The following is a 57,671-nucleotide window of genomic DNA, read 5'->3' as shown; positions in this document are numbered from 1 at the left end:
GGACCGCACGCCGCTCCTCCCGGCTGCCGTCGACCGCCGCGCGCAGGATGGTCCAGCTCGGCTCGGTGTGCAACCGCTGCCGGGCGGCGGAGACGATCGCCGCCCGCACGTCCCGGTGCGCGTCCGGATCGGTGTACGCGTCGAGCAGCGTCGCCATCACCTGCGGCGGCCCGTACCGCCCCAGCAGCCGGGCCGCCTCCTTCCGACTCGTGACCTTCGCGGGACCGGTCAGCACCTCGCCGAGCGGGTCGACAAGCCGGGACGGCGGGACGTGCCGGGCCGCCCGGCCCGCCGCGTAGAGCGCTACCCGCGCCCGGTCGCCGTCGGCGTACCGGAGCAGCACCGGCAGTGCCTCGGCCGGCCGGTCGGTCCAGACCAGCGCGCCCAGCGCCGCCTCCGCGATCACCACCTCGGCCGCGTCGACGTGCCGCAGCACCAGTTCATGGCCGAAGCCGGGGACCACGGCGGCGGCCCGGATCGCCGCCGCGCGCTGCCAGATTCCCGCGTCGGGGTCGGCGACGATCAGCTCCTGAAGCTGCCCGAAGCGGGCCTGCTGACGGGGCAGCCAGCGGTCGACCCGCAACGCCCGGCCGGGCACCCAGCGCTTCCCCGGCTCGACGAACCGGCCGCTCGGACGGCGGTCCAGCACCCGGTCCAGCAGGTCGGTACGGGAGGTGCAGATCGTCGACCAGACCAGGTGGATCGTCACCGCCGACGAGTCCCCGTCGAGCACCGCGCCGACCCGGTCCGCGCGGGTACGCGGGTCGGCGAGCCAGAGCACGACCGCCGTCCGGGCCACCGACGGCAGCGTGTCCGGCCCGGTGGCCCGACGCAGCAACTCCTGCAACCGCGGCAGCCGCCAGGCCCGCCTGCCCAGCGCGTGGGTGAGCGCGAAGAGCGGACCGTACCGGCCGCGCGCCATCCCGGCCTCGACCCAGCCGCGCAGCCGCTCGAAGACAAGCGTCTCCTGCCCACGGCGCAGCACCGTGTCGAAGCGGCGCAGGACCGGCACGTTCGCGCCGCCGCTGGCCAGGTCGATCGTGAGCAGTGCCCAGTCGCGCAGTTGCGGCACGCTGTGCTGGTGCGCGAGTACCTCGGTGGCGAGGGTGCTCAGTGCGCTCGTGGTGGCGGCGGAGGCGTCCCGGGCGTCGACCGCGTCGGTGGTCAGCCGGGTGAGCCCGGCCGCCGACTCCGCGGTGAGCAGGGGTGCCGCCTTCGCCAGCGCGGTGAGCGCGGCGGCACGTACCGGATCCTGTTCGTTGTGCAGCCGGTCGAGCCGGGCGACCACCTCGGCCACCGCCCGTGGCTCCCGGGAACGGCGGGCGGCCTGCACCAGCAGGGTGTACCCGTGCGCCCGCTCGTCGGCGTCGCCCGAACGCAGCGCGACCTCCAGCGCCGCGGACGCCTCCGGCCAGGCCAGGTACGCACTCCAGGTGCGCACCTCGGCCTCCCGCTCGCGGATCCGGGCCAGCCCCAGCACCCGGGTCGCCTCCCGGATCCGGACCGCGACCGGCAGCACCTCCATGATCTCACCGGCCGGCACCAGCACCGCCGGGTCCGTCTCGGCCAGCGCCCGGTCGTACAGTTCGCCGCGCCGGGCCGGCGACACCGCGTCGAGCAGCGCCGCCAGCGCCCGGCTGTGTTCCCGGAACCGCCTGGCGAGCGGAACCAGCTCGTCGGTGGGCAGCGTCGCGAGGCGGCGCAGCAGGGCCGGCGGCAGCACGTTCGCCCGCAGCCAGGCCGCGCGGCCGGGCGTGCCGAGCAGCCGGGCGACCCGAGGAGCGTCGTGGGCCGCGAGCGCGGCGTACCCGCCCAGCGAGCCGGGCAGCGACTCCTCGGGTGCGTACCGTTCGAGCAGGTCGAGGGCCTGTTCCGGAGCACAGCGCAGCACCGCCTCGGCGGCGGTGCCCCAGATCCTGCCCCGACGTTCGGGCCGGGCGGAGGCCAGCCGCTCGCGTACCCGGTCCACCAGCGGACCCTGGTGCCACCGCACCAGGCGTTCGAGGTCGATCGCGTGCTCGAGGTCGGGCAGCAACGCCCGTACCGTGTCGGCACCGCAGGCCGGCAGCAGCGCGGCGGCCTCCTCGTCGCCGAACCGGGCACGGACCTCGGTGACGAGCGGGTCGGCGAGAGCCGGCGTGTGCCTGCGGCGCAGGGCGCGGTAGACCCGGCGCCGCTCCACCACCGGCCGGTCGACGACATCGCCGACCGGTAGGCCGGCGCGGAGCGCCCCGGTGAGCGCGGCGCCCCGGATCGACGGCTCCGGGTCGGCGGTGGCGGCGACGATGCCGTCGCCGTCCCGGGTCACCAGCGCGGCGACCAGAGCCAGACCTCGCTCGTAGCGGCCCTGGGCACGCAGGTCGGCACAGATCTGGACACGGTCGGGCGCGCTGCGCGCCCACCGGGCGAGGCGGACCATCCGCTCCCGGTAGGACAGCGGTTCCAGCGACGTCAGCAGGGTACGGGTGGCGGCGAGCACAGCGATCATTGTGCCGGCCGGTTCACCCGGACGAGATCCAATATCGCCCCCGCCGGCTGCCCCGGGCGGAACGCCGACCGTGCACGCCGCTGCCGCTGGCGGCCCGCCGACGGTGCGCGGCGGCGGTTGTCGGCGAAGATGGTCCGATGACCGCAGACGCACCCGCCGTTTCCAACCCGCTCCAGCCGCTCGACGAGAGCTGGCAGCGCGGGCTCGCCATCGTCGCCCATCCCGACGACCTGGAGTTCGGCGCCGCCGCAGCCGTCGCCCGCTGGACGCGCCAGGGCAAGGAGATCACCTACGTGCTGCTCACCAGCGGCGAGGCCGGGATCGACGGGATGGAGCCGGCCCTGGCCGGGCCGGCCCGCGAGGAGGAGCAGCGCGCGTCGGCGGCAATCGTCGGCGTGTCCCAGGTCGACTTCCTCGGCCTGCCCGACGGCATCCTGGAATACGGTGTCGCGCTGCGTCGTGAACTCAGCCGGGTGATCCGGACGTACCGGCCGGAGATCGTGATCACCAACAACTTCCGGGACAGCTGGGACGCGGAGGGCAACGCGCTGAACATGTCCGACCACATCGTCACCGGTCGGGCCACCCTCGACGCCGCCCGGGACGCCGGCAACCGCTGGGTGTTCCGCGAGCAGCTCGACGCCGGACTGGAGAGGTGGGGCGGCGTACGGGAGGTGTGGGCGGCCGGCTCTCCGCAGTCGAAGCACGGCGTCGACACCACCGAGACGTTCGACCTCGGCGTCCGGTCGCTGGAGGCGCACGCCGCCTACCTGCGCGGCCTCGGCGCCGGGAACTTCGACCCCGAGGAGTTCCTGGAGGGCATCTCCCGGCAGACCGGCAGCCGCCTGGGTGTCAGGCACGCCGCCGGTTTCGAGGTCTTCCGCCTCGGCCTGTACTGAGGGCCGTCACCTCGGGCCGCCGGAGCCGCTCCTCGCCGGCAACTGCGGGCTCGGTCGCCGACCGCCGTCGAGCCAGCCGGACGTGCCCGGTTCAGCCAGGGCGGGCCGTCCCGGCGAGCAGGTCGACGACGGCGGAGGCGGTCGTCGGATGCGCGCCGAGCAGTGACGCCGCCCCGGCCGACCGGTTCCCGGCTGCCGGTGGACCCGCCGGTTGCCAGCCGGAATCGCAGCCGAGCAGCTCGGCGACCGCGTCGCAGCCGACCGGATACTCCCGCAGCAGACCGGCCACGGGCCCGGACGACGACACCGGAGGATCGGCAGGCCCGGTGCCCGGCACCGCCGGGACGGGCGCGGACGCGTCGGCCGACCAGGGCGGTGTCCAGCTGTCCAGCGCGGCCAGGCCGGCCGGGAACGTCCGGCCCGCCTCCCGGACCAGCAACGGGACCAGATCCGGCGCCTGCGCGCGCAGCGTCGTGATCAGCTTCGGCAGCCAGGGCAGCAGCACCGGGTCCGGCAGGCGGGCGAACGCCTCCGAGATCACCTCCACGACGAACGGGGCCAGCGACGGCACCGCCTCCAGAGCCTGCACGAAACCACTCAGGTACTGCGGAAACGCTGGCAGGACCAGCGGATTCGTCAGCAGCTCGGCACAGCGTGCCCGCAGCTGTGCCAGGGCGAGCAGTCCCAGGTGCGACTGGGCGGCCCAGAGCAGCGCCACCTTCGCCGGGTCCTCCGGGTGCGACTGGCGCACCGCCAGCTCCAGTTGGGCACGGTCGCAGCCGAGGGAGAGCGCGAGACTCTCCATCGAGAAGAGGAAGCCGAGCATCGCGGCGACCTGGCGTACGCCGGTCTCCTCCTCGACGAACGCTGTCGGCAGCAGGGTGCAGTAGTGCGCGTACCCGGTGGTGACGAAGGACTCGCACCAGGCCGGCAGCTCCGGCTCGCTGTTGCGGTAGTGCGTCAGCAGCCGGCGGATCCGGCGCAGCACCTCGGGCGCGTCGTCCACGGTGCGCTCGGCGGAGAGCAGTTCGACCGCCCGCCCGCCGAGTTCGTCGACGAACCGCCGGCTGGGCAGGAACTTGATGGCGTCCTCCACCGCCGCCAGCGCGACCGCGGCGGTGGCGTCCGGCGCCCAGACAGCCTGGCGCAGCCGCTTCTCCAGCACCTGTTCGACGGTGATGCCCTGGTAGCCCAACTCGATCACCGCACGCTGGTGCCGACCCAGGCCGAGATCCCAGCTCTCCTGGATGGAGCGCTCGCCGAGCCGCCGCTCCCCCATGATCGGCCGGACGATACCGTCCGGCAGCAGGCGGTGCAGCACCCAGAGCAGGTCCGAGCAGGGCACCAGCTCCGGCTGGGCGGTCAGGTCCAGCAGGGCCCGCTGGACGGTGCGCGCGTCCAGGGCGAGCCCCAGCGGCGCGAGCCGGTCGAAGACGTCCCGGGCCAGCGGCGGCAGGGCGTCGTAGCCGACCTGGCCGATCCGGTCGCCGCCGAGCAGGATGTCGCAGAGCCGGCGTACGTCCCGGCGACCGGGTACGACGTCCTTCTCGATGCAGGTGACGGCCGCGTCGGCGAAGTCGTACGGAGTGGGCCGGGCCCGGTTGCGGATGCCGGCCAGCAGGATCGAGGTCTCGAAGACCGCGATCGCGTCGGCGGTGCTGGCCAGGTAGCCGTTGCGCCGGGCCAGCCGCACGATGTCGACGCACCAGCCGAGCAGTTCGGCCTCGTCGACCTCGTTCAGCACCGGTGGCCGGGACAGGAACCCGGTGAGCCGGTCGGCGGCCGGCGTCGGTGCCGGGACGGGCACCGGGGCCGGCTGTTTCTTCGGCCTGCTCCGCTTGCGACCGCCGGCCGCCTCCCCGGTCAGCCGGTACGGCCGGACACCGCCCCTGCCGACCGCCTTCGCCCAGCCGGCCTGGGCGATCGACACCGAGCCGGGAGCCAGGTCGAACTGCCGCTCGATCGCCGAGTGGCTGGACGGGATGAGCCCGTAGAGCCAGCGGGTGCCGGTGCGCGGACTGATCTCCCAGTCGGGTGTGCCGGGGGCGGTACCGAACTCGGCGACCGGGCTGGCGGCGTGAAAGGCACCGCAGACGTACAGGCAGCGGGACCTGTCGACGCCGGAGGCGGCCAGGTGCTGCCGCATCCGGGTCCACATGTAGCGCTCCCGGTCTTCGTCCCGGTCGTCGTCGCCGGCTCCGGCCGGTGGACGCAGCCGCCGGAACAGGCTGCCGACCAGCACCATGACCTGCCGGTACGTGTCGTAGTCGGCGTCGGCGAGCGGCTGCTCGACGTACTGGTCCCACCACTCCGACCAGTGCCGGACCCTACCGTGGTGCAGCAGGTGGGCGCGGAGTTCGGCGAACCGGGGACGCAGGTCGCCGATGCCGATCCCGACCGCCTCGCCGTGCAGCGCCGCCTCCTCCTCCACCGGCTGCGCTCCGGCGTCGTCCGGGGAGTCGTCGGTGCCGCCGGAGGACGGCCCGGCGTCGGCGGCCGGATCAGATGCCTCGGTCGGTTGCCACTGGAAGACGTGGTCCGCCGAGCGGTCCACCAGGACCAGTTCGACGCCCGGGGTCTCCAGCGCGTACGCGATGGCCTGGTATTCCGCCGACGCCTCGCTGATCGGGGCGACGATGTTCAGCGGTGCCCAGGCCGGCGGGAACCCGTCGAGGTCGGAGGCGAACGCCTGCAACGCCACCGGCAGCCGGCAGTTGCGCAGCTCCTCCAGCAGTGGACGCAGGTCCTCGCACAACTCCAGGTAGATGACGCTGGGCTGCTTCTCCCGCAGCCTGCGCGCCATCGCGAGGGCCGAGGCGGGCGAGTGGTGGCAGACCGGGAAGATCTCCAACTCCTCCCCCAGCGCCCGGTCGACGTCGTCGACGATTCCGCCGAGGATGTCGGCGAGCGCGTCGGGACCGCCGGCGAACTCACTCGCCGCCGACCGCAGCTGCTCGCGCAGCGGGGCGAAGGTGTTCGCCGGCCGGACCGGGGTGACCTCTGCTCCGGTACTCATGACAGCGTGGCGATCGCCTCACGACCGCCCTCGAGGAACTCCGGCCACGAGCCGCCGTCGGACTTGCTGCGCGGCTCGACCACGCCGTGCAGGTATTTGTTGAGGATCGCCAGGTCCTCGGGCGCCCGCCGGGCCAGCGAGCCGACAAGTGAACCGGCCAGCGTGCCGGCCCGCAGGGTGCGGTCGCCGAAGAAGTGGCTGTGCAGGATCGCGTCCTCCAGCACACCGATCTGTTCGGCGGTGGAGAGCGCCGACTCCAGCTTCTCGTCGTCGCTGCCGGCCGAGGCCGCCGCCGCGCGCAGGTCGGCGAAGCTCTGCAACAGGATGTCGAGCAACGTCGGCGGCACGTCCAGCTCGATCCGGTGCCGGCGCAGCAACTCGGTGGTGCGGAACCGGACGATCTCCGCCTCGCTGCGCTTGTTCGTCACCACCGGGATGCGGACGAAGTTGAACCGCCGCTTGAGTGCCGAGGAGAGGTCGTTCACGCCCCGGTCCCGGCTGTTGGCGGTGGCGATGATCGAGAATCCGGGCTGGGCGAAGACGATGTTGTCGTCGTCCAGCTCCGGGATGGAGACGTACTTCTCGGAGAGGATCGAGATCAGTGCGTCCTGTACGTCGCTCGTCGCCCGGGTCAGCTCCTCGAACCGGCCGACCACACCCTGCTCCATCGCGGTCATGATCGGCGACGGGATCATCGACTCCCGGGACTGACCCCGGGCGATCACCATCGAGACGTTCCAGGAGTATTTGATGTGGTCCTCGGTGGTGCCGGCGGTGCCCTGCACCACCAGCGTCGAGTTGCGGCAGGTCGCGGCGGCGAGCAGCTCGGCGAGCCAGCTCTTGCCGGTGCCGGGGTCACCGATCAGCAGCAGGCCCCGGTCCGAGGCCAGGGTCACGATGCTGCGCTCGACGAAACTCCGGTCACCGAACCACTTCTGCGGGATCTCCCGGTCCAGTCCGTCGGCCCGCTCGGAGCCGAGCACGAAGATCCGGACCATTCGCGGGCTGAGCCGCCAGGAGAACGGCCTGGGGCCGTCGTCGACCGACTCCAGCCAGTCGAGTTCCTCGGCGTACTTCACCTCGGCGGGGGCACGCAACATGTCGGTCATTCGGTGGGTCTCCTAGCTGAGGAAGTTCTTGAGTTCGAAGACGAGCTTGCGGATGTGACCGGAGAGGACCGGGGTGCCGAGGTCCTTGAAACGCTGCCGGAACCACGGGTTGACGCTCTGCTGGCCGCCGCTGCTGACCGAGCCGACCGGGATCACGCGTACCCCGCTGCGGTGCGCCGTCGCGAGGCCCTCGAAGACGCCCTGCGGATTCGACTCGTAGTAGTCGGAGATCCAGACGACGACCGTGTTGCGCGGCTCGGCGATCTTCGGCCGGACCAGGGTGAGCGCCGCCGTGCCGTCCGTACCGCCGCCGAGCCTGGTGCGCAGCAGCACCTCGAAGGGGTCGTGCACCCACGGCGTCAGGTCCAGCGCCCGGGTGTCGTACGCCACCAGGTGCACGTCGACCTTGGGCAGCCCGGCGAAGATCGAGGCCAGGATGGTGCAGTTCACCATCGCGTCCACCATGGACCCCGACTGGTCCACCACCACGATCAGCCGGGCCGGGGTGGTGCGCCGGGCGGTCTGCCGGTAGTAGAGCCGGTCGACGTAGAGCCGCTGGTCCTCCGGACTCCAGTTGGTGAGGTTCTTCCAGATGGTCCGTTCCAGGTCGAGGTTGCGGAAGACCCGCTTCGGCGGCACCGACCGGTCGATGGTGCCCACACTCGTCTGCTGCACCTGGGTACGCAGCACCTCGGCGACCTCGTCGACGAACCGCCGGATCAGTGCCTTGGCGTTGGCCAGCGCCACCCCGGAGAGGTTGTGCTTGTCCCGCAGCAGTTGCTCGATCAGCGACATGCTCGGGGTCAGCTGGCGGGCCAGTGCGCTGTTGCCGAGCACCTCGCGCAACTGCATCCGGCGCACCAGGTCCCCCTCCAACCCGGCCAGTACGCCGGCCAGCTCACCGCTGCCGACGTCGAACCCGTCGCCGGGCCGGGTCCCCACCCCGGACCCGCCGCCGGCCCCGGGCTGGTTGCCGGCACCGGGCTGGCCGTGCCCCGGCACGCCGGACCCGCTCCCGGCACCGGCCCGGCCGTGCCGCAGCTGCCCCGGCGCCAGCCCGAGCGCCTGCTCGAACCAGCCGGCGTCGGACTGCCAGCGGGCCAACTGGCCGGCGGTGACGTTGCCCGAGCCGGTCGCAAAGACGTTCAGCAGCAGCTTCGAGACCAGGGCCGCCCGGCGCACCTCGGCGGCGCCGACCCGCCGCACCGCCGAGTCGGGCTGCTCGCCGTCGCCGCCCGGCAGCGCGTCGCCGCCCGGCAGCGCGTCCTCGGACGGCGGCGCCATCAGGTTCCGCAACTCGTCGGCGAGTTCGGGGAAGCGCTGCACGACGGTGTCCACCGAGACGGTCGGATCGAGCAGGGCCGCCGGCAAACCGAGGTCGTCGACGACCGCGACGCTCGCCGACTCCAGCGCCGGCTGCTCGTCCGGGTCGAAGAGGCGGGCCAGCAGGCGCCAGTAGAGCACCCGGCGGCGGTTCTCGGCGGCCCGGAGCGCGTCGTCCGACTGTCCACTTCGCTCGTTCATCGGCGCAGCAACCGTCCCGCCCGCTCCCGCAGCACTCCCACCGCGTCACCGGACCTGGCCTCCGCCTTGACCACCTTGGGATCGGTGGGGCCGAGCGCCCAGTCGCCGGTGTGCGCCTCGGCCGCCGCGCGCTTCACGGTGTAGCGCACGGCGAGTGGCTGCAGCCGCCAGCGACCGGCGTCCCAGCGCAGCAGTCCGAGACAGGCCGTCGACCTGGCCACCAGCTGCGGGGTCAGCGGTGCGCAGCCGGGCAGCCGGGACACGTCGACCGGCAGGGACTGCCCGTCGAGTTCCAGGGTCAGCCCGCCGTCCTCGGCGGTCGCCGTCGAGTAGCCCTCGACGAGAACCGGCTCGGCGATGCGTACCGGATGGCGGTCCAGGGGCGGGACGGCCGGCGCGACCGCCTCGGGCAGCCGGAGCCGGGCGGTGGCGAACGGGTCGGCCGGCTCGCCCGGCCGGGCCTGGTCGTCCCGCCACAGCAGGTCACCGCCGGGCAGCAGCGGAAGGTCGGTGACCACCACGGCCTGCCGCCGGGCGAGCGCACCGAGCAGCACCGGGTGACCGGCCAGCAGCTGCCAGACCGCCGGGCCGACGATCGTCTCCACCTTCGCCGCCGAGACGCTGGCCCGGACCAGCCGGGGCGGCGCGCTGCCGGCCGGTTCGAGCACGGCGTGCACCTGCACCTGGACCGCCGTGCCGTGCTCGTGCACGTCGGCACCGAGCGGCAGCAGCCGCCCGGAGACGGTGTCGGCAGCCGGTCCGGCCGGCCAGCCACCGGGCTGGGCGAGCAGCAGGGCGCGGCTCCACAGGTCGGCCCAGCGCCGGGCCGGGAGCCGGTCCATCGTCGCCACCGGCACGGATCCGCGCAGCTCGGCCGCCATGCCGTCGAGGAGTACCGCCAGCCGGCGCAGCGACGGGACCGCCAGCGCCGCGTCGAGGGTCTGCGCGGAGGAGGCGACGAGGTCGTGGTCGACGCCGCGCCAGCCCGCGATGGCCAGCTCGCGCAGCCAGGACCGGCAACCGGCCAGCACGTTCTCCGGAGCCGGCGGCGCGGAACCGGCCGGTGCGGGCGCCGGCCAGTCCGCGCGGGAGCGGCCGAGCGCGGCGTCCAGCCGGGCCAGCAGCGCGTCGTGCACGGCTCCGAGCAGCGCGGCCCGCCCGCCGGCCAGCGCGGTCAGGTGCTCGTCGGCGAGCGAACCCGCGACCACCTTCTCCACGGCCTCGCGCACCCGGTCGGCCAGCGGTGTCGCCGCGAGGGCGTCGGCCAGCGCGGTCAGCGCCGCCCGGGGCTGTTCGCCCAGCCGGGCGAAGCCGTGGGTGAAACCGTCGTCGAAGCCGCCGACCAGGTCGAGCGCCTCGTCGATCCCGGTACCGGCCGGGCCGAGCCCGGCCAGTTGGGTGGGAAGCATCAGGCGGCCGCCCCCGTCGCCGGAAACCAGTGCAGCTCGGGCAGTGGCTCGGTGCTGCCCGGCAGTTCGAGGTAACCCAGGTGTCGCAGGAAGCGGCTGAAGACCACCGCCGCCGGGGTCGGCTCGGGGCCGCCGGTCAGCCGGGTCGCCAGGTCGGCACCGGAGCAGGCGCCGTCGGCCAGGTCGATCCGCAGGTAGCGGGCGACCCGCTCGACGCCGTACTGCACGGTGGCCTCGTCCAGCAGGGCGTGCAGGTGCTTGCAGGGCGCACCGCGCAGCCCGCCGCACGGGCGGTTGTTGTTGGTGCTGCAGTGGTAGGCGTGGCTGCCGGCGGCGATCGACGAGACGTAGACCCGTTCGACGTCCGACCCGCTCGACACCACACCCTGCAACCGTCCGTTCGCCAACTCGACGAACGGGACCTTCGCCAGCTTGCGGGGCTGCACCGCCGGCAGCACCCGGGCGGCGCTGCGCCGCTCCCATCCGACCTCGACCGTTCCCACGACCCCCGCCCTTCCCGACCGCTGTTCCGCGAAGCCTTCTCTCGACCGATGTGTCGCGAAGGCCCTCGACCGAAGTTCCGGGAAGCCTTCTCGACGGTGCTCCGGGAGAGCCTTCTCGAACGGTGCTTCGAGACGTTCTCTCGTCCGGTGCCCCGAGAAGATAGACCGGCGCGGCGACATTTTCCGCACCGGGCGCTGGGGTCTCGACGGACGTCGAGGTCAGCCGCCGGCACGGCGGGGGGAGCGCCCGGCGTGGCGACGCCGGCGGGGCGGGGCGGCACGCGTACCGCCCCGCCCCGCCGGGGTGTTCAGTCGGCGCTGCGGGCCATCGCGCGTACCCCGACGGCCAGGCCGACGGCGGCGGTGACCAGCGCCGCGACCAAGCCCCAGAGCACGCTTCTGGCGCCGAGGTCACCGGCGAAGAGTGCGCGCTCCGCCTCGACCAGATGGGCCAGCGGGTTGACCTGGGCAGCCGCCCGCATCCAGCCCGGACCGGTCTCCAGCGGCAGCAGGATCCCGGAGAGCAGCATCAGCGGGAAGATCAGGGTCTGCTGCACCGCCCAGAACATCCAGTCCTGCTTGCGTACGGCGATCGCGAGCGCGTAGCTCAGCGCACCGAGCCCGACCCCGAAGACCGCGAGCAGTGCCAGCCCGACCAGCGCGCCGACCGGATAGAGCCGGAAGCCGAACGGGATCATCACCGCGACGATGATCGCCGCCTGGCCGGCCAGCGGCACCATCTCCTTCAGCGCGCGGCCGACCAGCAGCGAGGGCCGCGACAGCGGGGTGACAAGCATCCGCTCGTGCGCACCGGTCTGGAACTCGAACAGCAGGTTCGCCCCGGTGGTAGAGGTGCCGAACAGGGCGGTCATCACCAGGATCGCCGGCACGAACCACTGCCAGACGCCACCGGAGCCGAGGGTGCTGCCGGCCTGACTGCCGAGCGAGCCGACCAGCAACGGCCCGAACAGGCCCAGGAAGACCAGCGGCTGCACCATGCCGAAGACGACCGAGAACGGGTCGTGCCGCAGCGGACGCAGCTCGCGGGCCAGCACGATACCGGTGTCCCGGAGCAGGCCGAGCGGACCGGAAGGGCGGCCGCGGGTGCCGGCCGGGGCGGGGTGCGGTGCGGGAGCGGTGGCGCCGATGGTGGTCACGGGACGTCCTTCCGGGTCTGCGGGTCCTGCGGGCTGCCCTGCGCGGTCGGTTCCTCGTGCTCGGCCTCGCGCAGGCTGCGGCCGGTGAGGCTGAGGAAGACGTCGTCCAACGTGGGCTGGTGCACCTGGGCCGTGCCGACCCGTACGCCGGCCTCGACCGCGGCCCGGAGCAGTTCGGGCAGCGCCGCCGGCCCGTCGGCGACGTGTGCCTCGACCCGGGAACCGGTGCGGGTCACCTCCCGGGCGCCGGGCAGCCGGTCGACGAGCCGGGCCAGTTGCCGGACGTCCGGCTCCGCAGCGGTGAGCACGATCCGGTCGCCGGCGAGTTTCGCCTTCAGGGCCGCCGCCGAGTCGTCGGCGATGACCTCACCGTGGTCGACGATCACGACCCGCTCCGCCATCGAGTCCGCCTCGTCCAGGTAGTGCGTGCTGAACACCACCGTCATGGCCGCCTCGGCGCGCATCCGTAGGATGTGGTCCCGGAGGTTCGCCCGGTTCTGCGGGTCGAGGCCGGTGGAGGGCTCGTCGAGGAAGAGCAGGGACGGCGCGTGCACCAGGCCCATCGCCACGTCCAGCCGGCGACGCTGGCCGCCGGAGAGCGCCGAGACCTTCCGGCCGGCCAGCTCGGTGAGGTCCAGGGCGGCCAACAGCTCGTCCGCCCGCCGCCGGGCGGTCCGGCGGTCCAGGCCGTAGATCGCGCCCTGGGTACGCAGCTCGTCGTGGACCCGCTGGGTGTGCCCGGCCCCGTTGCCCTGGCCGACGTACCCGATGTGCCGGCGGACCTGGCCGGGTTCCCGGACGACGTCGTGCCCGGCGACGGTGGCGGTGCCGGAGGTCGGCGCGATAAGCGTGGTGAGCATCCGCATCGTGGTCGTCTTGCCGGCGCCGTTCGGGCCGAGCAGGGCGACCAGTTCACCGGGCTCGATCCGCAGGCTGATGCCCCGGACGGCATGCACGGTCTGGCTGCGGCTCACCACGAAGTCCCGGGTGAGCGAGCGGGCGTCGATCATTCGGGGCTCCCCGGTCGGAGGGTCGGTCGTCTCATGCCGGAAACGTTAGAACCGATAGCGGCCAGTTCTTGTCCTGAATCTCGAGCAGACTCGTCGGCATGGCGAACACCAGCTCCCGAACCCTCCGCCTGCTCTCCCTGTTGCAGACCCACCGCTACTGGCCCGGCGGGGAACTCGCCGACCGGCTCGGCGTCTCGGTCCGCACCCTCCGCCGCGACGTCGACCGGCTGCGCGAGCTCGGCTATCCGGTCGACGCGCACCGGGGCGTCGACGGCGGCTACCAGCTCGCCCCGGGCGCCGCCCTGCCACCGCTGGTCGTCGACGACGAGGAGGCGGTGGCGCTCGCCGTCGGTCTACAGGCCGCCGCGCACGGAGCGGTCGCCGGCATCCAGGAGTCGTCGATCCGCGCCTTCACCAAGGTCGTCCAGGTGATGCCGGCCCGGCTGCGGCGGCGGGTGGACGCGCTGCGCGCGATGACCGTACCGGCGCCCTGGGGTGACGGCGGGCCGACCGTCGAGGCGGCGATCCTGACCACCGTCGCGCAAGCCTGCCGGGACACCGAGCGGGTGCGGTTCGGCTACACCGCCCGGGACGGGCAGCGGACCGAACGGCACGTCGAGCCGTACCGGCTGGTCTCGCTCGGCCGGCGGTGGTATCTGGTCGGCTACGACCTGACCCGGCACGACTGGCGCAGCTTCCGGCTCGACCGGCTGAGCGACCCGCGCGGCACCGGAGCCCGGTTCAATCCCCGGCAACTGCCCGCCGAGGACGCCGCGGCCTTCGTCCGGGCCGGGTTCGAGAACCTGCCGGCGCCGTACCGGGTGGAGGTGCTGGTGCAGGCTCCCGCGGCCACGGTCGAGGAGCGGCTGTCCCGCTGGGCCAGCGTCGAGTACGTCGACGAGCGGCGCTGCCGGATGGTGATGACCACCGACACGCTGGACTGGCCGGTCATGGCGCTCGGCACGCTCGGCGCGGAGTTCGAGGTGCTCTCCCCGCCGGAGCTGCTCGAACAGCTCCGCGAGTGGAGCGACCGGTTCCGCCGGGCCACCGGCGGCTGAGCCGGCTCGCCCGGCGGCGTCGGTGCGGTCGGCGGAAGGCCGAGGGCAACCCCTTTCCCCGACGACGCCCCTTCGCACCTCGTGTGCGACGGTCGGGCGGGCTCGATCGATAGCCTTCGGTGATGCGAGGCTCGCGGGATGACGACGGTTTGGCCGACCTCGACGACATCGAGCGGCGGCTGCGGGCGATCCGGGACGACCCGGAGAAGTCGACGACACTCCGGGAGCTGGCGCAGTACCAGCTCGAACGGATCGCCGCGCTCCGGGCAGCCCGGGACGGCAGCCGCACCGGCACTCCGGCCGTGACGGTGGACCGGCTCGGCCCGTTCCGGTTCTCGGCCCTTCCCGCGACCGGCATCGTCGGCATCGAGATCGATCGAGGCGACGACCTCGGCCCGCTGGTGGCCGTCGTCTCCGCCACCGAGATCCGCCGGCTGACACCCCTGTTCCGGCACATCCGGGAGCATGCCGCGCGCGGCGAGTCGATCCAGATCGACGTCCGGGCGGCATTCGTCGACCTGCTCGGCCACGACCCCTTCGACGACCAAAGCGGCGGCGACTGACGACCGGGGCGGCACCGGACGCAGACCCGGACGGGCGCTTCCGGGCCGACGGTCGCACCGACCTCGTCCGCTTCCGGGCCGACGGTCCGCGACCTCGTCCGCCGGCCGGCACCGGCTCAGACCCGGACCGGCGCCTCCGGGCCGACGGTCGCGGCGTTCTCGTCCGTCGGCCCGGCTGGTCCCGCCCGTTCCGTCGGTCCCGCCGGACCGGCTGGTTCCGCCGGACCGGCGGTCTCCGGCGGTACGTCGAGCGGGTGTGCCAACTCGTCCTGCGGCATCCGGGCCAGCACGATCGCCAGTACGGCAAGCGCGGCCGGCAGCAGGCCGGCGAGCGCGAACGTGGGGCCGAGCCCGATGCCGGCGCTGACCGGCCCGGCGATCGCCATCGACAGCGGCATGAAGACCAGCGAGACGAAGAAGTCGAGGCTGGAGACCCGACCGAGCATGTGCGGCGGAACCCGGCGTTGCAACAGGGTGCCCCAGATGACCATCGGTGCGGAGAAGCAGATCCCGACGACGAAGACCGCCACCGCGATCGGCCAGACCCGGCCGGCGACGCCGACCACGGCCAGCGGCAGGCAGCCCAGCCCCCAGAAGAGGTTCATGATGGTCAGGTATCGCCGGGGCATCCGGAAGGCGGCCATCCCCAGCGAGCCGATCGCGCCGCCGATGCCGAACGCCGCCATCACCAGCGCGTGGTCGCCGGGCCCACCACCGGCCTGATCTTTGATCACGAAGGGCACGAGCACCTCGATCGGTCCCATGATCAGCAGAATCAGGACCGAGGCGTAGAGGAGCGTGGCGAGCAGCCAGGGCGTACGTCCCATGTAGACGAAGCCGTCGCGCAGGTCGGTGAGCGTCGACCGGATCGGATGCGCCCCCGGCGCCGTCTGCTCGTGCCGCAGCGGCACCGGGCGCAGCGCCAGCAGGAACAGCAGACCGGCCAACTCCAGCACGGTCACCACCAGCAGCGCGGCGCCTGGCGACCAGGCGGCGATCAGGAGGCTGGCCAGCGCCGGACCGGCAGCCTGCATGATCATCGGCCGGAGCATCCCCTCGACACCGTTTGCCGCCATGAGATCGTCGGGCGGCAGGATCGACGGCAGCAGTGCGGAGTACGCCGGATAGTGAAAGCCGTTGCCGACGCCGATCAGCAGCGCCACCGCCGCGAGCTGCCACAAACGCAGCTGGTCGGCCAGCGCCAGCACCGCGACCAGGCCGACGGCGACCGTCCGGGCTCCCGCCACCGCCAGCAGGATGCGGCACTGCGGGATCCGGTCCGCCAGCACCCCGCCGAGGAGTGTGGTGGCAAGCATGCCTGCCGCCATGGCGGCGGAGACGAAGGAGAGCTGGCCGGGCCCGCCGCCGAGCGCGATCACCTGCCAGACCACGGCGATGAGCCACACCCCGGCCGCGAGCAGCGACATCGTCAGGGCACCGGCGAGGAGTTGGTACTGCCGGTGGCGGAGCGGGCGCAGTGGCCCGCGCAGCCAGCCCGACCGGCTCTCCCCCGTGACGCCGTCCATTGCCCGCTCCCCCTCGTCGTCCACGTCTGCTCGATGATGTCGGTCGGCCGGTAACCGGCGGGCCTGTCGACGGCCGACCTCGCAACCGCAGCACCGCACCGGGATCGGCTTCCGCGTCATTCTCGTCGGCGCCTGTGACATTTTGCTGTCACCCGTCACCCGGCCCTGCGCACCATCGCCGGTCGGCGGTCGGCGGTCGGGGGTCGGGGGTCGGGGGTCGGCGGTCGGGGGTCGGGGGTCGGGGGTCGGGGGTCGGGGGTCGGGGGTCGGGCGCCGGGGGCACCCGGCCGAGGCGACGAGCGCCGGTCAGCGCACGGACGCGCGCTGGTACGCGACCCGGGCCCAGAAATAGCCGACCGCGGCGATGCCGACGCACCAGAGCACGGCGACGGGTCCGCTGTCGCCGACCGGGGTGCCGGTGAGCAGCGCGCGCAGCGTCTCGATGATCGGGGTGAAAGGCTGGTGCTCGGCGAACCAGCGCAGTCCGCCCGGCAGCGACTCGGTCGGCACGAACCCGCTGCCGAAGAAGGGCAGCAGCATCAGCGGCATCGGCACGTTGCTGGCGTTCTCGACACTTCCGGCCGCCATCCCGAGCGCGATGCAGAGCCAGGTGAGCGCCACGCCGACCAGCGCGACCATGCCGACCGTGCCGAGCCAGCCGAGCGGGCTGGCCGTCGGCCGGAACCCGACCAGCACCGCGACGCCGAGCACGATCCCGACCGCGACGAGGGTCTGCGCGACGGTGCCGACGACGTGCCCGGTCAGCACCGCGGCGCGGGAGATCGCCATCGTCCGGAACCGGGCCACGATCCCCTCGGTCATGTCCATCGCGACCGAGAGCGCCGCAGCCTGGGCGGCGGTGGCCACCGCCATCAGGATGATGCCGGGGGTGACGTACTCGACGTACTCGGCCCGGCCGCCGGACTCTCCGCCGAGGCCGGCGCCGAGGGTGCCGCCGAACACGTAGACGAAGAGCAGCAGGAAGATCACCGGCATCCCGGCGAGGATCACGGTCACCGACGGATAGCGGAGCATGTGCAGCAGATTGCGCCGCAACATGGTCCACGAGTCGCTGGCGGCGTAGGAGAGGGTGGTCATCGGGAGGTCTCCTGCTTCTGATTGGCCTGGCCGGTGAGGGCCAGGAAGACGTCGTCGAGATCGGGGGTGTGCACGGAGAGGGTGTCCACCTCGATCGATTGGCCGTCGAGCCGGTCGAGCAGGGTGCGCAGGTCACGTACGCTGCCGTCGGTCGGCACCTGGAGCACGAGCGCGTCGTCGTCCCGAACGGAGTCGTCCAGCCGGCGGGCCGCCGCGTCGAGCGCGAAGGCGTCGGCGAAGCGCAGCCGGACGTGCCCGCCGGGGACCATCCGCTTGAGCTGGTCCGGGGTGCCCTGCGCGACGAGCCTGCCGGAGTCGAGCACCGCGATCCGCCCGGCGAGCTGGTCCGCCTCCTCCAGGTACTGCGTGGTGAGGAAGATGGTGACCCCGTCGGCCACCAGGTCGCGGACGATCCGCCACATGGTGCGCCGGCTGCGCGGGTCCAGCCCGGTGGTCGGCTCGTCGAGGAAGATGATCCGGGGCTGGCCGACCAGGGTCATCGCCAGGTCGAGCCGGCGCCGCATCCCGCCGGAGTACGTCGAGGCGAGCTTGCCGGCGGCGTCGACCAGGTCGAACCGGTCGAGCAGTTCGGTGGTCCGCTCGCGGCCCTCCCGGCGGCCGAGGTGCCGCAGGTCCGCCATCAGCCGCAGGTTCTCCTCCCCGGTGAGCAGGTTGTCCACGGCCGAGAACTGGCCGGTCACCCCGATCGCCGCGCGTACCCGGTCCGGGTGCCGGGCCGGGTCGTGTCCGGCGACACGCAGCTCACCGGCGTCGGCGGCGAGCAGGGTGGAGAGGATCTGTACGGTGGTGGTCTTGCCGGCACCGTTCGGGCCGAGCAGGGCGAAGATGCTGCCCTCCGCGACGTCGAGGTCGACGCCGTCCAGTACGACGTGCGCGCCGAACGACTTGCGCAGTCCGCTGACCGTGATCGCCGAAGTTGCCGTACTCATGTCCGGTCGTCTCCTCTGCGGCTGGGATGGGGGTTCACTGCTGCGGGGCGGGCGTGGCGCGTCGGACCACGATGTCGCCGGTGACCGTGCGGGCGCGTATCCGGATCGTCTCGTCGGACTCGGCGGGTCCCTCTGCGACGTCCAGCGCGTTGTGCACCCGACCGGCCGTGGAGTTCAGGTCCAGCCAGGCGGCGGTGCCGGTCCGGATGCCGAGTTCCAGTTCGCCGGCGACCGCGTCGAGGACGACGGAACCGCGTACCACCTCGTGGATCCGGATGTTGCCGTTGGCGGTCTTGGCGGTGACCCCGGCGAGTGCCCGTCGCACCTCGATGTCGCCGTTGGCCACGTGCAGCCGCAGGTCGCCGGTGACCTCGCCGAGGACCGAGTCGCCGTTGGAGTTCTTGATCACGGCCGGACCGTCGATCCCGCCGACCCGGACGGCACCGGAGTGGGTGGTGACCTCGGCCCGGCCGGTGATCGCGCCAACGGTGACCTTGCCGCTGCTGGTGTGCAGCTGCGCCGGGCCGGTCCGGTCGAGCTGGATGTGGCCCAGGTGGGTCTTGAGCCGGGTCTCGCCCAGCCGTCCCTCGACGGAGAAGTCGCCCGATGCCGCGTCCCCGTGCAACTGGGAGCCGCTGGGCAGCGTGACGGACACGTCGATCGAGCCGACCTTGCTGCTGAACATCGGCCGCAGTTTCGGCGTCCGGATCAGGAGTTTGCCGTCGGCGTAGCTGATCCGGGTCTGCTCGGCGGCCCGGACGTCGAGTTCCCGGGTCGGATCGCTCGGGCGAACCTCGACGGTGGTCTCGGTGCGCTCGTCGGCGTCGATCCGGACGTGCCCGAGGGTCAGGTCGACGGTGGCGGAGATCGGTGCCGGGGTGTCGAAGGTTGGCATGGGATCGCCCTTCTGGGACTGGCCGGAGACCGGCAGCGGAGATTCGGGGTGGCGGCCGGGGCCGGCCTGGTCGGGGTGTGGGGCGGCGGGCGGGTGCACGGTCAGCGGGCCCATCCGGTGTAGGACTGCCCGAGCACGCCGCCGCGCCGGCCGGGACGGCGGGCCGGGTCCTCCTGTTCCAGGGCGGCGGCGGCGACCCGGACCAACCAGGCGTTGACCGAGAGCCGCTCGCGGCCGGCGGCCTCCTCGATCCTGGCCTTGAGCTGCTCGGGCAACCGGAAGTTGATCCGGGCCACGGCGCCCTCGTCGACCTCCGGCTGCACTGCCGGCCGACCGGCCGCGCCGCCCGGTGCCGGTGGTCGGAGGTCCGCCGCCTGCTCCGGGTCGGCGGAAGGCTGGTCGACCGGCGGCGGCGTCACCACGAAGCCCGGCTCGCCGCCGCGTAACCGCAGGTCGACCGAGCCGGGCGCGAGGTCGCGGGTGATCTCGTCCGCCGCCGCCGACAGCGCGTCCAGCAGGGTGAGCCGGACGGCCGACTCGAGTGGCGCCGTGAGTCGGTCGGCCAGGACCCGGGCCTCCTCCCCGCCGGCCTCGGCGGCGACGGCAAGCTGCCGGCGCAGGTTCTCGACGTACTGCGTGATGTCCATGGCACCATCATGGCGCCATATTGGCGCCATTGCAAGTCGGCGTGCCGCCATCTTGACGTCGAGACGGCGCAAGCGGGTCGCCACGGTAGCGCCATGGGCCGAACGGAGTACCGGTGAATCGTCGCCAGGGCCGACGAGATGTTCGGATCGGACCGGCACGCTGGCCCCATGCGGAGACGGATCTTCACCGCCCTCGGCCTGGCCCTGCTGATCAGCGCGGCGGCGGCGCTGGCGCTGTTCAGCGGATTCGAGGTGCGCACCTCGGCCGATCCGGAGGCTCCGACCAAACCGTTGGCCGGAATCGTCGCCGCCACCCTGGTCGGCCTGCTGCTGGTCCGGCTCGTCCCGCTCCGGCTACCGGCGATGCCGCCTGCCGAGGCGGCGCACCGACCCGTACTCCGCCGGCAGGTCGTCGGGCTGACCGCCGTCGCGCTGCTGCTGTCCGCGCTGGTGCTCGCCGTCGACCCCGGCATCTGGTACGGGCCGGTCAAGCTCGTGCTCTTCCTCGGCGGCACCGCGCTGCTGCTCCGGCTGTACCGGACCGACTGGCGGGGCGGCCGTGCACACCGGCGCGACCTGCCGACCCGGTGGTACTGGCTCGGCCCGCTGCCCGCCCTGCTCGGCTGGGCGTACCTGCTCTACTACAGCCCGCTCGCCGGCAGCGAGGACGTGTCCGGCTACCGCCAGTACGACCGGGTCTATCTGCTCGCCGCCATGCTGCTGACCTTCGTCACCGCGAGCCTCGCCGAGGAGATCTTCTACCGGGCGGTGTTGCAGACCCGGCTGGAGGCGCTGTACGGGCGCTGGCCGGCCATCGTCGCCACCTCGCTGCTCTTCGCCGCCATGCACACGCATCGGATCGGCGACGGTCCACTGTGGGAGGTCGTCGCCGTGATACTCGCCTGGAACGGCGGATTCGGCCTGCTCGCCGGCTACCTCTGGGCCCGCTACCGCAACCTCTGGGCCGTCGTCGCCCTGCACACCGCGGTCAACTCACTCAGCCTGCTGCCACTGCTCGTCGGCTGAAGACGGTCAGGCCGACGCCGGACAGGACGGGCCGGCTGAAGGCGGGCAGGCCGCGGGCCCGGCAGGACTGGGCCGGTCGACGGCGGGTCAGACCGCGACCGGGGCGAACCGGGCGACGTAGCGGCGCTGCCACGGCGTCTCGACCGCGCCCCGGGCATAGTGCTCGCGGACGAAGGCGACCGCCTGCCCGGCCGGTACGCCGTCGACGATCGCGAGGCAGGCCAGCGCGGTACCGGTCCGCCCCTTGCCGCCCCCGCAGGCGATCTCCACCCGCTCGTCCGCGGCCCGTTCCCAGGCCCGCAGCAGGACGGTCCGGAAATCCGCGCTGTCCCGGGGCAGCCAGAAGTCGGGCCAGCGCACCCACTGGCTCTGCCACGGCAGCTCCGCCGGAGCGCGACCGAGCAGGTAGACCCCGAACGTCGGCTCCGGTCCCGGCGGCAGCGGGTGGCGCAGGCCCCGGCCCCGCACCAGCCGCCCCGACGGCAGGCGCAGCACACCGGGGCCCGTCGGATCCCAGTTCTCGATCATCCCGGCAGTCTAGGCCGGGTCGGTCAGGCCGGTGTGCCCCGGACGGTCAGGTCGCGGAGCCGGCCGATGTTGTCGAACGAGCCGAAGCCGACCCGGCCCGACCCGAAGGTGGTGTCGGCGGCGGTCATCAGCGGATCGCGGAAACCGTCGAGATAGACCGCGATCTCACCGGTCGCCGGCTGGTGCACCAGGCGGACCCGGTGCCAGCGCTCGTCGGTGACCGCCGGGGCCGCTCCCTCGGACCGCCCGTTCCACTGGTGGTCCAGCCGTTCCCGGTCGGCGTTGTCGACCTTGAAGATGCCGTTGTGCGGATAGATCGTGTTGTCGGTCGACAGGTGTGCGTAGTAGAACTCGGTGTCCGAGCGCCAACCGAAGAGGATGATCACGTCCCGGTTGGTCTCCGCGACCGGCGTGTCCAGGCGTACCTCCGCGTCGACCTGGACGGCGCCGAACGCCGGCCCGGCGGTCAGCACCGCGTACTCGAACGGCCGGCGCGGGCCGGGGCGCGCGACACCGGGCTCGGCCAGGATCACCTGCTCGCCGGTGAACCTCCACAGTTGCGGGGTCACCGGTTGCCAGTTGGTCGGGCGCATGGTGTCCCGCACCCGGGTGCCGCCGACCGGTCCGGCGGCGTACTCCCGGGTGCCGGTGACCTTCCAGATCTTCCCGTTCGCCTTGGCCAGCAGGTACAGCTCGCCCCGGGCGTCGGTGCCGAACCGCAGGTCCACCCGTTCGGGATCACCGGGCGCACCCGGGCCGGAGAGGTCCTGCATCCGCACCGGGTTACCGGCGGCGTCGAAGAGGGCGAGCCGGTGGATCGGCGCGAGGTCGCGGCCCCGGCGCATCCGGTCGGCCTCGGTGTAGAGCACCCGGCCGTCGACCAGGTCGCCGAAGACGTACTTGCCGCGCAGTGCCGGCACGTCCCGGCCCCGGTAGACGAAACCGCCGGCCACCGCGACACCGACGTCCGCCGTGCAGTTCCAGCCCGGCGCCGGCTCGTGGTCGTACGCCGCGACCGGGTACGTGTAGCCGTGGTCGGCGTCGTCCGGCGGCAGCGGAAGGATCCGGTCGCACGGGTTCGTCGCCGTCCTGTCGAAGACGAAGGCGCCCTCCCGCTCGCTCCAGCCGAGGTTGTCACCGGCCCGCACCTCGTAGATCGCCTCGATGGCGTGCTCGCCGATGTGCCCGAGGTACATCCGCCCGGTGGCCCGGTCCCAGCTGAACCGGTGCGGGTCCCGCATCCCGATCGCGTAGATCTCGCCGAGCGCGCCGGGCCGGCCGACGAACGGGTTCGACGGCGGGATGCCGTACCGCCCGTTCGGGGCGTTGCTGCCGGCCGGGTCGATCCGGAGCAGCTTGCCGTGCGGCATCGCCAGGTTCTGCGGGTCGGTGTTGCGCACGCCCACCCCGCCGTCGCCGGCCGCGACGTAGAGCAGGCCGTGCTCGGCGTCGCCCCGGCGGGCGGTCGGGTTGAAGTTGATCTCCTGAATGCCGTGCACCCGGCCGCCGAACCCGATCCGCAGCACCTCCCGGCGGCTGCCGGCAAAGGTGTCGGCGGCCGGGTCGGTGGCGGTCCACTCGGTGACGATGCCGTGGAAGACCGTGTTCGGTTGGCTGTAGTCCGGGACCGCCGGGTTGGACGGCGCCGACTCGGTGTGCACGGTGTAGAACCGGCCGTTGCGGCCGAAGTCAGGGTGGAAGGCGACGTATCCGAACCCCTGGCCGAGCCCCTGGCCGGAGAAGAAGCGCGGCGCGAAGGTGCCGGCCACGTCCAGGTAGACCCGCGGCACCCCGTCGCGCACCAGATGGAGGCTGCCGTTCAGGTCGGGTACCGCCCGCCGGCCCGAGCCGTCCGGCAGCTCCATGATGGTGTTGATCCGGGCCTGCCGCATCAGCCTCGGGTCGGTCGGTGCCGGCGTCGGCTCCGACTTCGGGAACGTCGCGTACTCGCTCAGGACCAGCCCGAGCCGCGACTGGATCTGCTGCTCCGGCACGGGGTCGTAGATCGCGTCGGCGGCCCGGGCCGGGCCCGCGGCGACCAGGGTGGAGAGGACGAGCCCGGCGGCACCGAGCAACGCGGTGCCGACGGGTCTGCGCAGGCGACGGGTGGAGGTACGCACGCGGGTCACTCCGTTCTCTGGACGGAACTCGGGAATGGACGAAAGGTCGGCTTCCAGGTCACGTACCGGTGGTGGCGCTCGACCTGCCGGTTCCGTCAGTGCGCCCGGGCCGGCCGCCGAGGTAGAGGTCGGCGAGCTGCGGGTCGGCGAGCAGGTCGGCCGCCGGCCCGGAGATGTGCACCCGCCCTAGATCGAGTACGCAGCCGAGGTCGGCGGTCTCCAGCGCGCGCCGGGCGTTCTGCTCGACCAGCAGCACCGCCGTGCCGGCGTCGCGCATCCGGACCACCTGCTCGAAGACCGTGCTGGTCGCCTTCGGGTCCAGCCCCATCGACGGCTCGTCGAGGAGCACCACCCGGGGCTCGACCATCAGCGACCGGGCGAACTCGACCTGCTTCTGCTGCCCGCCGGAGAGCAGCCCGGCGAGGGTGTCCCAGCGCTGCCCGACCACCGGGAAGAGGTCCCGGACGAAGTCGGCCCTGCGGGCCAGCACCGCCCTGTCCCGCAGCGTGTAGCCGCCGAGCAGCACGTTCTCGGCCACCGTCATCTCCCGGAAGACGCTGTGCCCCTGGAGCACGTGCGCCACCCCGGAGGCGAGCATCCGCTGCGGTCCCTGGCCGGTGACGTCGACGCCGCCGACGAGGATCCGGCCGGACCGGGGTTTCAGCAGCCCGCTGGCCACCCTGAGCACCGTGGACTTGCCGGCGCCGTTCGGCCCGACCAGGCAGACGATCGAGCCGGCCCCGACCGATACGGAGAGCCCGCGCAGCACCGGGGCCGCCCGGCCGTAGCCGGCCTGTACGTCGACGAGTTCGATCTCAGACGCCAAGGTACGCCCCCAGCACCCGCTCGTCGGAGCGGATCACCGACGGCGGCCCCTCGGCGATCGGCCGTCCCCGGTCGAACACCACGACGTGGTCGCTGATGCTCATCACCAGGTCCATGTTGTGCTCGACGATCACGAAGGTCCTCCCCTCGGCGTTCAGCTCGCGCACCAGCGCGCCGATCCGGTCCAGCAGGGCCGGGTTCACGCCGCCGGCCGGCTCGTCCAGCAGCACCGTCTCCGGGCCGCTCATCAGCACCCCGGCGAGTTCCAGCAGCTTCTGCTGCCCCCAGGACATGTTCCGGGCCTCGACGTCGGCAAGGTGTTCGATGCCGAGCCGGGTCAGCCAGCCCCGGGCCCGGTCCAGCTCGGCCCGGCGCCGGGCGCCCCGCAGCTGGCTCCAGAACCCGGCCGGCCGGGCCGCGACGAGGACGTTGTCCAGCGCCGACATCCGGGGGAAGACCCGGCACAGCTGGAAGGTCCGGCCGATCCCGGCCTGGGCGATCGCGTGCGGGCTCCGCCGGGTGATGTCCGCGTCCCGGTACGTCGTCCGGCCGCCGTCCGGCCGGATCATCCCGGTGACGCAGTTGAAGAAGGTCGTCTTGCCGGAGCCGTTCGGCCCGATCAGCGCGTTGACCTGCCCGTGCCGGAACGTCACGGTGGCCGCGTCCAGCGCCGTCACCCCGCCGAACGTCTTGGTCAGCCCGGTCGTGGCCAGGCTGCCCGGCGCGCCCGCCTGCGGGCCGGGCGTACTCGTCTCCTGCTCGGCCGGCGCTCCGGTCATGTCCGCTCCTCCGCCGAAGGTCCTTCGGGGGCGCCGACGGGAGTCCCGGCCGGTGGTTCGGCCGGCTCGTCACCGTCGGGCGGCTCGACCGGCCGGTCACCGTCGGGCGGCCGGTCCTGGCGTGCGCGCAGCTCGGCCGCGCTGACCTCGCGGATCGACTGGCCTGCCGGCCGCATGAACCGGTCGGCCAGCGCGCCCAGCGCCGGCAGCACCCCGTCCGGCATGAACATCACCACCAGGGCCAGCAGCAGTCCGGTGGCGACCAGGTGCAGCGGGGTGTTGCCGAACTCCACCTTGAAGTACTCCAGTCCGATGCCGACCACTCCGGCGCCGACCAGCGGGCCGAAGAGCTGGCGCACCCCGCCGAGCAGCGCCATCAGCACCAGGTAGGAGCCGGTCAGGATGGAGAACTGGAAGACCGGGTCGAGGTCGCCGAACCAAAGCGCGTAGAGGCCGCCGGCCAGCCCGGTGAAGCCGGCCGAGACCACGAAGACCACCAGCTTGTACCCGAAGGTCGGGGTGCCCAGCGACTCCGCCTTGTCCTCGTCCTCCCGGACCGCCTTCAGGCCGAGCCCGAAACGGGACCGGTCGACCAGCCACCAGACCAGCAGCGCGACCGCGAGCAGGGCGGCGAAGAGATAGAAGAAGACCCGGTGGTGCTCGGGCCGGAGCAGGCCGGGAAACGGGCGCGGCACGACCAGTCCGCGCGACCCGCCGGTCAGGGACGCCCAACTCTGGAAGACCAGCAGCAGGATCAGCACCAGCGCGATCGACACGATCACGAACGAGGCGCCGCGCACCCGCAGGGCCGCGTACCCGACCGGGACGGCGAAGGCCGCCACCAGCAGGGTCGCCGCGACCAGTGCGACGAAGCTCGGCAGCCCGGCCCGGACCACGAGCAGGCCGGTGGCATAGCCGCCGAGCCCGGCCAGCGCACCGTGCCCGAGCGAGATGTACCCGGTGAACCCGCCGACGAAGTTCCACGACGTCGAGAGCACCGCGTAGTTCAGCACCACCACGCCGGCCGAGAGGACGTACGGGTTCGGCGCCCAGGACGGGAAGGAGAGTACGGCGACGGCCAGGGCCAGGATCGCGCCGGCCCGGAGCGCCCCGCCGAGCCGGCGCCGCGCGGTGGCCGAGAGCGCACCGGCGGTGGGTCCGGTGGCCGGGAGTGCACCGGCGGTGCGTGCGGTCGCCGGGGCTTCAGAAGCGCTGGGCAAGGCGGCCTCCGAAGAATCCCTGCGGGCGGAACGCCAGCGTCGCGAAGAGAGCGAGATAGAAGACCGTCTGCGCCCAGGTGGTGCCGAGCGGGATCTGCAACAGGCTCTGCGCCAGCCCGAGCAGCATCGCGGCGATGGCCGCCCCCGGCACGCTGCCCAGCCCGCCGACCACGATGATCGCCATCAGCGGGCCGATCCAGTGCCAGTGCAGCGACGGGTAGATGGTGGTGTCCAAGGCCAGCGCCGTGCCACCGACGGCGGCGGTGGCCAGCCCGAGACCGAAGCCGAAGCCGGCCACCCGGTCGGTGTCGATCCCGACCAGCCGGGCGGCGTCGGCGTGCTGGATCGTCGCCCGCAGCGCCCAGCCGAACCGGGTCCGCTTGAGCAGCAGATAGAGCGCGAGCAGGGCGACCGCGGCGAGCCCGAACGCGATCAGTTTGACCACCGCGATCCGGGCGCCGAAGAGGCCGATGCTGGCCGAGCCGTAGCCGAGCTGGATCCGCCGCTGGGTGCCGGTGAAGGCGTACCCGAGCAGCCCTTCGACGAGCACCGCGATGGCGAAGGTGAGCAGCACCGACATCATGGTCAGGGTCACCGGACGCAGCCGGGCCAGCAGCAGCCGCTGGAGCAGCACGCCGAGGCCGAAGAAGAGCGGGACGGTGACCACCATCGACAGCAGCGGGTCCACCCCCAGCCTGGCGTGCGACCACCAGGCGAGGTAGGCGGCGAGGATGAGGAACGCCGAGTGGGCGATCATCACCACCCGCATGATGCCGAAGTAGAGCGTCAGGCCGGCGGCCAGCAGGGCGTACAGCCCACCCAGCAGCAGGCCCAGGAGAACGCTCTGGAAGAGCAGGGCGCCGGACGGCATCGGCTAGCTCACCAGGCCGGCTTCGGGTAGACGAGGTCGACTTCCCTCGCCTCGGCCGGCAGCACGATCTGGATCTGCCCGCCGACCCACTGCTGGATCATGTGCGCGCCCTGCGGCTTGCCGGTGTCGTCCCACGTCAACGGCCCGACCACGGTCTCCACCTTGTTGCCGCGGATCCACTCCACCAGCTTCTGCTGGCACTCGCCCTGCTCGGCGCAGCCGACCGCGCCGACGGCGGCGGCCACCACCTGACCGGTGGTGTACGCGTTCGCCTCGTCCTCCTCCGGCGGCGACCCGAACTGCTCGGTGTACTTCCGCACGAACTCGACGTTGCTCGGGTAGGGCGCCTTCTGGGTGTAGCCGGTCGGCGCCAGGATGCCCTCGGTCTTGTTGCCGATCGCGGCGGCGAACTCGGGGCTGGTCGGCGCGGTCGAGAAGGCGGCGAGTTTCGGCTGGTAACGCAGCTGTTGCAGGGCGACGATCAGATTCACCCCGTCCTGGTACTGCGAACCGCCGACCACCATGTCCGCCCTCGACGCCGCGATCTTGGCGGCGATGGTGCCGAAGTCGGTGGTGTTCGGCGGGTACACCTCGTCGACGACGGTACGCACCCCGGCCGCCTCCAGCTTCGCCTTCAGCCCGTACGCGGTGCCCTGGGCGAACGGGTCGTCCATCGCGGCGTACGCCACGGTGGCCGGCCGCTGGCCGGGCGGCAGCGCGAGCAGGTATTCGGCGAGGTGGTTGTAGTGGTCGTCGGCGACCGCGGGTGCGGCGTAGAAGAGATTCTCGAAGCCCTGCTCGAAGACCTCCTTGGCGGCACCGGCCGGCTCGACGAAGAGCATGCCGTACTCCTGCGCCACCCGGGCGGCCGGCACGACGAGGCGGGTCGAGAAGGGACCCACCACGATGTCCACGTTGTCCTTGCCGATCAGCTGCTCGTAGTCGGCGACCACCCGGTCGGCGTTGGACTGGTCGTCCAGGATCTTCAGCTCGACCTGCCGGCCGAGCAGGCCGCCCCGGTCGTTGGTGATCTTCGCCCAGGCCTCGTAGCCGCGCTGCACGCCCTTGCCGGGCTCGGCGAAGTCGCCGGTCAGCGGCAGCGAGATCCCGACGACGATCGGATCGTCGGAGGAGCCCGATCCGCCGCCGCCGTCGCCGCAGCCGGCCAGCAGGAGTGTCACCGCCGCACCGACGGCTGTCGCCCATCGTCCGCGTGTCGCTCGGGATGCCATTCCGGACGCTCCCCTCGCAGAGGTAACGAAAGCGCTTACGGAAGCGCTTTCGTACCATAGGCTGTGGCCTGCGTCACTCGCAATAGTTACCGCCTGCCGTCGTCGATGTTTCCCGGGAGTTGCCGATGCCGAAGCCTGGCGGGGGGCGGCTGCGCCTCGTCGACGTCGCCGAACGGGCCGGTGTCTCGCTGGCGACCGCGTCCCGGGCGCTCGCCGGGCGGGACGGCGTCAGCCCGGCGGTCGCCGACCGGGTCCGCCAGGTCTCCCGGGAACTCGGGTACGTCGCCAACCCGTACGCCCGGACCCTGGCCGGTGGGGTCAGCTCGACCGTCGGGCTGGTGGTGCACCAGGTCGACGACCCGTACTTCTCCGAGATCGCCGGCGGCGTCATCCAGGTCGCCGACGAGCAGGGCCTGCTGGTGCAGATCTGCCACTCCGGCCGCGACCCCGAACACGAGTTGCGGCAGCTGCGGCACCTGATCGCCCAGCGGGTCGGCATCATCCTGATCGCCGGTTCCGGCTACGACGACCCGCGGGTGCAGGCCGAGGCGCGCCGTGAACTGACGGCCTACCAGGACCTGGGCGGCCGGGTCGCGGTGATCGGCCGGCATCCGCTGGGGGTGGACGCGGTACTGCCGGACAACGAGGCCGGCGGCCGGGCCCTCGGCGAGCACCTGCTGGCCCTCGGACACCGGCGGATCGCCGTCGCCGCCGCGACCGGCGGACTCACCACCGTCATCGACCGGCTCGCCGGGGTGGCGACGGCGCTGCGCCGGCACGGGCTGCACCTCGACGACCTGCCGGTCGTGCACACCGACTTCACCCGGGACGGTGGCCGGGCCGCCGCCGAACGGATCCTGCGGGACCATCCCGGGACGACCGCGATCGTGGCCCTGAACGACTCGATGGCGATCGGGGTGCTCGCCACGCTGCGCGCGCACCGGGTCGGCGTACCCGAGCGGATCTCGGTGGTCGGGTTCAACGACGTCTCGGTCGCCGCGGACCTCGCGCCCGGGCTCACCACCGTCCGGCTGCCGATGACCGACATGGGGCGGATGGCCCTGGACCTGGCCCTCCGGCCGCGCTCGAAGCGGCCACGGCGCCGGCCCACCGGACACGCGCTGGTGATCCGCGACTCGACCGGCCCGGTACCCGGCTGACGCCGCCACCGTCGCAGGCCCGGACCGCCGACCCAACCGCCGGGGCAGCCACCGACCTGCCTGCCGGAGCAGCCACCGATTTAACCGCCGGGACGGCCACCGACCTGCCTGCCGGGGTACCCGCCGCCCCCCGTCGTCGCGGCGCGCGCACCCCGGCAGGCGGGCCGGACCCGCCCGGCTGCCGCCCCGACCGGCGGGCTACTCGGTACGCAGCGCGGTGGCGGTACGGGTACCCGCCGCCCAGCCGGCCGGCAGCAGCGAGCCGAGTACGGCGATGAGGACGCCGCCGAGGCCGAAGAGCAGCAACTGGCCGGGCTGGTAGATGTCGAGCACCGAGTCCGGCAGGTACAGCCCCACGGCACTGCCCATCTCGGTGACGGTCAGCCGCTGCAACAGGACACCGACGGGCACCCCGACCGCACCACCGACCAGTCCGGTGACCACCACCGAGGCGACCACCATCCCGACCGTCTGCCGTGGGGTCATGCCCAGCGCCTTGTGCACCCCGAGATCGTGTACCCGTTCCCGGGTCTCCAGCACCACCATGTTGAGTACGCCCAGCGCGGCCACGGTGGCCAGCATCAGGGTGAGCAGGCCGGTCAACGTGTTGACCACCAGGATGATCTCGTCCGCCTCCTGCTCGTCGACCACCGCGTGGGCGTCCACCGTGGCCAGTGCCGCGTTCAGTCCCTCGACGTATTCGACCGGGTCGGTACCGGGATCGAGCGTGACGTAGTACTCCTCTGGCCGCAGGTCCGGTTGGGAGGCCGCGAGCGTCGCGACGCTGGTGAGGATCTGCATCCCCCTGGACTCGATGTTGAAGACCTCGCCGACGATCCGGGCGTCGATCCGGGTGCCGTGGTCGAACAGCACGACGGCGTCGCCGACCCGGGTGCCGGTGGCGGTCAGGAACGGTCGGGCGACCACGATCTCCCCGGGCCCGCCGAACCAGCTACCGGAGATCATCTCGTAGCCGTACGCGGAGCCGTCGCCGGTGAAGGCGAGGGTGTCCAGCGAACTGGTCAGCCCGCTTGTGGTCACCGCCGTCTGCGCGACACCGCTGTACCCGCGGGTTCCGGCCTGCGCGGTGATCGCGCCGACCACCGCCACCGGATCCGGCGGCACCGGGCCGCCTCTCGGCGGGGCGGCCGGGGCCGCCGGGCCACCCACCGGCGGCGGACCGGAGATCGGCCGACCCGGGTGGACGAGGACGTCGCCGTGGCTCTCCGTGGCCTGGACCGCGTTCAGCGAGGCGCCCAGCCCGACGGCGAAGGTCGCGGCGGCGGCACCGAACGCGATCGCCGCGACGATGGTGGCCGACCGGAGTACCCGGGCGAACGGCTGGGCCAGCCCCAGGGTCACCGGCCGGGGCAGCGGAAGCCGCGCCGACAGCCGGGCCGCCCACCTCCCCCGGCCCCGTCCCGGGGTACGCCCGACGGCGAGCACGTCGACCGTGCGCAGCCGCCCGGCCCGGAACGCCGCCACCCAGGCGGTCACGCTGACCAGGACCAGCGCCCCGGCGAGTACCAGCAGGTTGACCCAGCCGCTGACGCCGGTGTCCGTGGTGCCGTAGACCTCGTTGGTCTGCGCCTGGATCGGCAGGACCAGCAGGTTGCCGGCCAGCACCCCGAGCAGGGCGCCGACCACCGCCGGGACCAGCGCCTGTGCCGTGTACGCCCGGACCACCTGCCCCGGAGTGCAGCCGAGGGCCTTCAGCACGCCGATCCGGTGCGTGCCGGTACTGACCGCACCGGCGACGACGTTGCCGATGATCAGCACCGCCATGAGTACGCCCAGCACGCCGAAGGCGGTGAGGAACGGCACGAACAGCAGGGTGTTGCCGGCGCTGTTGGTCCTGGTGGTGAGCCAGGAGCGGGCGCCGGCCAGCGCACCCGGCGGCACGCTCGCCTCGATCGCGGCGCGGGCCGAGTCGACCTGTGCGGCGGTGTCGCTCGCGGCGAGCCGGTAGAGCATCTGGTAGCCGGCGGTGGCACCCGGTGCGGTCAACGCCGCGACCTGTTCCGGCACCACCCAGCCGCCGGCGGTCTCGCTCACCGACCGGGCCACCCCGACCACCGTCAGGCTCGGGCTGCCGGCCGGCGCGTCCAGGGCGAGCGAGTCACCGACCTTCGGCTGGAAGCTGCGCGGCAGCCGCAGGTCGGCGGGGAGGACGATCTCGCCGGGGCCGGTCACCCACCGCCCGTCGGTCACCGTGACGGCGTCGACCGGTCCACCTGGTTCGGCCCGCCCGACCACGGTGAGCGGCCGCACCGCTCCGCCGCGACCGGCGGCCGGCGTGATCGTCGCGGTCGGGAACGGGCCGGCCGCCGCGGTCACCCCGGCGGCCCGCGCGGACGCCGACAGCTGCGCCGCCGTGGCCTTGGTCCCGTCGAACCGCACCGCCAGGTGCGCACCGTCCTGCTGGGCGAAGGCCCGGTCGAACGGAGCCATGGAGGCCACCATCAGCGACCCGCCGAGTACGGCGGCGGTCACCGCGATCATCACCACCAGCCCGACCACCACCGTCTGCACCCGGCGCCGCCCCACACCGGACCGGACCACCCCGCCCAGCGCACTCATCGGACCGGCTCCATCGCGCTGTCGGCGGCGACCCGACCGTCGACGAGCCGGACGGTGCGGGACGCGCACGACCGGGCCAGGGTCAGGTCGTGGGTGACCAGCACGATCGTCTGCCCCTCGGTGTGCAGTTCGGTCAGCAGGTTCCGGACCTCCTCGCCGGCGGCGGTGTCCAGCGCGCCGGTCGGTTCGTCGGCGAGCAGCAGCGCCGGCCGGTTGACCAGGGCCCGGGCCACCGCGACGCGCTGCCGCTCACCGCCGGAGAGCCGGCCCGGATAGGCGTCCGCGTGCCGGTCCACACCGAGCGTGCCGAGCAGTTCCATCGCCCGCCGCCGGGCGGCGCCCCGGGCCGTACCGGACAACTGGGCCGGCAGCATGACGTTGTCGGCGACGGTCAGGTCGTCGAGGAGGTTGAAGAACTGGAACACCATGCCGATCTTCGCCCGCCGGTAGCGGGCGGAAGCGGCCTCACCCAACTGGTCGACCCGGACGCCGCCCACGGTCACCGTGCCGGCGCTCGGCCGGTCCAGCCCGGCGACCAGGTTCAGCAGCGTGGACTTGCCGCTGCCGGACGGCCCCAGGATCGCGACCGCCTCCCCGGCCGCGATCCGCAGCGACACGGCGTCGAGTGCCGGCGGCCCCTCGTCGTACCTGCGGCTCACGTCGGCCAACTCGATCAACGGAACGCTCATCCTGGATCTCCCCCTACCTCGGGCACCTCTGGCCGCTCGAAGCTAGGTCCGCCGGACGGCCGCCGGCGTCGGTCGCCGGAGCCAGATCCGGTACCGCCCGGGGATGAACCGGTCCGGGGTCATCCCCGCGGCGTAGTCGACGGAGTTAGCCGGGTGGTCAGGCCGGCGGATGTCCGTCGTCGGTGACGGTGGGCGAGAATGGCCCTGTGATGCAGGGGGCGATGGCCGGCGGGCTGGGGGCCCGGCTCAGGCTGCTGCTGCGGCCGTCCGGTTCGCTGCCGCCGCTGTCCTGGCGCGGCCAGGTGTTCGACGTGGTGGTGGCGCTGGGCCTGCTGCTCGCCGCCGTCGTGGAGGGCAACGACCAGGACCGGGAACAGCGGGTGTCGGACGGGTTCGACTACCGGAACCCGACCGGCCACCCACCCGAGTACCGGGACCCGCCCGAGTATCGGGACCCACCCGGGTACCCGGAGCCGCCCGAGCCCCTCGCGCCACCGGCCCCGGTCGCGCCCGACCTGCCCGCGCGCTGGCCTGGGCCCGAACCGTTCCTGCCGATCGAGGACTACGCGATCGGCTCGACGGTCGTCATGCTCCTGGTGGTGGTACTGCCGCTGGTGATCCGCCGCCGCTACCCGCTCGCCGTGCTCTGGCTCGTCCTGCTCACGGCGCCACTGGCCAGGGACTACAACGCCGCGCTGCGGGTCTCCTTCTACGCCTGCGTCATCGCGGCGTACACCGCCGCCGTGTACAGCCCCTACCGGGTACCGGCGCTGGCGAGCCTGCCCGCCGCGGCGTTCCTCTACACCCAGATCCAGGAACCGGCGGTGCCCACCGTCCCGCAGAACGCCGTACCCTTCCTGATCCTGATCCCGATCGTCCTGGCCGCCAACGGACTGCGCCGGTGGCGACGGCGGGCCGACGAGGACCGGGCCCGGCTGTCCAGACTGGAACACGAGCAGGCCGAGGCGCTGCGCCGGGCCGCCGAGCACGAACGGGCCCGGATCGCCCGCGAACTGCACGACGTGGTGACGCACAACGTCAGCGTGATGGTCATCCAGGCCGGCGCCGCCCGCAAGGTCATGCGGACCAGCCCGGAGCAGGCCCGGGAGGCACTGCTCTCGGTCGAGGCCGGTGGCCGGGCCGCGATGGCCGAACTCCGGCACGTCATGGGACTGCTCACCATGGACGACGACGGAGCGGGCGACGGGAACGGCGGTCCGGTCGGCAGCCGCGACGGTCCGGTCGGCGACGCCGGGGGCGCCGGCCTGGCGCCGCAGCCGGGCCTCGACCGGCTGGAGGCCCTGATCCAGCGGGTACGCGACACCGGGATGCCGGTGGAACTGACCGTCACCGGGCAGCCCCGCCCGCTGCCGCCGGGGATCGAACTGACCGCCTACCGGGTGGTCCAGGAGGCGCTCACCAACACCGTCAAGCACGCCACCGGCGCGAGCGCCAGGGTCCTGGTGGAGTACGGCACCGACCAGCTGCGGGTCGAGGTCGTCGACACCGGCGGCACGCCCGGCGTCTCCGCCGCCACCGGCAACGGGCGTGGCCTGATGGGGCTGCGCGAACGACTGGCCGTCTACGGCGGGACACTGCGCGCCGGACACCGGCTCAGCGGGGGCTACCAGGTCGCCGCGCGAATCCCACTGGAGGCGCCGTGAACCCGCCGCTGCGCGTCGTCGTCGCCGACGACCAGGCGCTGGTCCGCACCGGATTCCGGATGATCCTCACCGCGGACGCCATCGACGTGGTCGCCGAGGCGACGAACGGCGCCGAGGCGGTCGATGCGGTCCGGCGCACCCTGCCGGACGTCGTCCTGATGGACGTCCGGATGCCGGAGATGGACGGCCTGGAGGCCACCCGGCGCATCCTGACCGGTGCTGCCACCGACCCGCGCGTGATCATCCTGACCACGTTCGACCTGGACCACTACGTCTACGCGGCGCTCTCCGCCGGAGCCAGCGGATTCCTGCTCAAGGACGTCACCCCCGAGCACCTGGTCGCCGCGGTCCGGATGGTCCGGTCCGGCGACGCGCTGCTGGCCCCGGCCATCACCCGGCGGCTCGTCGAGCGGTTCGCCGACCGCGGCGCCGACCCGGCCGCACCGCACCGCGACCTCTCCACGCTCACCCCGCGGGAACTCGAGGTGCTGCGGTTGCTGGCCCAGGGCCTGAGTAACGCCGAACTCGCCGCCCGACTCCACCTGTCCGAGGCGACCGTCAAGACGCACGTCGCCCGCATCCTCGGCAAACTCGGGCTCCGCGACCGCGTCCAGGCGGTCGTGGTCGCCTACGAGACCGGGCTGGTGAGCCCCGGCCAGGGACAGCCCGGATAGCCCGCGTCGCCGGGACCGTCCGCGCCGCCGGCCGGGTGCCGCCCACCATGTCGGATGCCCGCCTCCCGGTATCGAGCCTCTTGCCTCGGTTTCGCCCACCCGCCACCCTGTTAGGCATGTGGCGGGCGACATGGTCGTAGCTCGCGAGAGCGGGTACGGCGTCAGCGCTTTCGGGGACCGGGGTGACGGGGGCGTCGACAGGGTACGGCTGGAGATCCTCGGCCCGGTGCGGGCCTGGCGCGGCGGGCACGAGATCGCCTTCTCCGCACCCGGTCAACGGGCCGTGCTCGGCCTGCTCGCCCTGGCCGCCGGCCGGCCGATGCCCCGGGCCGAGATCGTCGACGCGCTCTGGGAGGGCGGCGAGCCGCCACCGAGCGCCACAAACGTGATCCAGACACACGTCAAGAATCTCCGGCGGCTGCTCGAACCCGACCGTCGCACGCACACCGCCAGCGTCGTACTCCCCCGGGTCGGCGACGGGTACGCGGTCGGCGTACCGGCCCGCAACCTCGACCTCTGCGTGTTCCGGGAACTCGCCGGTGCGGCGGCCGAGGCACACCGCCGGGACGACCTGCCCGGCTCCGTCCGGCTCTGGCAGCGGGCCCTCGCACTGTGGCGGGCCGCGCCACTGGTCGACGTACCCTCGCTCGCCGGACACCCGAAGGTCGTCGCACTCGCCGAGGAACGCCGGGCGGCGGTGGGCCGGTACGGCGAGGTCATGATCGCCCTCGGGCGGGCCGCCGACGTACTGCCGGCGCTGGAGGAGGTGGCGGCGAGCAGCCCGCTGGACGAGACCGCCCAGGCCCTGCTGCTCCGGGCCTACCACGCGCTCGGCCGGCGGGACCGGGCCGTCGCGGTCTACCGCACCGCCCGGTCGCGGCTCGTCGACGAGTTGGGCGTCGAACCGGGCCCCGAACTCGCCGCCGCCTACCGGGACGCGTTGCGGGCCGCCGAGCCCACCGGACCGCCACCGGCTCCGCCGGCCGCCACCCGCGCCGGGCCGGACGACCCGCCGCCCGTCCCGGCGCAACTTCCCGCCGACGTACCCGGATTCAGCGGCCGGGCGACCGAACTGTCCAGGTTGGACGACCTGCTCGCCGGGTCCCGCCGACGCCGGTCGGGGGTTCCGGTCGTCGTGCTCGCCGGCACCGCCGGAGTCGGCAAGACCGCCCTCGCGCTGCGCTGGGGACACCACGCCCGGCACCGCTTCCCGGACGGGCAGCTCTATGTCAACCTGCGCGGCTACGACGTCGACCGGCCGATGCCGCCGCAGGAGGCGCTGGCCGGCTTCCTCCGGGCGCTCGGCGTGCCCGGCACCGAGGTACCGTTCGAACTCGACGAGTGCGCGGCCCGGTACCGCAGCGAACTCGACGGCCGGCGGATGCTGATCGTGCTGGACAACGCGGCGTCGGTGGAGCAGGCCCGGCCGCTGCTGCCGGGCAGCGCCTCCTGCGCCGCGCTGGTCACCAGCCGGGACACCCTGGCCGGGCTGGTCGCCCGCGACGGCGCCGAGCGGATCGAACTCGGACTGCTCTCCAGCGCCGACTCGGTGGAACTGCTCTGGCACACCCTCGGCGACCGGGTCGCGCACGAACCGACGGCCGCCGCCGCGCTCGCCGAACGCTGCGCCCACCTGCCGCTGGCGCTGCGGGTCGCCGCCGAACTCGTGCTCACCCGGCCGACCGCGCCGCTGTCGGTACTCGTCGCCGAACTGGCCGACCAGCAACACCGGCTACGGCTGCTCGACGCGGGCGGCGACCCGCGCACCGGGGTCCGGGCCGTGCTCTCCTGGTCGTACCAGCAACTGCCGGCCGCGACCGCCCGCGCCTTCCGGATGCTGGGCCCGCACCCCGGGCCGGACGTCGACCGGTACGCCGCGGCGGCGCTCTTCGACACCGAGCCGGAGTCGGCCCGGCACCTGCTCGACACGCTCGCCCGGGCGAACCTCGTGCAGCCGGCCGGCAACCACCGGTACACCTTCCACGACCTGCTCCGGGCGTACGCGACCGAACGCTGCGCGGCCGACGAGCCCGCCTCGACTGTCGACGCCGCGCTGGACCGCCTCTTCGACTACGAACTGGCCGCCGTCACGGCCGCGATCGACACGCTCTATCCGGCGGAACGGCACCGCCGGGCGCCCGTCGACAGGCCACCGGTGGCGCCACCGCCGATGCCGGACCCGCAGGTGGCCCGGGGATGGCTGGACGCCGAACGGCCGGCCCTGGTCGCGACGGCCGTCCGGGCCGCCGAACGCGGTCGGTCCAGCCACGCGGTGCGGCTGACCCTGACCCTGCTGCGCTACCTGGAGAGCGGCGGCTACTTCGCCGAGGCCGAACGGATGCACACGCACGCCCTGGCCGCCGCCCGCCAGGCCGGCGACCGGGTCACCGAGGCACACCTGCTGACCGGGCTCGCCGTGATGTACGCCCAGCAGGGCCGGTACACCCCGTCGACCGCCCGGCTGCGCGAGGCGGTGGCGCTCGCCCGGGAGAACGGCGACAGTGCCGCCGAGGCGCGGGCGCTGGGCAACCTCGGTTACGTCCAACAGCGGCAGGGCCGGTACGACGAGGCCGTCGAGGCGCTGCGCTCCGCCCTGCTGCTCTGCCGGCGGGTCGGTGACCCGGCCGGCGAGACGCGGGCCGGCGGCAACCTCGGGCACGTACTGCTGCGCCAGGGCAGCTACCGCGAGGCGGGGGTATACCTGCGTACCTCCATCGTGCTCTGCCGACGGATCGCCGACGCGACCGGGGAGGCGTACGCGCTGACCAGTGTCGGGGAGCTGCACCTGCGGGGCGGGCGGCTGCTCACCGCCGCCGGCCGGCACCGGCGGGCACTGGCGCTGTTCGAGGCCGTCGGCGACCCGGCCGGCAAGGCGCTGGCGCTGGACGGCCTCGGCCGGGTACGCCTGCGGCAGGGCGACCACGAGGCCGCGCTGGACCTGGTGGAGCAGGCGCTCACCCTGCTGCGCCGGGTCGGCGAGCGGGCCGGCGAAGCCTCCACCACCAACAGTCTCGGCGAGATCCTGCACCTGATGGGTCGGCAAGGTCCGGCCCGGACGCAGCACAGCACCGCGCTCAGCCTGGCCACCGAGATCGGCGACAGCTACGAGCAGGCTCGGGCGCACGCCGGGCTGGGCCGGACGTACCTGGCGGGAGGTGACCATGGGCGTGCCGAGACACACCGGAGTTCGGCCAGCGCCCTCTACCGGATGCTCGGGGTGCCCGAGGCGACCGGGTCCGGGGACGAGTCGGCCCACCTCGACCAGCGCCCCGGCGCCGCCGCTCAGAAACCGTCCTGACGTCGCTGCCCGGGGTACACGGGCTGGTCCGGCATGCCTGGGTCACGGCCGGTCCGGGGCGGTGCCGGCACCGGGCGGTTCCGTTCCGGCCCGGTGCGTGCTCCGGCGCCGGTGGGACAGCTCGGCGTGGTGGTGGTCGCCGGCGTGGCTGGCCGGATCGGTGTGCACGGTGGCTCCGGTGAGCCGCGGTACGGCGTGACAGAGCTGGTGTTCGGCGTCGGCGGCGACCTCGTGGGCCTGGAGCAGGCTCAGCTCGGCGTCGACCACCAGGGTCGCCTCGGCGTGCAGCCGGTGGCCGATCCAGCGCATCCGTATCCCGGTCACCTGCCGCACGCCCGGCACCGCTCGCAGGGTCGCTTCGGCCCGGTCGACCAGGTCCGGGTCGACGGCGTCCATCAGCCGGCGGTAGACCTGCCGGGCGGCATCCTTGAGCACCAACAGGATCGCGGCGGTGATCAGCAGCCCGACCAGGGGGTCCGCCCACCGCCAGCCCAGGGCGGCACCGCCGGCGCCGAGCAGCACCGCCAGCGAGGTGAACCCGTCGGCGCGGGCGTGCAGCCCGTCCGCGACCAGGGCGGCCGACCCGATCCGCCGCCCGACGCCGATCCGGTACCGGGCGACGAGTTCGTTGCCGACGAAGCCGAGCAGCGCGGCGGCGGCGACGTACGGCAGGTGCCGGACGTCCTGCGGGGCCAGCAGCCGCCGAACCGCCTCGTGGCCGGCGAAGGCGGCGGAGGCGGCGATTGTCGCGACGATGGCGATCCCGGCCAGGTCCTCGGCCCGGCCGTAGCCGTAGGTGTACGTCCGGGTCGCGGCGCGTCGGCCGAGCAGGAAGGCGATGCCCAGCGGCACCGCGGTCAGCGCGTCGGCGACGTTGTGCAGGGTGTCGCCGAGCAGCGCCACGGAGCCGGACAGAGCAACGACGACCGCCTGCGCCGCGGCGGTGGCCCCGAGGACGGCGAGCGAGATCCACAGTGCCCGCAGGCCGGCCCGGGAGGTCTCCATCGCGGTGTCGACCTTGTCGGCGGTGTCGTGCGAGTGCGGGGTGACCAGGTGGCCGAGTCGGTGCCGTAGGCGTCGACCGGGTTCGTGGTGCTGGCTGTGCTGGTGGTCGTGGCTACGGTCCTGGCTGTGGCTGTGGTTTTGGCCGTGGCTGTGGTCGTGGTCCATGTGCCGCTGCCCTCCCTGTCGAGAGGGAGGTTACGTGCTCATGTACGCACGCGACAACGAAGCAGGTGCCAACCCTTCGCAACAGCGAGCGCCTGGCACGGCTGGCGGGGTGCTACTCCTCAATGGCGCCACCCATCCGGCGCAGGTGGCGACGGAAGCTGTACGCCGGATCCTCGGCACGCCGGGCAAGATAGTCGGCGAACCCGGTCTGCTCACGCAACGTCTGCCCGGCCCGGATCCGGTCAGCCTGGTCGCGTTCGGTGCGCCGGATCAGGTCCGCCGTCGCCAGCACCTCGTCGCCGCGGTCGGCGGGCACGAACAGCACCCCGTCGCCGTCGGCGAAGACGATGTCCGACGCGTCGACAAGGTGCGTACCGAACCGCGCGCTGACCAGGGCGGACTGCTCGGCTTCGGCGAGCCGTACCGGGCCGGGCGGGTAGCTGCCGTAGCTGAAGACGGGCAGCCCGATCTCCACCAACTCCGGGGTGTCCCGGTGCAGGCCCCAGATCACCAGACCGGCCAGGCCCGCCGCGACGGCCTCCAGCACCATCAGGTCGCCGACGCACGCCTCGTCCACCCGCCCGCCGTTGTCGACGACGAGGACGTCACCCGGGCCGGCGTTGCCGAGCGCCTCCAGGAACACGTCCACGCTGCCGTAGTGCCGGGCGGGCAGGACGCGTCCGGCGAGGCGCTGCCCAGGTACGACGGCGGCGATGCCGGGCGGGGCGACCCGCAACGGCACGTCGAGGCGTACGCAGGCATCGGCCACCAGTGGCGTGGACAGTTCGGCGAAGGCGTCGCGCACCGGGGTTTCCTCCTTGGTCGGATGCGGTCGGCGACGGGCTCGCGCGCCGACGGGAGGGCCGATGCTATCGACGCTCACCGGACCGTGGTGCGGGCCAATTCGCTGCTCGTGGCTCCCGTCGGGCTCCTCCTGGTCGGGGCATGAGGGCGCCGACGGGTCGGGGTGGGGCCGGGCCTGCCGTGCCTGGCTCCGGGCGGTCAGGCTTGATCCCTCCGCCAGGCGCGGCAGGCCCGGCCGTCGTGCGCGGTGCCCGGACGACGGCGCCGGGCGGTGCGCTCAGCGCGGCGCGGACTGGACGGAGAATCGGGCCGCCGCCGCGCCGTCGAGCCGGCCGGGTGGCAGCCGGCGCCCGCAGAGTACGAGCAGCAGGTCCTGGGCGAGACCCCGCAGTGCGGCGCCGGAGCCGAGGCTCCAGTCGAGATCGGTGGCGTGCAACGCGACTCCGGTGAGGTCCGCGCCGAAGTAGGCGACGTTGCGCGGCTTCATCCCGGACAGCACCAGACCAACCCGCTCCGGCGGCACCCGGCGGTCCAGCCCGAGTCCCACCGTGATGTCGAGTCCGTGGATCACGTCGTGCGACAACGCGCCGTGCGCGCCGCCGCCCGGCGGGGTCCAGCGGTGTTCCACGTTGTCCCGCAGCGAGCCGAGCAGGCGTTCGGCGGGTAGTTCGGCGGCGTCGCGTCGAGCGGACCGGTCCGCCATCCGGTCGATGCTTCCCCGGGCCCTGAGCAGTTCCAGCACGGTACGCCCGAGCGAGATCCGGTACGGCAACGTGGTGTGCGCGACGACCTCGCGTACCCGCCAGCCGGCGCAGAGCGTGGCCCCGTCCCACTGCTCGGGGTGGAGCGCGGCGAGCAACTCCACCTGCTCCCGCCGTTCCGCCCGCACCTCGGCCCACACATGGTCCTCGTTCATCGTCTCTTCTTCTCCTCCTCCGGCCGCACCGGCACCGGCGGGCCCTGCTGGGGATACGGGACGGGCACCGGAAACTCATCGGACGGGAGCCCGGAACCTCATCCGTCTTCGGCCGAACCGACCGCCGACTCGCGCCTGGGTATGGTCGGAGCGGTGGAGACGAGCGTGGGGGCGGCCGAGACGAGCGTGGGCGCGGCGGAGACGGACGCGCGGGCGGCCCGGCTGGAGCCGTTCCGGACGGAGCTGACCGGTTACTGCTACCGGATGCTCGGCTCCGGGTTCGAGGCCGAGGACGCCGTCCAGGAGACGCTGGTACGGGCCTGGCGGTCGTTCGACAGGTACGACGAGCGGCTCGGCTCGCTGCGGAGCGGCACGACGTCGAGGCGCTGGTGGCGCTGCTGCGCGAGGACGCGACGATGTCGATGCCGCCGTTCCGGTTCTGGCTGCGGGGCCGGGACCGGATCCGGCTGGCGCTGCTGGATCCGGCCGCGTCCTGCGCGGGTGCCCGGCTGGTCCCGGTCGCGGCGAACGGGTCACCGGCGTTCTGGCAGCTCCGCCCGTGTCCCGACGGTGGCTACCTGCCGTTCGGGCTGGTCCTGCTCGACGTGGTCGACGGGCTGGTGGCGGGCCTGACGACCTTCCTCGACGCCGACCGGCTGGTCACCCTCCTCGGCCCGCCGGGCGGGTTGCGGCCCGCCGACCGGTGAGTTCCGGCCGGCGCCTCGGGGAAAGGCGCCGGCCGGATCCGGTCAGCAGCCGATCACCCAGTGGTTCGGGCCGGTCTGCCGCAGTGTCGTGCTGGCGAAGACGTTGTAGAGACCCATCCGGGTGCCGGAGCCGAGCGCGTAGGCGTACCCGCCGGACTGGTAGGCGCGGCCGGCCTGCACGTGTGCGTAGTTGCTGGCGGTGACGCAGACCGGGTCCTCGCCCGGTTCACCCGGATCGCCGGGGTCCCCCGGGTCGCCGGGATCGCCAGGGTCGGTGCCGGCGCCGAGGCCGAAGAAGACCGCGTCCCGGTACGCCGAGCAGATGGTGTCCAGGAAGTACGCGGCAGCGGTGCCGCACTGGTCGGCGCCGGAGCCCGGGTCGACCGGGGTACCGTGGCCCATCCCGGCGACCTGGTAGAGGCGTACCTGGTCGGCGCCGTAGGTCTCCAGCGTGGTGCCGCCGGGCAGGCTGGAGGTGCCGGTCGGGGTCTGCGACACGCCGAGCACGTTCGTCCACTGGTCACGTGACTCGGTGGCGTTGACGGTGCCGACGGTGTAGTCGGCGGTGCCGTGCCAGATCGCCACCTTCGGCCGCGCGCCGGAGTAGCCCGGGTACGCCTGCCGGACCAGGTCGCCCCACTGCGCCGGACTGCGGTCGACGCCCGGGTTCATGCAGCTGAACGCGTTGACCATGCTGGTGGCGCAGCGGTAGGGGATGCCGGCGACGATCGAGCCGGCCGCGAAGGTGTCCGGATAGCTGGCGAGCATCGCCGCCGCCATCGCACCACCGGCGGAGAGGCCGCTGACGTAGACCCGGTTGGCGGCGATGCCGAAGCTCGCACGGGCGTGGTCGACCATCTGCTTGACGGAGAGCGCCTCGCCCTGGCCCCGGGCGGTGTCACCCGGCTCGAACCAGTTGAAGCAGGAGGTGGAGTTGTTCGCCGACTTCTGCTCCGGCACGATCAGCGCGAACCCCCACTGGTCGGCGTACTTGCGCCAGCCGGAGTTGCTGAAGTAGCCGTTGGCGTTCTGGGCGCAGCCGTGCAGCAGGACCACGGCAGCCCCGTTGCCGGGCAGGTTGTCCGGGCGGTAGGCGTACATGGTGAGGTTGCCGGGGTTGGAGCCGAAGCCGGTCACCTGACCGAAGGTGGCGGCCTTGGCGGGCCCGGCGACGGCGAGCACTCCCACCGCGGCGAGTACGGGCACGAGGGCGGCCCGCACGAGGCGGGCCAGGACGGGTCTGCGGCGCATGGTGAGCCTCCGGCGGTGGTGTGGGCTGGATCACCCTGAAGTTGCCGCGACGTTACGACCGGAAGACGAACCGCCGACATGTCCTCCGGTCACACATTTCCGGAGATCGAAGTGATGACGGTCGCCATGGCAGCCCGACGGCGGACCGTCGGAACCAGCCCAGCCGGGCCGCGTCCGGCACGGGACCGAGCACAGGTGATGGCGGACGGCGTCCGCAAGGCATCCTCCACCGCGACCCATGTCAACCGGTCCATGGCCTGCCTGCCAACTGGCTGGCTCGCCGGCTCGCTGGGGGATACCTCGCGTGCGGACTGTCGAGCTGGGTGCATGGACGGGGCGCGACATTTCGGGCGTTGTCGCGGGGTGGTGGGCGCACGGGCGGGGCAGCTCGACAGTCTCCGTCCGGGGTGCCGTCTGGCCGCGCGTTGACCGCGACGAAACGGGCCGGATGTCCGGTTCGGGTTCGTGATCGAGTCGGTCCGGCGGAATGTTGGCGGGGGGTCGGTCGTTACATTACGCGTACGGCCGAGTAGTACCGCCCGTGACCTGGGCAGATAGCTGGGCTGGCGGGAATGATCCCGGCCCCCCGGTCGTTACATACGGTGTTCGGCTGAGTGCGGACCGCGCCGTGTCCCCCGCGGGTGCTGGTAGCCCGGCCGAGCCAAGTCTTGAGTTCTGTTTTTCCGATGGCGCCTGCCGTCCCCCCTTTGGCGGGTGTCTCATCCCCGATTGGAAGGACGACCATCATGAACACGATGCTGTTCAGCCGGTGGCTTCCGGCCGTCGAGAAGACGTCGATCGTTCGTAAGGGTGCCCTCGGTGTTGCTGGTCTGGCGTTCGTCGGTGGCGCTGTTGCCGGCCCGGCCGTGGCCGCGCAGGCCAGCCCGGAGCATGTGGGTTCGCCGGTGTCGCAGTCCGTCATGGCCGACAAGGACCACAAGGGCGACAAGGGTGACAAGAAGAGCGACAAGGGTGACAGGAAGAAGGATCGTAAGGGTAAGCCGTCGCGGGACCGCCTCGTGCCGCATGGTGTGTCCGGTGAGCAGTCGCGGATTCCGCTGTCGGCCGAGCAGGCTGACAACGTGCGGGCGATTGTCAAGGCGACGAAGAAGGCGGGGATGGACGAGCGTGCCGCGGTGATCGCGGTGGGTACCTCGCTGCAGGAGTCGAAGTTGGAGAACCTGGGTCATCTGGGTGACCGCAACGACCATGACTCGCAGGGGCTGTTCCAGCAGCGTCCGTCGTCGGGTTGGGGTTCGGTGGAGCAGATCACCGATCCGGAGTATGCGACGACCGCGTTCCTGAAGGGTCTGGCGCAGGTTGATGGTTGGCGGGACCTGCCGTTGACCGTGGCGGCGCAGAAGGTACAGGTGTCGGCCTTCCCGCAGGCGTACGCGCAGTGGGAGGACCAGGCAGCCGACCTCGTCGCCGAAGCCTGGAACAACAGCTAACCAGCTACCGAGAACCACCCGCTGGCCGGGTCCCCACCACAGGGGACCCGGCCAGCGGCGTACCCGGTCAACAAAGACAATCCGTGGCCGGTCAGGCCCGGACGGGTGTCTCAGTCCACGGCCGGCTTGCGCGGTTGTCGGAGGGCCGGTGCCGCGCCGGTCACGGTGAAGCTCGACCCCGGCTCGACCACGACGTTTCCGGTGGCCGAGTTGGTGATGGTCACGTTCGACAGCGTCGCGCTGCCCCGCGCCCCGTTCATCGCCAGGATCCCGGCCCCGTTGTTCGACCGGTCGATCCGGACGTTGCTGACCACCACCCCCGGCATGTTGCCGCCGCCGGACTTGAACTGGATGCCGTCGTACGTCGAGTCGACGATCTCGGTGTCCCGGATGGTGACCCCGACGATGTCCCGGGTCGCCGGGAAGAGCGTGATCGCTCCGAACTTCTGCTGCTCGCCCCAGAAGGCGCCGCCGGTGCGGTAGAGCCCGTTGTTCGCGATCAGCGTCTGCCCGGAGAACGGCAGCGGGTCGTGGTCGGTGGCCAGCATGATCCCCGGGTAGTTCATCGTGTCGTAGACCAGGTTGTTCTCGATCCGATTGCCGTGGCCGCCGTAGACGGCGATGCCGTTGGCCCGCCACGGAAGCTGGATCGTGTTGTTGACGAAGGCGTTGGAGTGGCCGATGTCGCCCGAGGGGTCCCGGACGTAGCGGCTGGCCCAGACCGCCAGCGCGTCGTCACCGGTGTTCCGGAACGAGGAGTTGAAGACCCGCGAGTTCCGGGTGCCGTTGGCGAAGTTGATCCCGTCGGCGTACGTGTTGCGGATCCGCATCCCGGTGAAGTTCAGCCCGTCGCCGGGCCCCCAGAGCGCCGGGATGTTGTCGTAGTCCCGGCCGACCCAGACGCCGACGTTGGCGTGCTCGATCCAGACGTTGCTGATCCGGGTGCCCTCGCCGAACCGGCCGTTGAGTCCGACCCCGCCCTCGGCACCGCCCGGCCCGCCCCGGATCCGGCCCGAGCCGAAGATGGCGAGGTCGGAGATCTGGGTGTTGTCGTCGATGTCGAACCCGAAGTTGCCCTCGTGCGGATGGTTGATCCCACCGGCCCGCAGGTGCGGCTCGGTCAGCGTGTAGAGCTGCGAGTGCCACATCCCGGCACCCCGGATCGTCACGTCGCTGATCCCGACCTGGTTCCACTGGCCCCGGTCCAGCGGGTCGTCGGTGAGGATCTTCTGCTCCTGCCGCCACTGCCCCGGCGGGATCCAGACGCAGCCGATCACCCCGTTCTGGTCGTCGGTCACCGCCCGCTGGATCGCGGCGGTGTCGTCGAGCCCGTCGTTCGGTACCGCACCGTACTGCGTGATCGAGGTGCAGCCGGCCGGCTGGCTCGCCGCCGGAGCGACCTGCTCCAGATCGACCAGGTCGATGACATAGAAGGCCGCCGTGTCGCCGCTGTCGCGCTGGAGCCGGAACCGGGTGCCGGCCGGGTACGACTGGTTCAGCAGCGCGTTCGACTCGTCGAAGAGCCGCCGGGCGTCCCCGCCGGGCGTGTTCGACAGCCCCTCCGGGTCGTCGGTGTTGCCGTACAGCCAGCTGTGTCGGGAGGAGAGGGTCAGCTTGCGCAGGAAGGTGTCGTTGACGTACAGGCTGATGGTGGCCTCGATGCCACCGCCGCCCGGCGCGTCCGGGATCGAGTTGCGGACCACGATCGAGTTGGCCGCGTTCGTCGAGGTGAACTCGACGTACTGGCCGGTGCTGTTCAACCGGACCGACCGGCGCCCGGATGACTCGGTGCCGAAGTTGGTGTGCCCGAAGGTGCGCAGCGGGTCCGCCTCCAGCAGGGTGCCCTGGTAGCGGCCGGCTTCCGCCTCGTACGACACGTACGGCACCGCCGCGCCGCGCCCGACGACGATCGACTGGGTACGTACGTTGTTCCCCTCGTTCGTCTCCGCGACGGCGCCGGTGGCGTCCGCGGTGGCGGTGATGGTGGCGCCGCCGCTGGTGGCGATCCAGCTGCCGCCGATCGCCACGTTGCTTGTCGCACCGGCCGCGATCGACGGGGTGTTGGTGTTCAGCGTGGTGCCGCCGACCGTCACCCGGGTGACAGTGGTCGCGCCGGTCGCCGCGGTACCCCGGTTCTGCACCGCCACCGTGAAGCTGACCGACGCGCCGACCGCCGGGTTCGGCGGGTTGGTGGTGATGCCGACGACCTGTAGGTCCGGGCCGGGAGCCTGGGCGACGACCATCGGCGACGGTGTGGTGAAGCTGTTGTTGGCGTCGTTCTGCTCGACGATCGTGTTGGTCGGGTCGACCACCGAGGTGACCGGATAGCTGCCCTGCGGCCGGGTGCCGGCGTTCACGGTCACCGTGGCCGAGGCACCGGCGGCCAGCGCAGGCACCGGGGCGCTGCCGGCGACAGTGCCGCCGAGGCTGACGTCGACGGTGGTCGCGGCGGCCGACGCCGACCCGTTGTTGCGGACGGTCGCCGACAGGATGACCGGGGTGGTCTCGGTCGGCGCGGCCGGCGTCCAGGTGGTCGCGCTGACCACCAGGTCCGGGTTGGGCGCGGGCGTGCCGCAGACCTCCAGCTCGGCGACCTGGCCGGACGGGGCGCCGGTGTTGGCGGTGAACCGGAGCTGCACGTCCGCGGTGGTAGCGGCGACCGGGATCGTCACCGTGTTGTCGCCCTGCGCGAACTGGTAGTTCGCCGCCGGCACCAGGCCGGTGTACGCCGTCGCCGCCTGGTCCCGGCCGAGCACCTGGATCTGCTGGGTACGGGTGCCCCAGCTCGGGTCCGGGTTCAGTTTCACCCGTACCGCCGTGATCGCGTGGTTGGCGCCGAGCGCCACGGTCAGGGTCTGCGGATAGCCCGGCGCTCCCTCCCAGTACGTGCCGAGCGACCCGTCCACGGCATTGGCGGGTACGAAGGTGAAGGTGGAGCCGCTGGCGGTGACCGGCCTGCCCCGGGCGACGTTCGTGCAGCCAGGCGGCTGGCTGCCGGTCCGGGTCACGGTGTTGCTGTTGCCGGAGAGGTTGCCCGCCACGTCCCGGGCCCGGACGAAGTACGACACGGTGGTGTCGGTCGGCTGGGTGTCGGTGTAGCTGGTGACGGTGCCGAGCGAGGCCACCTGTGCACCGTTGCGGTAGACCAGGTAGCCGGCCAGGCCGCTGCCGCCGGCGTTGTCGGTCGAGGCGCCCCAGTTCAGCGTGATCGCCGTACCGGACTGGGTGTAGCGGAGGGTGCCGGGCGCGCTCGGCGGGGTGGTGTCGGTGCCGCCGCCGGCCGGGCCGTAGACCTCCAGTTCGGCGAGCTGCCCGGCCGGCCAGCCGCTGTTCGCGGTGATGGTGACCCGGAGGTAACGGATGCTGGCTTCGGTGAACGTGATAGTCACCGCGTTGCCGCCGACCGCCGGGTCGAAGGTGTACGTCCGGGACGCGGCCAGGTCGGTGAAGGAGGACCCGTCGGTGCTGCCCCGCACGCTGAGCGTCTGGGTGCGGGTGCCCCAGCCGGCGGTCGGCAGCTTCAGGACGGCCCGGTCGACCGGTACGGCCGAGCCGAGGTCGACCTGGAGCCAGCCCGGAAAGGCGTGGTTGACGCTCTCCCAATAGCTGCCCTGGTTGCCGTCGACCGCCCGGGACGGGTCGTAGACGTCGGCGTGTCCACTCGCCTGGGTGGGGCGGCCCTGGGCGAGGTTGACCTCGGCCAGGGCGGCGGGCAGGTCCGGCCGGGTCACCGGTTGGGCCGGGGCTGCCTGTCGGTGGGCGATCGGCGGTGCGTCGGCCGCGTGTGCGGCGGGCGTCGACCAGCCCAGGGTGACGATCATGGCGGCGGCGACCGTCGCCGCCGTCGCAGGGACCAGATGGGAGCGTCTCATCACTGTCCTTCTTGGTGCTGGGACGGTTGCGCGGGTGGCCGGAGCTGGCGGGGATCGAGCGGCACCGCCAAGCGGAGCTGAAGCACTGTTGGGAAGTTCCGCCCTACAGTGGCGAACAGAGCAACAGTTTGTTCTGTTCTTGCAGGAGGTTGGCCAAAGGTTACCGGCGCACTTCCGGGCCGTCAACGCTTCCACCGTGATCGATGCGCCTGCGCGTCCACCGGATCCCCGGAGGTGGGGACCACACCCGGTAAGACGTCCTAGGAGGCTAGGTATCGAAGTACGGGCGGGCCGGGAGGTACCGCCGCCAGCATCTGTACCAACATTGCCGGAGCGCGGAGGGCTGCTTATCGAGTACGCCCGGGGCACACTGCGTGCATGAGTCACCACGGTGGGCGGGTGCCGGATCACCTGCTGATCCGGATCACCCAGCGGACCGATCCGGTGTCGGCGCTCTCCGAGGACGACGCCCGGCGCCGGTCGCTCGCCTACCCGAAACTGATGTGGGGCGCCCCGGTCTTCGGCTACGCCGTGGAGGAGACGATCGGCCGGTGGCGGATCCTCAGCCTCGGCGGCGACCGGCCACAGGGCAGCCGGGACGGCCTCGGCTCGTACTTCCGACGGCTGCGCGGCGAGACACCCGAGACCGCCGGACACGCGGTCGAGCGGCGGGAGTACCAGGAGGCGATCCGGCTGCTCGACTGGGAGGTGGTCGACGACCTCACCGTGCACGACCGGCGTTACCGGATCATCCGCGCCCAGCCGTTCATCCGGATGGGACCGGACGGGCCCGAACCGCCCCGCCCCACCGACCCCGACCCGTACCCGTCCGGCAGCACCCGGGAGGCTCCGGCCCAGGAGGAGGGATTCGTCATCGACCCGGCCGCCAGCACCGGCCTCTCCGACGGGCTGCTGCGGATCGAGATGGTCCCCGCGTTCTACCAGGCCGGCATCGTGCCCGACGAGGTACGGGCCGACTCCCGCCGGGCGCTGGCCAGCCATCCGAACGTGGTGCTGCTGCCGGTCGGCTTCACCATCGGCGAGTACGTCGACGGCGCCTGGCAACCCCGGTCCTTCAGCACCTACCCGACGCCGCAGGCGGCCCGCGACTCCGCGTTCCTGCGGTTCAGCGACATCGTGCCGCACGAGGACGCGACGCTGGATGAGATCCGGGCCGCCTACACCCGGGCGCTGGAGGAGTTCGAGTCACCGGTCACGGACGAGTTCGAGATCCGGGGTGTGTGCTGCCGGATCACCCGGGTGGAGCGGTTCGTCCGGGTCGGACCGGACGGCCCGGAGGGTCCCCGACCGTCCGACTGGGACCCGGAGCCGCCACCGGAGCTGCACTGCCAGCAACTGCGCGAACAGGGCCTGCTGCCCGATCCGGACTGACCCGCCGATCGGTGCCGACGTGCTGCTGGGCCTGCTGGAGGTGTCAGGTGCCGGGCTTGATGGAGACGTCAGCTGCCGGCCGGCCGGTTCGGCGCAGCCGGCGGCGACCGGCGGTGACCCCGAGGCCGACCAGTGCCACGGCCAGCAGCGTGCCGGCGACCAGCAGCGCCCGCCGCGACGTGGCCCGCTCCGGTCCGGCCGGGACCGCCCCGGCGCTCGCCTCGACGGCTGCCGGAGCGACCGCGCTCCCCTGCACCGACACCGGGTCCAGCGCGAACGGGTTGCGGTCGGGGTCGACCGGAAGCTCCGGCGGCCGGATCGCACCCGGCCAGTGTTTCGCCGTCTCGGCCGGCTGGAGCGGAGCCGGAACGCGGAACACCTCCAACGCGCCGGGGAGGGTAAGGGTGCCGATCCTGAAGTCGGCGAACTCGCCCTGCACGGCGGTCACCTCCCAGGTTCCGGCCCGCGGCACGGTGACCGCCGCCGCGTAGTGCGCCGGCTCCGGCAGTGCCGACGCGGAAAACGACACCGAGGTGCCGCTCTCGTCGGTGAACCGCAGCGCCACCGGGCCGAGGTCGCCCTCGTAGGGGTGGAAGCCGTGCTGGAGCACCCAGAGCCCGACGGTGTAGGCCCGGCCCGGTTCCAGCCGCTCCGGCAGCGGGTCCAGCAGGGTCGCGGCCCAGTTGCCGGCCCGGGCCGGCGCCGGGGCGAGCAGCAGGGTGCCGGCCAGCCCGACAAGCGTCGCGGCGAGCGCGGCGAGCATCCGACGGGTACGCATCGTCGACCACCTCCAACCGGGACGAGCCGCACCACGGCCACGCGGTTCCCCGCCGGGCGTACCAGTTGGTCCGCACGCAGACGCCGGGACCCGGCGCTCCGCTGGGAGCGCCGGGTCCCGGCCGGGTCGGGTCGCCCCGGCCGCTGGTCAGCGGCCCGGTAGCGGGACCCGGGACCAGTCGAGGTCCGAGCCGAGATAGAAGCTCGGGTACGACGGCTGGTTGTACGTCGTCTGCTGCCGCGCCACCTCGACCCGGTACTGCGGATCGTGCATCAGCGTGTAGAGCTTGCGGTCGGTCAGCTCGGTACTCAGGTAGATCCGGACCGCCGAACTGTCGACGGTGCGGACCAGCATCTCCTCGCGCCAGTCGCCGAGCACGTCGGCGACCAGCCCCGGGTTGCCCTTCGTCCCGTTGTTGGTCCGGGTCCCCTCGGCGGTGAGCAGCCGGCCCCGCTGCCAGTCGTCGATCGTCGGGGTGACCTCCAGGGCACCGCCGACGATCTGGGTGGTCATGTCGGCCGCCCACCGGATGCTCTGGTTGGTGCCCGGGATGACGGTGCCGAGCAGCTCACCGTCGGCGGTACGCAGCCCGGGACCGTCCGGCTGGCCGCCGACCACTGTCGCCCAGGTCTCCAGCCCCGGCTCGGCCGGCACCACGTCGCCGACCATGCCGCGGCCGGTGTCCACCCCGGTGTACCCGCCGTAGACCACCTCGCCGGTGTGGGCGTCCCGCAGCGCATAGCCGTACGGCGCGCCGGAGGCGCCCTCGTGCACCATGAAGATCTCCAGCCCGGGACGGGCCGGGTCGATGTCGGTGACGTGCAGGGCGTCGCCGTGCCCGACCTTCGCCCGGGCACCCGGATTGGCGCTGCCCGCCGGCAGCGTGCCGTAGGAGCTGTACAGCAGGCTGCCGTCGTGGTCGATGGTGGCCCCGCCGTAGACGATCTCCTGCTTGCCGTCGGCGTCCACGTCGGCGACGGAGAGCGAGTGCGCGCCCTGGGTGGTCAGGGTGCCGTACTCCGGATCGGTCCCCTCCCGGCCGTGCGGGCCGTCGTCGAACGGATTCGACATCGGCACCCAGCCGCTGTCGACGTACCAGTCCTCGCGCAGTCGCCGGCCGTCCCAGCGGTACGCCACCAGGGTCGCCCGGGTGTAGTAGCCCCGGGCGAAGACCGCCGACGGGTGCCGGCCGTCCAGATAGGCCACCCCGGACAGGAACCGGTCGACCCGGTTGCCCGGCTCGATCCGGCTCATCGCGTAGTCGCCCCACATCAGCCCGTCGTCGTGCCGGCCGGGCTTGTAGCGGATCGTCTGCAACTCGCGGCCGGTCGCCCCGTCGAAGACGGTCAGGTACTCCGGCCCGTCCACTACGAAGCCCTGGAACGACCGCAACACGTTGCGGGTACTGCGGGCCGGGGCGTACACGTCGAGGAAGTGGTCGACGAGCGCCTCGGCGTCGGGGCGGAACAGCGGGTAGCTGTAGGTCGGGGCGATCCCGAAGGCCTGTTCCAGGGTCGCCGGCCAGCGCCCGGCCACCACCTCCGGGTGCCGGTGCCAGCCTAGAAAGAGGTCGACAAGCTTCTGTCGGTACGCCGCCGGGTCGAGCCGGTAGTCGTCGGTGTGCGCGTACCCGGCCCGGACGTCCTCGCGGGGCATCGTCACGTACCGCTCGGAGACCGCCCGGCCGTGCTTGTCGTAGCGGGTGACCCTGCTGCCGGGGGCGGTCTTCAGCATCATCTCGGCGCGGTTGTCGCCGTCGAAGTCGTAGACCAGGAACTGCGTGTAGTGCGCCCCGGCCCGGATGTTGACCCCGAGCGAGACGCGGTGCAGCAGGGTGCCGTCAAGTTCGTAGGTGTCGAGGTAGACCTCGCCGGTGTAACCGACCTGGGAGACGTCCTTGGAGTTCGACGGATCCCACTTGACGACGTACTCGTACTGCCCGTCGCCGTCGACGTCGCCGACGCTGATGTCGTTCGCCGCGTACGTGTACGCCTCGCCGGTCGGGGTCACCCCGTCGGCCGGCTTGCGCAGTGGCAGGTCGCGGTGGCCCTCGGCCCACGGCCTGACGGCGGCGCTCCGGGCGCCCGTCCGGCCCCGGACCACCGGCGCGACCTGGTAGCCGGCGGTGGCGGTGCCGGCCCGGTCGAGGTAGTTGGTGCTGTCGGTGACGGTGCCGATCCGCCGCCCGTCCCGGTAGACGGCGAAGTCGGTGCCGGTCAGGCCGGCACCGCCGTGCCCGGTCGCCTCGGCGCCGAGCAGCCGCCAGCTGAGGAAGACTCCGTCGGTGGTGGGGACCGCGACGAGGCCGCGGTCGAGGCGTTCGAGGCGGGGTCCGGTGCCGTACGGCCCGCCGCCCGACCGGGCGTCCGACTGGGCGTCCGGCCGGGCGTCCGGCCGGGCGGAGACCGCCGCCGGGCTGCCGACCAGCAGGACGGTCACCGAGATGCCCGCGACGAGTGCCCGGGACAGCACGGCGGTCGGCCGGCCTCCCCTGCTTCGAGATGTCATGGGTCTCCAATGTGGGATTCGACCCGATCCTGCGGGTGGGACGGCGTGCGACCGGGCTGAAACGATACAACTCCCTGAGAATTCTCGATGTCCGGCGAACTTGTCAAGGTGGCACGGCGACCCGGCGGCCCCGCGGAGGGAGTCGGCGCGGAGACTGTCGAGCGGGGTGCACAGGCGGGGCACGGAAGTTGGGGTTGCCGACCGGTGTGCCGCGTGCGGTTCGGGTCGGTCGGCGGGCGGGACCGGGGTTCGGGCAGCCCGGCCGGGTGGGCGCACAAGCGGGGCAGCTCGACAGTCTCCCCGGCGGGTATCCCAACCCCGCTCCCGACCCGACCCGACCCGACGCCAGGAGATCGCCGGCTCGCATACCTGGAAGCACCGGTTACCCGATCAACTCCAAAGCCAGTGCACTGGCGCGGCACGCCGCTGACGGGCCTGGCGCGCGGTAGGCCGCTGACGGGCCTAGCGCGGTACGCCGCGGACGGCCAGTTCGAACTCGGGGCGGCGCAACGAGGCGCCGAAGACCGGACCGCCGGGTTCGAGCAGCCGGCCCGCGCCGAGGCTGTCCAGCAGGACGGCGTCGTAGCCGATCCGCTCGACGACGTCGGCGACCAGGTCCGCCGCCCCCTTGTCGTCGGCGGCCACCCCGAGTGCGCGCCGCTCGAGGTGCCCTGCCGGTCGGCGCTCCTCCTCGAGCTGGTGGTAACCGGCGTGGTTGAAGGACTTCACCACCGTCGACCGGTCCAGCCGGCGCGCCACGATCTCGCTGCTGCCGTACCGGGAATCCTCGAAGAGCGCCTGTACGCCGTCGGTCGGCGGCCAGTAGTTCATCGTGTCGACGACCAGCTTGCCGGCGACCAGCCCCGGGTCGAAGTCCGCGAATCGGTGCAACGGGATCGCCAGCACCACGAGGTCGACGTCCCGTACCGCGTCGGCGGCCCATCGCGGCTCGGCGCCCGGCACCAGGATCTGGGTGATCAGGGCGATCCGCTCCGGGTCACCCGAGGCGGCGATGCTGACCGGATGACCGGCGGCGACGGCGATCCGGGCGATCACCGGCCCGACGTGTCCGGCGCCGAGCACGGCTATCCGGGGCAGCGGCGGCGATGCGGTCATGGCCGAGGAGTTCCCAGCGCGAGGGCCGTACGCACCGGGCCGCGCGGGCTGCGGGTGTCGGGCCGGATCCGCCCCGTTTCGACCCCGGTGCCCGAGGCAGTGGCCTGGCCGGGGCGGGTGGAAGTGTGCTTGCAGCGCAGGCCGTACCGCCGTGTCCGCACGGTCGTCCCCCCGTCCCGTTGACGCCCCGAATATACCCGGATTCCGGGGCCGGTCCGCCCGCTGCTCCGGTCCACCGCCGCCGGTCCGAGGCGGCGCTCGAAGGCCACCGCCGGGCTGCCGGCTCGACACGGCCGGGCATGCTGGCGTTGAATGACGGGTCAGCCGGGCAGTGACCGGCGGTGGCCGGATAATGCCGGGGCTTTGCCCGGCCAGGCCGGCCGGGCCGGCCGAAGCGGGAAGGGCTGTGGGGGCAACATGGACGCGACGGCGCCGGATCCGGTGCGGGCCTATCTGGACGGCACGGCGCAGCGCCTCCAGGCCGACGGCTGCGAGGTACGGACCGAGGACTGGAACGGCCTGCCGGTCCTTGTCGGTTACCGCGCCGACTTCAGGTTGCAGTGGATGGCCACCAAGCTGCACCTGTTCACCCTCGCCGCACCCGCGCCACTGGTGACGGCGAGGGCCATCGAGGAGTTCACCATCTCGGCCCTGGACTACGTGGTGGCCCGCAAGGGGCAACTGCGGGGCATGCAGAGCGGCGTCGCGGTCTTTCCCGCGCTGGTCGGCTCCCAGGTCGAGCCAGCGGCGGTGGACTGGGCCCAACGGAGGCAGGTGGTCCGGTTCGCCGCCATGGCCCGCCCGGTGGTGGTGGACGCCGGCACGGGAACCGCCGCCTGCTTCCGAGGATTCGCGGCGCTCGGCCTCTTCTACTCGGCCCACTTCCGCCGCAAGCTCGCCGCCTACTTCCCGTCGAGTTGATCCCCTCCCTCCGTACGCACGGTCCGGCTGTCGCCGCCGGCTGATCGCTGACCCGACTGATCGCTGACCCGGCCCGACTCGTCGAGGTCGCGGAACCGAGTACGACTTCGGTATATCGCCTCACCCAATAGGGCGGTATTATGTTCCGCATCATAGCGGCGGAGCACCAGCCGGCCGACGACAACGACCGGCACACCCAACTTCTTCGCGGCGTGCTGGACATGTGCCTGCTCGCCCTGCTGGCCCGCCGACCCGCGCACGGCTACGAGCTGGTGCGGCGCATGGAGGATGCCGACTTCGGCGTCATCAGCTACGGCACCATCTATCCCCTGCTGACCCGGCTGCGTCGCCTCGGTCTCGTCGCCGACGAGCAGCAGGCGAGCCCGAACGGCCCACCCCGCAAGGTCTACGCACTCACCGACCTCGGCCGAGTCCAGCTGGACGCCTGGCAGAAACAGTGGGACCGCTTCGCCGGCACGGTCGGCGCCGTCCTCACCGCATCCGACCACGACCCCACCAGGAGTTGACCGTGGACACCATCGACAACGTACTGGCCGAAGCCGACCGGGCCTGGCGGGCGTACGGGATCGGTCGGGCCGACCGGGCGACACTCGCCGCCGACCTGCGCCTCGACCTGGAGGCCGCGGCGGCGGACGGCGGCGATCCGGCGCAGCTGGTCGGCGGCGACGTGGCCGGCTTCGCGCGCCGGCTCGCCGACGAGGCAGGTGTCCGACGGGTACGCCACGACTACGGCCGGCTGCTCCGCACCGCCCTGGCCGGCGCGGCGCTCGGTGGCGTGGGCGGCTACGTCGTGCTGGCCGCACTGTATCCGCTGTTCGTGCGCGCGGTGGACATTCCCCGTTCGATCGAGATACCGGTCTACCTTGCCGTCGCCGTCTACTACGGCGTGCCAGCCGCAGTCGTGGTCACCGGCGCCGTCACGGCGGTCCGGCTCCGGCTGGGCGACCTCCCGCAGATCAGGAGAACCGCCTGGCTGATGGGGGTGCTGCTGCCGGTGGCCGGCATCCTGGTCACCCTGCACGCCTGGTTCGTCGCGATGGGCTGGCTGGCGTACCGGCGTACCCGACCGGCCCTCCAGCAGCACCGCCCGGACCTCGCCGAGCAGGTACACCCAAACCATGGCGAGTACGCGGAGTACAGATAGCGATCCAGGCAAAGAAGACTGCTGCTCCGGACCCCACCATCGCGGCACCCCCGCGTGCGTGCAGAGTAGATCAAGCGTTTCGAGCACCAAACGATCGGCGCGGGAACACCCTCAGGTGCCCGGGGGGGGGAATGTCGTAGGGCTCCGCTATCGTCTGGGCCCATGGCGGACGGTCGCATAACAGCGGAGTTGTTGTTTCAGCATCCCGGTTCACCCGACAGTGGCCGCAATCGCTACATAGCGGATGGTCCCGATCTACGTGACGCTGAGGTTCTTCTAGGGGAGATCGAGACTCTGCGCGGGCAGCCCCGTGATGCCTGGCCCCGCCCGTACGCGCTGGCCGAGAAGTTGCGGAGCCTTGGCGCCGAGATGGAGTACCCGAGCTGGTATGTGTTGGCGCGGCTAGTTTATCGTGAGGCGGTTGACGTCTACCGCGCCGACGGCATCAAGGTCACCGGCGACGCACTCGGCGACTACCGCCACGTGCTGGACCGGCTGGGCAGTGTTCTGGTGAAGTTGAAGCGTCACGAGGAAGCGTTGCCGATCCGCCAGGAGCAGCAGGCGGTGAGCCTGCGCCTGGCGGCCGTGGACGTTACGGCTCTGGACCTCGCCAACGATGCGCAAACCGAAGTCGTCAACACCTTGGTGCGGCTCGGGCAGCGCGACGAAGCGGTGGACTCGGCCGCCGAGGCGATCCGTCAGATCCGGCAGCAACCAGACGACAAGCCCGGTCGGCCCAAGAGCTTCACCCTGGCGTACGCACTCGACAAATATGTCGACTGTCTTACCGGCGTCGGCCGTTTCGACGAAGCCGTTGACGCCGCGGCCGAGGCAGTGAGCATCTGGCGGCGTCACCGCGACGCCGGTGACGAGTCGGGCTGGCTCGGCACCGATCGGCTGGGCCAGGCCTTGGGGCGGCTGGCCGACGCTCTCGCCGAAGTCAGGAGATACCAGGAGGCGTACGCGAGCATCGCCGAGCAGGTGGAGATCCGCAGGCGGGCGGTCGATGGAGACGATGACTGGTTCGGATTGTCCGTCCTGGGGATCACCCTGAACAATGCCGGCAACGGCCTGGGGCGGTTGGGCCGGTATCGCGAGGCGG

Annotated in this window: 45 protein-coding genes and 1 pseudogene (2 of these 46 running past the window's edge); 16 read left to right on the top strand and 30 right to left on the bottom strand. The window is 72.8% G+C overall.

The window, feature by feature from the left end; genetic code table 11:
* Nucleotides 1-2,488: the 5' portion of a hypothetical protein gene (locus O7626_RS11895; protein WP_278061221.1), read on the bottom strand. Its footprint begins 785 nt before the window's first position; only the first 2,488 of its 3,273 coding nucleotides appear in the window; the start codon lies at nucleotides 2,486-2,488; its stop codon lies off the left edge, out of view.
* 137 nt (nucleotides 2,489-2,625) lie between these two features.
* On the opposite strand from O7626_RS11895, the gene O7626_RS11890 reads away from it, so the two are divergent.
* Nucleotides 2,626-3,387: a PIG-L deacetylase family protein gene (locus O7626_RS11890; RefSeq protein WP_278061220.1), complete on the top strand. Its 762-nt coding sequence runs from the start codon at nucleotides 2,626-2,628 to the stop codon at nucleotides 3,385-3,387.
* Nucleotides 3,388-3,478: 91 nt separating this feature from the next.
* On the opposite strand, the gene O7626_RS11885 is transcribed toward O7626_RS11890, so the two are convergent.
* From O7626_RS11885 to O7626_RS11855, 7 genes are all read right to left on the bottom strand, one after another.
* Entirely contained in the window at nucleotides 3,479-6,403 is a 2,925-nt protein-coding gene (locus O7626_RS11885; protein WP_278061219.1) for a DUF5682 family protein, read from the bottom strand.
* A complete protein-coding gene (locus O7626_RS11880; protein ID WP_278061218.1) occupies nucleotides 6,400-7,512 on the bottom strand; it encodes an AAA family ATPase in 1,113 nt (370 codons plus the stop codon). Before O7626_RS11880 ends, O7626_RS11885 begins: the two co-directional genes overlap by 4 nt.
* Nucleotides 7,513-7,524: 12 nt before the next feature.
* Nucleotides 7,525-9,036 carry a VWA domain-containing protein gene (locus O7626_RS11875; RefSeq protein ID WP_278061217.1) on the bottom strand — a complete coding sequence of 504 codons (1,512 nt, stop codon included), beginning with the start codon at nucleotides 9,034-9,036 and terminating at the stop codon, nucleotides 7,525-7,527.
* Complete coding sequence (locus O7626_RS11870; protein ID WP_278061216.1) at nucleotides 9,033-10,445, bottom strand: hypothetical protein; 1,413 nt, start codon at nucleotides 10,443-10,445, stop codon at nucleotides 9,033-9,035. Before O7626_RS11870 ends, O7626_RS11875 begins: the two co-directional genes overlap by 4 nt.
* Entirely contained in the window at nucleotides 10,445-10,903 is a 459-nt protein-coding gene (locus tag O7626_RS11865) for a hypothetical protein (protein ID WP_278066134.1), read from the bottom strand. Before O7626_RS11865 ends, O7626_RS11870 begins: the two co-directional genes overlap by 1 nt.
* A 353-nt stretch (nucleotides 10,904-11,256) precedes the next feature.
* Nucleotides 11,257-12,105 carry an ABC transporter permease gene (locus O7626_RS11860; RefSeq protein WP_278061215.1) on the bottom strand — a complete coding sequence of 283 codons (849 nt, stop codon included), beginning with the start codon at nucleotides 12,103-12,105 and terminating at the stop codon, nucleotides 11,257-11,259.
* Complete coding sequence (locus O7626_RS11855) at nucleotides 12,102-13,115, bottom strand: ATP-binding cassette domain-containing protein (RefSeq protein ID WP_278061214.1); 1,014 nt, start codon at nucleotides 13,113-13,115, stop codon at nucleotides 12,102-12,104. Before O7626_RS11855 ends, O7626_RS11860 begins: the two co-directional genes overlap by 4 nt.
* 98 nt (nucleotides 13,116-13,213) lie before the next feature.
* Between O7626_RS11855 and O7626_RS11850 the strand changes: the two genes are divergently transcribed.
* Nucleotides 13,214-14,173 carry a YafY family protein gene (locus O7626_RS11850; protein WP_278061213.1) on the top strand — a complete coding sequence of 320 codons (960 nt, stop codon included), beginning with the start codon at nucleotides 13,214-13,216 and terminating at the stop codon, nucleotides 14,171-14,173.
* Nucleotides 14,174-14,295: 122 nt separating this feature from the next.
* Complete coding sequence (locus tag O7626_RS11845; protein WP_278061212.1) at nucleotides 14,296-14,736, top strand: hypothetical protein; 441 nt, start codon at nucleotides 14,296-14,298, stop codon at nucleotides 14,734-14,736.
* 116 nt (nucleotides 14,737-14,852) lie between these two features.
* Here O7626_RS11845 and O7626_RS11840 read toward each other — a convergent pair whose 3' ends face one another.
* The 5 genes from O7626_RS11840 to O7626_RS11820 form a co-directional block, all read right to left on the bottom strand.
* The gene (locus tag O7626_RS11840) at nucleotides 14,853-16,262 is read right to left on the bottom strand and encodes an MFS transporter (protein WP_278061211.1); all 1,410 of its coding nucleotides are present in this window, start codon (nucleotides 16,260-16,262) and stop codon (nucleotides 14,853-14,855) included.
* A gap of 306 nt (nucleotides 16,263-16,568) precedes the next feature.
* The gene (locus O7626_RS11835; RefSeq protein WP_278061210.1) at nucleotides 16,569-17,360 is read right to left on the bottom strand and encodes an ABC transporter permease; all 792 of its coding nucleotides are present in this window, start codon (nucleotides 17,358-17,360) and stop codon (nucleotides 16,569-16,571) included.
* A complete protein-coding gene (locus O7626_RS11830; RefSeq protein ID WP_278061209.1) occupies nucleotides 17,357-18,310 on the bottom strand; it encodes an ATP-binding cassette domain-containing protein in 954 nt (317 codons plus the stop codon). Before O7626_RS11830 ends, O7626_RS11835 begins: the two co-directional genes overlap by 4 nt.
* Before the next feature lie 34 nt (nucleotides 18,311-18,344).
* Nucleotides 18,345-19,205: a DUF4097 family beta strand repeat-containing protein gene (locus O7626_RS11825; protein WP_278061208.1), complete on the bottom strand. Its 861-nt coding sequence runs from the start codon at nucleotides 19,203-19,205 to the stop codon at nucleotides 18,345-18,347.
* A gap of 101 nt (nucleotides 19,206-19,306) precedes the next feature.
* Nucleotides 19,307-19,852, bottom strand: a complete 546-nt coding sequence (locus tag O7626_RS11820) for a hypothetical protein (protein ID WP_278061207.1) — start codon at nucleotides 19,850-19,852, stop codon at nucleotides 19,307-19,309.
* Nucleotides 19,853-20,020: 168 nt separating this feature from the next.
* On the opposite strand from O7626_RS11820, the gene O7626_RS11815 reads away from it, so the two are divergent.
* A complete protein-coding gene (locus tag O7626_RS11815) occupies nucleotides 20,021-20,878 on the top strand; it encodes a CPBP family intramembrane glutamic endopeptidase (RefSeq protein ID WP_278061206.1) in 858 nt (285 codons plus the stop codon).
* A gap of 87 nt (nucleotides 20,879-20,965) precedes the next feature.
* Here the strand turns inward: O7626_RS11815 and O7626_RS11810 are convergent, their stop codons facing one another.
* Genes O7626_RS11810 through O7626_RS11780 form a run of 7 tightly spaced genes read right to left on the bottom strand, consistent with a single transcriptional unit; the run spans nucleotide 20,966 to nucleotide 28,402 of the window.
* A complete protein-coding gene (locus O7626_RS11810; protein WP_278061205.1) occupies nucleotides 20,966-21,406 on the bottom strand; it encodes a protein-tyrosine phosphatase family protein in 441 nt (146 codons plus the stop codon).
* Between the two features lie 23 nt (nucleotides 21,407-21,429).
* A complete protein-coding gene (locus tag O7626_RS11805; protein ID WP_278061204.1) occupies nucleotides 21,430-23,526 on the bottom strand; it encodes a PQQ-dependent sugar dehydrogenase in 2,097 nt (698 codons plus the stop codon).
* 58 nt (nucleotides 23,527-23,584) lie between these two features.
* Nucleotides 23,585-24,352 carry an ABC transporter ATP-binding protein gene (locus O7626_RS11800; protein WP_278061203.1) on the bottom strand — a complete coding sequence of 256 codons (768 nt, stop codon included), beginning with the start codon at nucleotides 24,350-24,352 and terminating at the stop codon, nucleotides 23,585-23,587.
* Nucleotides 24,342-25,130 carry an ABC transporter ATP-binding protein gene (locus tag O7626_RS11795; RefSeq protein ID WP_278061202.1) on the bottom strand — a complete coding sequence of 263 codons (789 nt, stop codon included), beginning with the start codon at nucleotides 25,128-25,130 and terminating at the stop codon, nucleotides 24,342-24,344. Before O7626_RS11795 ends, O7626_RS11800 begins: the two co-directional genes overlap by 11 nt.
* On the bottom strand, nucleotides 25,127-26,350 hold the full coding sequence (locus O7626_RS11790; protein WP_278061201.1) for a branched-chain amino acid ABC transporter permease: 1,224 nt from the start codon (nucleotides 26,348-26,350) through the stop codon (nucleotides 25,127-25,129). The genes O7626_RS11795 and O7626_RS11790 overlap by 4 nt, the downstream gene beginning before the upstream one ends.
* Entirely contained in the window at nucleotides 26,334-27,221 is an 888-nt protein-coding gene (locus tag O7626_RS11785; RefSeq protein ID WP_278061200.1) for a branched-chain amino acid ABC transporter permease, read from the bottom strand. Before O7626_RS11785 ends, O7626_RS11790 begins: the two co-directional genes overlap by 17 nt.
* Before the next feature lie 8 nt (nucleotides 27,222-27,229).
* The gene (locus O7626_RS11780; RefSeq protein WP_278061199.1) at nucleotides 27,230-28,402 is read right to left on the bottom strand and encodes an amino acid ABC transporter substrate-binding protein; all 1,173 of its coding nucleotides are present in this window, start codon (nucleotides 28,400-28,402) and stop codon (nucleotides 27,230-27,232) included.
* A 176-nt stretch (nucleotides 28,403-28,578) separates the two neighbouring features.
* Between O7626_RS11780 and O7626_RS11775 the strand changes: the two genes are divergently transcribed.
* Nucleotides 28,579-29,613: a LacI family DNA-binding transcriptional regulator gene (locus tag O7626_RS11775; RefSeq protein WP_278061198.1), complete on the top strand. Its 1,035-nt coding sequence runs from the start codon at nucleotides 28,579-28,581 to the stop codon at nucleotides 29,611-29,613.
* A 198-nt stretch (nucleotides 29,614-29,811) separates the two neighbouring features.
* Here O7626_RS11775 and O7626_RS11770 read toward each other — a convergent pair whose 3' ends face one another.
* Together O7626_RS11770 and O7626_RS11765 are read right to left on the bottom strand one after the other, a co-directional pair.
* Complete coding sequence (locus tag O7626_RS11770; RefSeq protein ID WP_278061197.1) at nucleotides 29,812-32,193, bottom strand: FtsX-like permease family protein; 2,382 nt, start codon at nucleotides 32,191-32,193, stop codon at nucleotides 29,812-29,814.
* The gene (locus tag O7626_RS11765; RefSeq protein WP_278061196.1) at nucleotides 32,190-32,882 is read right to left on the bottom strand and encodes an ABC transporter ATP-binding protein; all 693 of its coding nucleotides are present in this window, start codon (nucleotides 32,880-32,882) and stop codon (nucleotides 32,190-32,192) included. Before O7626_RS11765 ends, O7626_RS11770 begins: the two co-directional genes overlap by 4 nt.
* Nucleotides 32,883-33,091: 209 nt before the next feature.
* On the opposite strand from O7626_RS11765, the gene O7626_RS11760 reads away from it, so the two are divergent.
* From O7626_RS11760 to O7626_RS11750, 3 genes are all read left to right on the top strand, one after another.
* A complete protein-coding gene (locus O7626_RS11760; protein WP_278066133.1) occupies nucleotides 33,092-34,546 on the top strand; it encodes a histidine kinase in 1,455 nt (484 codons plus the stop codon).
* The gene (locus tag O7626_RS11755) at nucleotides 34,543-35,220 is read left to right on the top strand and encodes a response regulator transcription factor (RefSeq protein ID WP_278061195.1); all 678 of its coding nucleotides are present in this window, start codon (nucleotides 34,543-34,545) and stop codon (nucleotides 35,218-35,220) included. The genes O7626_RS11760 and O7626_RS11755 overlap by 4 nt, the downstream gene beginning before the upstream one ends.
* Nucleotides 35,221-35,350: 130 nt before the next feature.
* The gene (locus tag O7626_RS11750; protein ID WP_278061194.1) at nucleotides 35,351-38,518 is read left to right on the top strand and encodes a tetratricopeptide repeat protein; all 3,168 of its coding nucleotides are present in this window, start codon (nucleotides 35,351-35,353) and stop codon (nucleotides 38,516-38,518) included.
* 42 nt (nucleotides 38,519-38,560) lie between these two features.
* Here O7626_RS11750 and O7626_RS11745 read toward each other — a convergent pair whose 3' ends face one another.
* The 3 genes from O7626_RS11745 to O7626_RS11735 all read right to left on the bottom strand — a co-directional run bounded on the left by O7626_RS11745 (nucleotide 38,561) and on the right by O7626_RS11735 (nucleotide 41,408).
* Entirely contained in the window at nucleotides 38,561-39,688 is a 1,128-nt protein-coding gene (locus O7626_RS11745) for a cation diffusion facilitator family transporter (protein WP_278061193.1), read from the bottom strand.
* A gap of 112 nt (nucleotides 39,689-39,800) precedes the next feature.
* Nucleotides 39,801-40,493, bottom strand: coding sequence for a hypothetical protein (locus O7626_RS11740; RefSeq protein ID WP_278061192.1), 693 nt, complete (start codon nucleotides 40,491-40,493; stop codon nucleotides 39,801-39,803).
* A 276-nt stretch (nucleotides 40,494-40,769) separates the two neighbouring features.
* Nucleotides 40,770-41,408 (bottom strand): maleylpyruvate isomerase family mycothiol-dependent enzyme, encoded by a 639-nt coding sequence (locus O7626_RS11735; protein ID WP_278061191.1) that lies wholly within the window; start codon nucleotides 41,406-41,408, stop codon nucleotides 40,770-40,772.
* 141 nt (nucleotides 41,409-41,549) lie between these two features.
* Here O7626_RS11735 and O7626_RS11730 point away from each other — a divergent pair.
* Nucleotides 41,550-41,774 (top strand): annotated as a pseudogene (locus tag O7626_RS11730) (sigma factor); the annotation flags it as partial.
* A gap of 23 nt (nucleotides 41,775-41,797) precedes the next feature.
* Nucleotides 41,798-42,115 (top strand): hypothetical protein, encoded by a 318-nt coding sequence (locus O7626_RS11725; RefSeq protein WP_278066526.1) that lies wholly within the window; start codon nucleotides 41,798-41,800, stop codon nucleotides 42,113-42,115.
* A gap of 42 nt (nucleotides 42,116-42,157) precedes the next feature.
* Here O7626_RS11725 and O7626_RS11720 read toward each other — a convergent pair whose 3' ends face one another.
* Nucleotides 42,158-43,366: a PHB depolymerase family esterase gene (locus O7626_RS11720; RefSeq protein ID WP_278061190.1), complete on the bottom strand. Its 1,209-nt coding sequence runs from the start codon at nucleotides 43,364-43,366 to the stop codon at nucleotides 42,158-42,160.
* A gap of 746 nt (nucleotides 43,367-44,112) precedes the next feature.
* Between O7626_RS11720 and O7626_RS11715 the strand changes: the two genes are divergently transcribed.
* A complete protein-coding gene (locus O7626_RS11715) occupies nucleotides 44,113-44,817 on the top strand; it encodes a hypothetical protein (protein WP_278061189.1) in 705 nt (234 codons plus the stop codon).
* A 110-nt stretch (nucleotides 44,818-44,927) separates the two neighbouring features.
* Here O7626_RS11715 and O7626_RS11710 read toward each other — a convergent pair whose 3' ends face one another.
* Nucleotides 44,928-48,689 carry a CARDB domain-containing protein gene (locus O7626_RS11710; protein ID WP_278061188.1) on the bottom strand — a complete coding sequence of 1,254 codons (3,762 nt, stop codon included), beginning with the start codon at nucleotides 48,687-48,689 and terminating at the stop codon, nucleotides 44,928-44,930.
* Nucleotides 48,690-49,067: 378 nt separating this feature from the next.
* Here O7626_RS11710 and O7626_RS11705 point away from each other — a divergent pair, with 378 nt between their 5' ends.
* The gene (locus O7626_RS11705) at nucleotides 49,068-50,081 is read left to right on the top strand and encodes a DUF5954 family protein (RefSeq protein ID WP_278061187.1); all 1,014 of its coding nucleotides are present in this window, start codon (nucleotides 49,068-49,070) and stop codon (nucleotides 50,079-50,081) included.
* A 43-nt stretch (nucleotides 50,082-50,124) separates the two neighbouring features.
* On the opposite strand, the gene O7626_RS11700 is transcribed toward O7626_RS11705, so the two are convergent.
* The 3 genes from O7626_RS11700 to O7626_RS11690 all read right to left on the bottom strand — a co-directional run bounded on the left by O7626_RS11700 (nucleotide 50,125) and on the right by O7626_RS11690 (nucleotide 54,483).
* On the bottom strand, nucleotides 50,125-50,859 hold the full coding sequence (locus O7626_RS11700; RefSeq protein WP_278061186.1) for a hypothetical protein: 735 nt from the start codon (nucleotides 50,857-50,859) through the stop codon (nucleotides 50,125-50,127).
* A gap of 147 nt (nucleotides 50,860-51,006) precedes the next feature.
* Entirely contained in the window at nucleotides 51,007-53,367 is a 2,361-nt protein-coding gene (locus O7626_RS11695; RefSeq protein ID WP_278061185.1) for a rhamnogalacturonan lyase, read from the bottom strand.
* Between the two features lie 462 nt (nucleotides 53,368-53,829).
* Entirely contained in the window at nucleotides 53,830-54,483 is a 654-nt protein-coding gene (locus O7626_RS11690; protein ID WP_278061184.1) for an NAD(P)-binding domain-containing protein, read from the bottom strand.
* A 417-nt stretch (nucleotides 54,484-54,900) separates the two neighbouring features.
* Between O7626_RS11690 and O7626_RS11685 the strand changes: the two genes are divergently transcribed.
* The 4 genes from O7626_RS11685 to O7626_RS11670 all read left to right on the top strand — a co-directional run.
* Nucleotides 54,901-55,404 (top strand): levansucrase, encoded by a 504-nt coding sequence (locus O7626_RS11685; protein ID WP_278061183.1) that lies wholly within the window; start codon nucleotides 54,901-54,903, stop codon nucleotides 55,402-55,404.
* A 140-nt stretch (nucleotides 55,405-55,544) separates the two neighbouring features.
* Nucleotides 55,545-55,931, top strand: a complete 387-nt coding sequence (locus O7626_RS11680) for a PadR family transcriptional regulator (RefSeq protein ID WP_278061182.1) — start codon at nucleotides 55,545-55,547, stop codon at nucleotides 55,929-55,931.
* Nucleotides 55,932-55,933: 2 nt separating this feature from the next.
* Nucleotides 55,934-56,569 (top strand): hypothetical protein, encoded by a 636-nt coding sequence (locus O7626_RS11675; protein ID WP_278061181.1) that lies wholly within the window; start codon nucleotides 55,934-55,936, stop codon nucleotides 56,567-56,569.
* 162 nt (nucleotides 56,570-56,731) lie between these two features.
* Nucleotides 56,732-57,671, top strand: the beginning of a protein-coding gene (locus O7626_RS11670) for a tetratricopeptide repeat protein (protein WP_278061180.1). Its footprint extends 992 nt past the window's final position; only the first 940 of its 1,932 coding nucleotides appear in the window; the start codon lies at nucleotides 56,732-56,734; the stop codon falls past the right edge of the window.

The sequence above is a fragment of the Micromonospora sp. WMMD1102 genome, from assembly GCF_029626265.1.
Lineage (GTDB): Bacteria > Actinomycetota > Actinomycetes > Mycobacteriales > Micromonosporaceae > Plantactinospora.
Note: the sequence above shows the minus strand (reverse complement) of the source record. Positions and strands in the feature narration are given on the sequence as shown.

Bases quoted from the DNA above. Each gene is read 5' to 3' on its own strand.
- O7626_RS11690 (WP_278061184.1), bottom strand. From the start codon at position 54,483: ATGACCGCATCGCCGCCGCTGCCCCGGATAGCCGTGCTCGGCGCCGGA.
- O7626_RS11850 (WP_278061213.1), top strand. From the start codon at position 13,214: ATGGCGAACACCAGCTCCCGAACCCTCCGCCTGCTCTCCCTGTTGCAG.
- O7626_RS11765 (WP_278061196.1), bottom strand. From the start codon at position 32,882: ATGAGCGTTCCGTTGATCGAGTTGGCCGACGTGAGCCGCAGGTACGAC.
- O7626_RS11715 (WP_278061189.1), top strand. From the start codon at position 44,113: ATGAACACGATGCTGTTCAGCCGGTGGCTTCCGGCCGTCGAGAAGACG.
- O7626_RS11785 (WP_278061200.1), bottom strand. From the start codon at position 27,221: ATGCCGTCCGGCGCCCTGCTCTTCCAGAGCGTTCTCCTGGGCCTGCTG.
- O7626_RS11885 (WP_278061219.1), bottom strand. From the start codon at position 6,403: ATGAGTACCGGAGCAGAGGTCACCCCGGTCCGGCCGGCGAACACCTTC.
- O7626_RS11795 (WP_278061202.1), bottom strand. From the start codon at position 25,130: ATGACCGGAGCGCCGGCCGAGCAGGAGACGAGTACGCCCGGCCCGCAG.
- O7626_RS11750 (WP_278061194.1), top strand. From the start codon at position 35,351: ATGGTCGTAGCTCGCGAGAGCGGGTACGGCGTCAGCGCTTTCGGGGAC.
- O7626_RS11720 (WP_278061190.1), bottom strand. From the start codon at position 43,366: ATGCGCCGCAGACCCGTCCTGGCCCGCCTCGTGCGGGCCGCCCTCGTG.
- O7626_RS11845 (WP_278061212.1), top strand. From the start codon at position 14,296: ATGCGAGGCTCGCGGGATGACGACGGTTTGGCCGACCTCGACGACATC.
- O7626_RS11735 (WP_278061191.1), bottom strand. From the start codon at position 41,408: ATGAACGAGGACCATGTGTGGGCCGAGGTGCGGGCGGAACGGCGGGAG.
- O7626_RS11870 (WP_278061216.1), bottom strand. From the start codon at position 10,445: ATGCTTCCCACCCAACTGGCCGGGCTCGGCCCGGCCGGTACCGGGATC.
- O7626_RS11820 (WP_278061207.1), bottom strand. From the start codon at position 19,852: ATGGACATCACGCAGTACGTCGAGAACCTGCGCCGGCAGCTTGCCGTC.
- O7626_RS11705 (WP_278061187.1), top strand. From the start codon at position 49,068: ATGAGTCACCACGGTGGGCGGGTGCCGGATCACCTGCTGATCCGGATC.
- O7626_RS11875 (WP_278061217.1), bottom strand. From the start codon at position 9,036: ATGAACGAGCGAAGTGGACAGTCGGACGACGCGCTCCGGGCCGCCGAG.
- O7626_RS11815 (WP_278061206.1), top strand. From the start codon at position 20,021: ATGCGGAGACGGATCTTCACCGCCCTCGGCCTGGCCCTGCTGATCAGC.
- O7626_RS11710 (WP_278061188.1), bottom strand. From the start codon at position 48,689: ATGAGACGCTCCCATCTGGTCCCTGCGACGGCGGCGACGGTCGCCGCC.
- O7626_RS11760 (WP_278066133.1), top strand. From the start codon at position 33,092: ATGCAGGGGGCGATGGCCGGCGGGCTGGGGGCCCGGCTCAGGCTGCTG.
- O7626_RS11770 (WP_278061197.1), bottom strand. From the start codon at position 32,193: ATGAGTGCGCTGGGCGGGGTGGTCCGGTCCGGTGTGGGGCGGCGCCGG.
- O7626_RS11825 (WP_278061208.1), bottom strand. From the start codon at position 19,205: ATGCCAACCTTCGACACCCCGGCACCGATCTCCGCCACCGTCGACCTG.
- O7626_RS11890 (WP_278061220.1), top strand. From the start codon at position 2,626: ATGACCGCAGACGCACCCGCCGTTTCCAACCCGCTCCAGCCGCTCGAC.
- O7626_RS11880 (WP_278061218.1), bottom strand. From the start codon at position 7,512: ATGACCGACATGTTGCGTGCCCCCGCCGAGGTGAAGTACGCCGAGGAA.
- O7626_RS11775 (WP_278061198.1), top strand. From the start codon at position 28,579: ATGCCGAAGCCTGGCGGGGGGCGGCTGCGCCTCGTCGACGTCGCCGAA.
- O7626_RS11835 (WP_278061210.1), bottom strand. From the start codon at position 17,360: ATGACCACCCTCTCCTACGCCGCCAGCGACTCGTGGACCATGTTGCGG.
- O7626_RS11680 (WP_278061182.1), top strand. From the start codon at position 55,545: ATGTTCCGCATCATAGCGGCGGAGCACCAGCCGGCCGACGACAACGAC.
- O7626_RS11840 (WP_278061211.1), bottom strand. From the start codon at position 16,262: ATGGACGGCGTCACGGGGGAGAGCCGGTCGGGCTGGCTGCGCGGGCCA.
- O7626_RS11830 (WP_278061209.1), bottom strand. From the start codon at position 18,310: ATGAGTACGGCAACTTCGGCGATCACGGTCAGCGGACTGCGCAAGTCG.
- O7626_RS11810 (WP_278061205.1), bottom strand. From the start codon at position 21,406: ATGATCGAGAACTGGGATCCGACGGGCCCCGGTGTGCTGCGCCTGCCG.
- O7626_RS11695 (WP_278061185.1), bottom strand. From the start codon at position 53,367: ATGACATCTCGAAGCAGGGGAGGCCGGCCGACCGCCGTGCTGTCCCGG.
- O7626_RS11855 (WP_278061214.1), bottom strand. From the start codon at position 13,115: ATGATCGACGCCCGCTCGCTCACCCGGGACTTCGTGGTGAGCCGCAGC.
- O7626_RS11685 (WP_278061183.1), top strand. From the start codon at position 54,901: ATGGACGCGACGGCGCCGGATCCGGTGCGGGCCTATCTGGACGGCACG.
- O7626_RS11745 (WP_278061193.1), bottom strand. From the start codon at position 39,688: ATGGACCACGACCACAGCCACGGCCAAAACCACAGCCACAGCCAGGAC.
- O7626_RS11700 (WP_278061186.1), bottom strand. From the start codon at position 50,859: ATGCGTACCCGTCGGATGCTCGCCGCGCTCGCCGCGACGCTTGTCGGG.